The following is a 57671-nucleotide window of genomic DNA, read 5'->3' on the forward strand; positions in this document are numbered from 1 at the left end:
GGCACCAGTTCGGCGATCGCCCGGAGGTCGTCCAGCGACGACACGCCGCCGGAGGCCACCACCGGGCGGTCGGTCGCCGCGCACACGTTCCGCAGCAGTTCCAGGTTGGGGCCCTGGAGCGTGCCGTCCTTGGCGATGTCGGTGACGACGTAGCGGGCGCAGCCCTCCTTGTTGAGGCGCTCCAGCGTCTCGTAGAGGTCGCCGCCGTCGCGGGTCCAGCCGCGGCCGCGCAGGGTGGTGCCGCGCACGTCGAGGCCGACGGCGATCTTCTCGCCGTGCTCGGCGATGACCCGGGCGACCCACTCGGGGCTCTCCAGGGCGGCGGTGCCGAGGTTGACGCGGGTGCAGCCGGTGGCCAGGGCGGCGGCCAGCGTGTCGTCGTCGCGGATGCCGCCGGACAGCTCCACCTTGATGTCCATCGCCCGGGTGACCTCGGCGATCAGCTCCCGGTTGTTCCCGGTGCCGAAGGCGGCGTCCAGGTCGACCAGGTGCAGCCACTCCGCGCCCGCCCGCTGCCAGGCCAGGGCGGCCTCGAGCGGGGAGCCGTAGGAGGTCTCGGTACCGGACTCGCCGTGCACCAGGCGGACGGCCTGCCCGTCGCGGACGTCGACGGCGGGGAGGAGTTCGAGCTTGGCCATGTCTCTACAGGGTTCCGATCCAGTTGGTGAGCAGCTGCGCGCCGGCGTCGCCGGACTTCTCGGGGTGGAACTGGGTGGCCCACAGGGCGCCGTTCTCCACGGCCGCCACGAACGGCTTGCCGTGCGTGGCCCAGGTGACCTTCGGGGCGTCGATCGCCGGGTTGTGGGTCTCCAGGGTCCAGTCGTGCACGGCGTAGGAGTGCACGAAGTAGAAGCGGGTGCCGGCGTCCAGGCCGGCGAACAGTTGGGAGCCGGCCGGCGCGTCGACGGTGTTCCAGCCCATGTGGGGCACGACGTCGGCCTGCAGCGGCTCCACGGTGCCGGGCCACTCGCCGAGGCCCTCGGCCTCCACGCCGTGCTCGATGCCGCGCGCGAACAGGATCTGCATGCCGACGCAGATGCCCAGGACGGGGCGCCCGCCGGCCAGCCGCCGGCCGATGATCCAGTCGCCGCGCGCCTGCTTCAGGCCCTGCATGCACGCGGCGAAGGCGCCGACGCCGGGGACGAGGAGCCCGTCGGCGTTCATGGCCCGGTCGTAGTCGCGGGTGATCTCCACGTCGGCGCCCGCGCGGGCGAGGGCGCGCTCGGCGGAGCGGACGTTGCCGAAGCCGTAGTCGAAGACCACGACCTTCTTCGCTCCGGTGCCCATCAGTTCCACACCTCCAGCCGCAGGACGCCGGCGACGAGGCACATCGCGGCGGCCGCCGACAGCAGCACGATGAGGCTCTTCGGCATCTTCTGCTTGACGAAGGAGATGACGCCGCCGACGAAGAAGAGCCCGACCACGATCAGGACGGTCGACAGACCGTTCACAGCGCCCCCTTGGTGGACGGCAGGATGCCCGCCGCACGCGGGTCGCGTTCGGACGCGTAGCGCAGCGCCCGCGCGAGGGCCTTGAACTGGCACTCCACGATGTGGTGCGCGTTGCGCCCGTAGGGCACGTGCACGTGCAGCGCGATCTGCGCCTGGGCGACGAAGGACTCCAGGATGTGCCGGGTCATCGTGGTGTCGTACTGGCCGATCATCGGCGCCATGTTCTCCGGCTCGGTGTGCACCAGGTACGGGCGGCCGGAGAGGTCGACGGTGACCTGGGCGAGGGCCTCGTCCAGCGGGACCGCGCAGGTGCCGAAGCGGTGGATGCCCACCTTGTCGCCGAGCGCCTGCCGGAAGGCGGCACCGAGCGCGAGGGCGGTGTCCTCGATGGTGTGGTGGGAGTCGATGTGCAGGTCGCCCTCGGTCTTCACGGTCAGGTCGAACAGGCCGTGCCGGCCGAGCTGGTCGAGCATGTGGTCGTAGAAGCCGACCCCGGTCGAGATGTCGGTCCGCCCGGTGCCGTCGAGGTCGATCTCGACGACGACCGAGGTCTCCTTGGTGGTGCGTTCCACGCGTCCCACGCGGCTCATCGGCTCTGCTCCTTCTTCAACTCACGGACCGCGTCGAGGAACGCGTCGTTCTCCTCGGGCGTTCCGGCGGTGACCCGCAGCCATCCCGGTACGCCGTTGTCCCGGACCAGCACACCCCGCTCGAGGATCTTCCGCCAGGCCTCGTGGGCGTCGGGGAAGCGTCCGAACTGCACGAAGTTGGCGTCCGACTCGGTGACCTCGTAGCCGATCGCGCGCAGCTCGGCGACCAGGCGGTCCCGTTCGGCCTTCAACTGCTCGACGTAGCCCAGCAGCGTGTCGGTGTGCTCCAGCGCGGCCAGCGCGGTGGCCTGGGTGACGGCCGACAGGTGGTACGGCAGGCGGACGAGCTGCACGGCGTCCACCACCGCCGGGTGCGCGGCGAGGTAGCCCAGGCGCAGGCCGGCCGCGCCGAACGCCTTCGACATGGTGCGGGAGATCACCAGGTGCGGCCGGCCCTCGATCAGCGGCAGCAGCGAGTCGCCGTGGCTGAACTCGACGTACGCCTCGTCGACGACGACCATGGACGGCTTGGCCGCCTGCGCCGCCTCGTACAGCGCGAGGACGGTCTCGCGCGGGACGGTGTTGCCGGTGGGGTTGTTGGGGGTGGTGACGAAGACGACGTCGGGCCGGTGCTCGGCGATCGCGCGCACGGCCGCCTCGATGTCGATGCCGAAGTCGTCGCGGCGCGGGCCGGAGATCCAGCCGGTGCCCGTCCCGCGCGCGATGAGGGAGTGCATCGAGTACGACGGCTCGAAGCCGATCGCCGTGCGCCCGGGTCCGCCGAAGGTCTGCAGCAGCTGCTGGATGACCTCGTTGGAGCCGTTGGCGGCCCACACGTTCTCGACGCCGACCGGGTGGCCGCCGGTCCTGGTGAGGTACTCGGCGAGCTTGGTGCGCAGTTCGACCGCGTCCCGGTCCGGGTAGCGGTTCAGGCCGCGGGCGGCCTCGCGCACCCGCTCGGCGATCCGCTCGACCAGCGGCTCGGGCAGCGGGTAGGGGTTCTCGTTGGTGTTCAGCCGTACGGGCACGTCGAGCTGGGGCGCGCCATAGGGCGACTTGCCGCGCAGCTCCTCCCGCACGGGGAGGTCGTCGATGGCGATGCTCACTTGCTCTCAGGCACCTTCCAGCCGAACCGGGCCTTGATCGCCGCGCCGTGCGCCGGCAGGTCCTCCGCCTCCGCCAGCGTGACCACGTGGTGCGCGACCTCGGCGAGCGCGTCCCGCGTGTAGTCGACGACGTGGATGCCGCGCAGGAAGGACTGGACGGACAGGCCCGAGGAGTGGCAGGCGCAGCCGCCGGTGGGCAGGACGTGGTTGGAGCCGGCCGCGTAGTCGCCGAGCGAGACCGGCGCCCAGGGGCCGATGAAGACGGCGCCGGCGTTGCGCACGCGGTCGGCGACGGCGGCGGCGTCGGCGGTCTGGATCTCCAGGTGCTCGGCGCCGTAGGCGTTCACCACGCGCAGGCCCTCGTCGATGCCGTCGACGAGGACGATCGCGGACTGCTTGCCGGTGAGGGCCGGGCGGATCCGGTCCTCGACGTGCCGGGTGGCCGCGACCTGCGCCTCCAGCTCCTTCTCCACCGCGTCGGCGAGGGCGAGGGAGTCGGTGACCAGGACGGCGGCGGCCAGCGGGTCGTGCTCGGCCTGGCTGATCAGGTCGGCCGCGACGTGCACCGGGTCGGCGGTGTCGTCGGCGAGGACGGCGATCTCGGTCGGGCCGGCCTCGGCGTCGATGCCGATACGGCCGGTGAAGTAGCGCTTGGCGGCGGCGACCCAGATGTTGCCGGGGCCGGTGACCATGTTCGCGGGCGGGCAGGACTCGGTGCCGTAGGCGAACATCGCGACGGCCGTGGCGCCGCCGGCCGCGTAGACCTCGTCGACGCCGAGCAGGGCGCAGGCGGCGAGGATCGTCGGGTGGGGCAGGCCGCCGAACTCGGCCTGGGCCGGGGAGGCGAGCGCGATGGACTCGACGCCGGCCTCCTGCGCCGGTACCGCGTTCATGATCACGGAGGACGGGTAGACGGAGCGGCCGCCCGGCGCGTACAGGCCGACGCGGTCGACCGGGACCCACTTCTCGGTGACCGTGCCGCCGGGCACCACCTGCGTGGTGCGGGTCGAACGGCGCTGCTCGCGGTGGACCAGGCGGGCGCGGCGGATGGACTCCTCCAGGGCCGCGCGCACGGCCGGATCCAGCCCCTCCAGGGCGTCGGTGAGCGCCTGGGCCGGGACCCGGACGGACTCCAGGCGTACGCCGTCGAACTTCTCGGCGAAGTCGATCAGCGCCGCGTCGCCCCGATGATGCACGGCCTCGCAAATCGGACGCACCTTCTCCAGTGCGGCCTGAACGTCGAAGTCGGCTCGGGGCAGCAGGTCACGCAGGGCGGGGCCCTCGGGGAGGGCGTCGCCGCGCAGATCGATTCGGGAGATCACGGGGTCAATTCTCGCAGACCGGCGCGACGGCCCGTCCGTCCGTATCAATGGCTGATACGGAACGCTCGGCCACCGGTACGGAGCGCCACGCGGACCACCGGCGAAGCCACCGCGGCACGGGCCGCCCGCACGGAGGGCGACGGGGCCGCCGCACGGGCATCACACGGACGGTGACGGGACCGTCGGCACGGGCGCCGGCGGGAGTGTCGCGCGGGCGCCGGCGGGAGTGTCGCGCGGGCGCCGGTGAGGCCGCCGGCGCGGACCGTCCGGCGACCGGCACATCCCCGAAGACATCCTCACTTTCTGTGTTCATCTCGTCACTCAGCGGGCATGAACTGCTGTACGAAGGGGTGAACCGGTGAGTAACCGAGAAGGACGAGAAGGAAGGGACGTGCGGTGACGGAGGAGGCGGGCACGGGCACCCGCGGCGACGGGGAGCCGCCGGACGGACTGACCCCCGCCGAGGCGGGCATGTGGCAGGCCTTCCGCGACGGCAGCCTCTACGACCTGCGCGCCGGCGACCCGGCCGTGGACGACCCGCACGGCGGCCATCCGTGGGGACCGGAGCGGAGCGTGCGCGCGCGGATCGTGTGCTGGCTGCTGCTGGACGGGCCGCCCGCGCTCGCGGGCCGCGTGTCGTCGCTGAAGCTGGCGGGCGTGCGCGTCACCGGCACCCTGGACCTGGCGGGCGGCACGGTGCTGCCGTACGTGGAGATGACCGGCTGCCGCTTCGAGCAGGAGGTGCGGCTGCCGGAGGCCCGCTGCACGACCGTACGGCTGGTCGACTGCTCGGTGCCGCGCCTGGAGGCCGCCCGGCTGCACACCGAGGGCGACCTGCACCTGCCGCGCTCCCGCTTCCACCAGGGCATACGGCTCACCGACGCGCACATAGGCACGGACCTGCTGCTCAACCAGGCGGTCGTGCACCGCGGCCGCGGCGGCCGGTCGATCACCGCCGACGGCATGACCGTCGGGCAGGATCTGCAGGCGGAGATGCTGGAGTCGGACGGCGAGCTGAGCCTGCGCAGCGCCAAGGTGGGGGTGTCGCTGAGCCTGCGCGGCGCCCGGCTCGCCAACCCCGGCGCGCGGTTCGCGCTGAACGCGCCGCAGCTGACCGTGGAGCGCACCCTGTACCTGACCCCGGCCGGCCTGGGCAGCCCCCTGCTGAGCGGGATCACCCCGGCGCGCGGCACCCGCGTGCAGCGCTTCGAGTGCCGGGGCGGGATACGGCTGGACGACGGGCGGTTCGGCGACGCGGTCGACCTGGAGCGGGCCCGGTTCACCCTCACCGACGACCAGGAGCTGTCCCTGCGCCGGGTGCAGACGCCGGAGCTGCGCTTCCTCGGCGAGCGGCCGGTCCACGGCAGCGTGGTCCTCTCCGGCGCCCGCGTCGGCAACCTCGTCGACCGGGCGAGCAGCTGGCCCGGCCCCGGCAGCCTGCACATGGGCGGCTTCACCTACGACAGCCTCGTCCCGCGCGGGCCGTTCCCGCTCACCGAGCGCCTGCGCTGGCTGGAGGCGGCGACCGCCGAGTACAACCCGGAGCCGTACGAGCGCCTCGCGGCGGTGCTGCGCGGCGCCGGGGAGGACGAGGACGCGCGCGAGGTGCTGCTGGCCAAGCAGCGCCGCCGCCGCGAGACCCTGCCGCCCGCTCTCAAGGCGTGGGGCTTGCTGCAGGACTGGACGGTCGCCTACGGCTACCGGCCCGGCCGGGCCGCGGTATGGATGGCGGTGCTGTGGGCGGCCGGATCGCTCGCCTTCGCGCACGCCGGCCATCCCCCGGTCGACGCGGGCCGGCACCCCGCGTGGGACCCCGCGCTGTTCACCCTGGACCTGCTGCTGCCGGTCGTCGACCTCGGCCAGGCGGGCCAGTGGCAGCTGCGCGGCGGCTGGCAGTGGCTGGCGGCGGCGATGGTCCTGCTGGGCTGGACGCTGGCGACGACGGTGGCGGCGGGGGCGACGCGGATGCTGCGCCGGAGCTGAGCGGGCGGATGCGCGGACCCGTGAGCGGGCGGATGCGCAGCCCCGGAGGACGGCCGCGTGTGCGGCGGCCGGCCCGCCCGGACCGGTCGCCGCACACCCCGGACCGGCCGCCGCGCCCGGGGACGGCCGGCGCACGCCGCCGGTGTGCGCGACGACCGATGTGACGGACCTTCACCGGACCCACCGGGCGGGTTCACGATTTCTTTGGTATGCCCACAGAAGTACTACAGGGGCCGAACAGGGCGAACGGTCACCCTTTACCCTGCCTTGACCTGCTCGCATACAACTTTCCGCGGGTTGCCCGGGCCCGCTGGCGCGTGGTGGACCTGCGGCCTTTGAATGGTCGGCACCATGGCTCTGCTGCACGCGTTCACCCGTACGGCCCGTACCCCGCGTACGGCCGCGGCGCCCGATGCCGGGCGCGACCTCGCCACCGGACTCCCCGCCGACGACGAGGTGCTCCTCGACGCGCCCGACGACCGGCTCGGCCCCGCGCTGGTCGCGGCCGGGCGCGGCGAGTTCACGCCCGCGGCGGCACTGCTCGCCGCCACCCGCGAGGCCGCCGAGTGGGAGCACCGCGACCGGTACGCGCAGCGGCTCGCCGCGTTCGCGCGCTCGCGCCCGGAGTGGTTCGAGGAGTGGTGCGCCGCCGCCCCGGACGATCCGGACGCGCTGCTGCTGCGGGCACGGCTCGCGGTCGACCGCGTGTGGGAGTCGCCGGCCCGGGCGGAGCTGCTGCACCCGGTGGGCCCGCTGATCGCGGCCGCCGCCGAGGCCGGCCCGCGCGATCCGGTGCCGTGGCGGATCGCGCTCGACCACGCGCGCGGCACCCGGGCCGGGAGCGCGGCCTTCGAGGGCCTGTGGGCGGAGGCGGTCCGCCGCTGCCCGCACCACTACGGCAGCCACGTGGCCGCCCTGCACTACCTGGCCGAGGTCTACGGCGGGACGGAGGGCACTGCGGCCGCCCACCGGGCCTGCCTCGACTTCGCCGAGCCGGCCGCCGACGACGCCCCGCCCGGCTCGCTGCTGGCCGCGCTGCCGCTGCGGGCCGCGTACCTGTGCCTGAGCGAGAGCGGCGGCCGCGACGCGGTCCCGCCGCAGCGGCTGCACGCGGCGGCCGACAGGGCGATCGCCCTGTCGTCGTCCTTCCCGCCCGCCGAGGTGTGGCCAGCGCCGCTGCGCAACCTGCTGGTGTACGTCCTCATACGTCTGGAGCGCTGGACGGACGCCCTGGAGCAGCTGCGCCTGACCGGTCCGTACGCGACGTCGTTCCCCTGGGACCGGGACTGCGACGATCCGCTGGGCCGCTTCCTGCGGGTGCGGGAGGAGGTGCGGGAGCGCGCGGGCGGCGCCGGGCCCGGGGAGGGATCCGGCGGCAGGTCCGGGAAGGGGGCCGGCGGCGGGCCGCTGCCGCGGCCCCGGCGGTCCCGGGAGGCGCGCGGCGGACGGGTGGACTTCCCCGGCGGTTAGGCTGGTGCGCCGTGACCACCGTCCGGCTCCCGCTCTTCCCCCTGAACACGGTGCTGTTCCCGGGGCTCGTCCTGCCGCTGAACGTCTTCGAGGAGCGGTACCGCGCCCTGATGCGCGACCTGCTGAAGACGCCCGAGGAGGCACCCCGGCGGTTCGCCGTCGTGGCGATCCGCGACGGCCACGAAGTGGCGCCGAGCGCACCCGGCATGCCGGACCCGACGGCGCTGCCCGAACGGGGACCCGCGGCCGGCTTCGGCCCCGACCCGGCCCGGGCCTTCCACGGCGTGGGCTGCGTCGCCGACGCGGCCACCATCCGGGAACGGGCCGACGGCACCTTCGAGGTGCTGGTGACGGGCACCACCCGGGTACGGCTGCTGTCGGTCGACGCCTCCGGCGCGTACCTGACGGGCGAGTTGCAGGAGCTGCCGGAGGAACCCGGCGACGAGCCGGGGGAGCTGGCCGAGCGGGTGCTGCGGGCCTTCCGCCGGTACCAGAAGCGGCTGGCGGGCGCGCGGGAGCGGTCGCTGGCCGCCGAGGCGGAGCTGCCGGACGAGCCGTCCGTGGTGTCGTACCTGGTCGCCGCCGCGATGATGCTGGACACGCCGACGAGGCAGCGGCTGCTGCAGGCTCCCGACACCGCCTCGCGGCTGCGCGACGAGCTGAAACTCCTTCGCTCCGAGACCGCGATCATCCGTACGCTGCCGTCACTGCCGGCGTCGGACCTGACGCGCGGCCCGACGAGCCTGAACTGACGGACGAGATGGCGAAGAAGGCGAAGAAGCAGCAGTCCGGCGGGACCCCGGCGACGGTGGCGCTGACGGCCGCGGGCGTGCCGTACACCGTGCACGCCTACGAGCACGACCCCGCCCACCCCTCCTACGGCGAGGAGGCCGCGGAGGCGATGGGCGTCTCCCCGGAGCGGGTGTTCAAGACGCTCGTGGCGGAGGTCGACGGACGGCTCACCGTGGCCGTGGTGCCGGTGTCGGGCTCCCTCGACCTGAAGGCGCTGGCCTCGGCGGTGGGCGGGAAGCGCGCGGTCATGGCCGACCCGGCGCTCGCCGAGCGCACCACCGGTTACGTGCGCGGCGGCATCTCCCCGCTCGGCCAGCGCAAGAGGCTGCCCACGGTGGTCGACGCCTCCGCCGCCGCCCACGCCACGATCTGCGTCTCCGCCGGCCGCCGCGGCCTGGAGGTCGAACTCGCCCCCGCCGACCTCGTCCGGCTCACGGACGCCGTCCTCGCCCCGGTCGGGCGTGCCTGACCGCTCGGCGCCGGCCGCCTCCTGCGGTCGAGCGGCCGGGCGGCCGGGGCCTGCCGGAGGCGGTCAGCCCCGCGCCGGCGACTCCCCGTGCGGCTCCTGGCCGGGGCCCTGCGGGTAGGGGCCCTGCGGGTAGGGGTCCGGGTCGCGCGGTCCGAACAGTGCCGTGAGGCCGAGGTGCACGATCAGCGCCGCCAGCGACCACGCCAGCAGCGCGCCCTTCGCGCCGAGCTTGAGCGGTGCGGAGAACGTCACGCCCTTGCCCACCTGCTTGGCGTGGGCGATCACGTCGTGGGCGGGGCCGAGCCACACCCCGACCCGCCACGCCAGCAGGGAGCCGAGCAGCCCGCCGACGCCCAGGGCCGCCACGAGCGCCACCCCGCCGTGCCGCCGCGCCAGGAACACCGCGGCCGCGCTGACCGCGCCGAAGGCCACCGCGAGCAGCGTGAACGTTCCGTCGACACCGATCGCCTGCTCGCCCTCGGTGTCCTTGAGGTAGACCACCCAGCCGCCGCCGGAGACGTCGCCGACCAGCGGCACGCGCGGCGCCAGCCAGGACCACAGCAGCCCGAGCAGCACACCGGCGAGCGTCACGGCCGCCGTCACCACGGCGGCCTCCCGTATCTCCGTCCTCACCCCGGGTCCGTCCTGCCGGTGGGCGGCCCACCCCGGGCCGTCCCCGGCGGCCGGCACCGGCCGGCCCTGGGCCTGCGGGCCGTGCTGCTCCTGCGGCTGCTGGGCGTCGCCCGCCGGCCGGGCGGACTGCGCGTCCTGGGCGTGCGGGCGGTGCGGCGGCTGAGGGGGAGTCAGTGGTGCGGTCACCCTGCCATCGTGCCAGGCCCGCCCGTGCGGCGCGTCACCGGACGGCGGCACGGCGGTACGCCCACGTCGCGACGGCCAGCGAGACGACGCCGACGCCGGCGCACACGGCCAGGTCGCCGGCGACGAACGTCCAGTCGGGGTGCGCGCCGAAGGTGCGCGCGTAGGCCTCCACGCCGTAGGTGGAGGGCAGCAGGTCGCGGGCGAGGCGGATCACCTCGGGCATCCGGTCGGCCGGCAGCACGCCCAGCAGCAGCGCCGCCGACATGCCGAGCTGCCCGAGCAGCGTGGCGAGCTCGGGCCGCGGCGCGAGCAGCCCGCAGGCGGCGCCCAGCCCGGACAGCGCGGCGCCGGCCAGCGGGATCACCGCCACCAGCACCCACAGATTGCCCAGCGGCAGCCCGAACAGCAGGCACCCGAAGACGGCGGTCACCACGGTCCCGGGCACGGTGAAGGAGGCGTACGCGCCCGCCGCGCCCAGCACCACGGCCGCGGGCGGCACCGGCAGCGTCGCGTAGTGGTCGAGGCCGCCGCCGGCGCGCAGCTGCCCGAAGTACTGGGCGAGCAGGTTCAGGGCGACGTAGGCGACGACGACCACGGAGGAGCCGGCGACCACGGAGCGGGCGTCGCTGCCGCCGTCGTCGACCACCCCCCGCATCATGATCATGATGCCGACGGACTGGAAGACCGCCACGCACAGCAGCGGGATGCGCGCCACCCGGGCCCGGGAGAGCTGCGCCCGGTACACGGCCGCCAGCGACGGCCACAGCCGCGCGCGCGGCCCGAGCCCGGCCGCGTCCGCGGCCGCGCCGGAAGCGGCCGGCGCGCCACCGCCCGGCCTGACCTCGGCGGGTACGACACTCACGTCGAGCTGCTCCTCTTCCCCACGGCGGCGGGGCCGTCACCGGGACGGACCCGCTCGCCGTTTCCTACGGATGCGGCGGCCTGCACGCTCACGTCCTCACCAGACCCTGCCGTGCGGCCCCGCCCAGCGCCAGGTAGACGTCCTCGAGGCTGGGCGTGGCGAGGGTGAAGTCGTCCAGGGCCGCGAAGGCGGCGCCGCCGGTCACCGTGGCGACGGCCGCGCGGGCCTCCTCGGGGGCGAGCCGCAGCGTCCAGCGCCGGCCCGCCTCCACCGCCCGCGCGTGCAGCGCGGCGACCTCGGGAACCTCCAGGGGGGCCCGGTCGCGCCACACCAGCTCCACCCGCACCTCGCCGGCGACCTTCTCCTTCAGCCCGGCGGGCGTGTCGCAGGCGATCACCCGGCCGCGGTCGAGGACGGCGACCCGGTCGAGCACGGTCTCGGCCTCGATGACGTTGTGCGTGACCAGCAGGACCGTGGTGCCGCGCTCGGCGCGCCGCCGGTCCACGGCCGCCCACACCGCGCGGCGGGCCACCGGGTCCATCCCGGTGGTCGGCTCGTCCAGCACCAGCAGCGGCCGCTCCCCCACCAGCGCGGCGGCGAAGCAGGCGAGCCGCCGCTGCCCGCCGGAGAGCTTCTTCAGCGGCTTGTCGGCGATCGGCCCGAGGCCCAGCTCCTCCAGGACGGCGTCCCGCTCCGCCCGCGCCCGCCGCGCGGGGAGGCCGCGCAGCCGCCCGGTGGTCTCGGCCGCCAGCGCCACGGTGAGCTCGTCGAGGGCTGTCGACTCCTGCCCGAGGTAGGCGAGGACGCGGGAGGCCAGCTCGGGGTGGCGCACGATGTCGTGGCCGAGGATGCGGACGCTGCCGGCGTCGGGCCGCAGCAGGCCGGTGAGCTGGCGGACCAGGGTGGACTTGCCGGCGCCGTTCGGGCCGAGCAGGCCGAAGATCTCACCCCGCCGGACGTCGAGCTCCACCCCGTCGGTGGCCCGCACCTCGGGCGTGCCGGGGACGCCGCGCCGGCCGCGCACGGCCGGGTAGGTCTTGGTCAGCCCGCGCACCGCGCACACGACGTCGTCCTCGTGCCGAACTTCGGGTGCCGTGCGCGTACTCACAAAGGACGAGGGTACGGGGTCCGGCCGCCCGTTCCCTCCCCGGGGCGGTGCCGGGAGGCGGATCCTCCGGGGCGGACCAAGCGCGGGTCGGGGAAGTGTCAGCCGTATCCCAAAACTCCGTAAACAGGGTGAGGGGTGAACAAAGCGCGGGGACCGTGTCCTCAGGCGTCCGCCAGGGTGCGCTCCTGTCCCGTGCGGCCGTCGATCTCCCGCCAGAATCCCGCCCGGATGGCGTAGCGGTCGTGCTCGTCGATCTGGTCGTCCTTGTGGGCGAGCAGGCCGAAGCGGGCCGCGTAGCGCAGCAGCTCGCCGTCGATGCGGTGCGGGATGCGCGGGTACATCGCGGACAGCCGCTCCAGGTGGGTGCGGTCGCTCAGGCGCTCCACCCAGCGGCGGGCGAAGACCTGCCCGACCTCGAAGGGGTCGCCGGAGACCGCGGTGATGTCCTCCTCCCGGTCGGCCCACCGCTGCTCGGCCGTGGTGAGCTGCGCCAGCGTCGGCATGGAGGCGATCTCCGGCGGCTCGGCGGGCACGCCGGGGCGGTCCACCCAGCCCCGGTCGGAGGACCAGCGCAGGGTCGCCGTCGCCGGGTGCTGCACCTGCGGCGGCCCGGCGGCGCGCAGGGCGGCGAGGTCCTTGGGCGTGGGCACGTTCCTGACGCGTTCCGCGCCGCCGTTCTGCGGGGTGGCCGCGGCGGGCCGCGGCTCCGGCGCCGGGCGCTCGGGAGCCGCCGTGGCGGCCGGCGCCGACTCGGGCAGCGGCGCGGAGAGGATCGCGGCAATCTCCGGGCGGGGGGCGGGCGGCGGGGCGCAGGTCCCGGTCAGCTCCTTGACCCGGACGGACTTGGTGATCCACGTGCGGTCCAGCACCCGCCGCTCGTCGGCCTCGGCGACCAGGTCCTCGGACTGGTTGTAGTTGTTGTCGGCGGCCTGTACGGCCCACAGGTGGACGGCGACGCCGTGCTCCTTGGCGGCCATCATGCCGGGCAGCAGGTCGCCGTCGCCGGTGACCAGGACGATGTCGGAGCAGGCGCGGTTGCGGGCGAGCTCGGTCAGTTCGGCGTGCATGGCGGCGTCCACGCCCTTCTGCGCCCAGCGGCCGTCGCTGCGGGTGAGGGCGCCGAGCCGGACGGTGACCCGGGGCATCACGCGCAGCCGGCGGTGTTCGGGCTGCGGGACGCGGTCGGGGGCGCCGTCGAACCAGTAGATGCGCAGCAGCGGGCGCTCGGTGTCGGCCTCGGCCCGCTCCCGCAGTGCCTGGATGAGGGCGGTGTGGTCGACGGTGATGCGGGACCGCGAGGGCTCCCCGGCGAGGAGACTGGCGGCGGCCCCCAGCAGATACCCGGCGTCCACCAGGACGATGCAGCGGTCCACGCGATCCACCCTCTTTCCGGGAGGTCTGCTTCGGGTTTGCTTCGGGCTTGCTTCCGACTTGCTTCGAGTCTGCCCGACCGCGCCGGGGTTAACGGCCGGGACTCGATCTTCGGCGTGGCGTTTCGGGCGGCCGCCCGGTCAGCCGCCTTGTCACGCACGGTAATTGTCCGACATGCGTCCGTTGTCGGCTTGTGTGAACCTGGTCCCGGCCCTGGCACCGGATCCCCACAGGAGGTATCACCATGGCCAAGAACAAGAACCGTGACCGAAAGCAGCGGCCGACCGAGCGCGGGCAGCAGGCGAGCCGGCGGCCCGCGGCGGATGCCGAGCCCCGCCCCGAGGTCGAGGTGACCCCCGGCGACGTGGCGCCCCGCAAGCGGGAGCGCAGCTTCGGCCACAACTGATGGTGCGTGCCGGGCCGTTGTCGCCGCCCGGGCACAGGACGAGGGGCGCACCCCGGTACCAGGTGCGCCCCCGTTGCATGTGCGGGCCGGGCGGGAAGTCCCGCGTCGCCCGGCGCCGCCGTTCCCCGCCCGCCGTTCCCCGCCCCGCCGTTCTCCGGCCGGGCCGGGTCTCAGCCCGCCAGGCAGGACGGTCCCAGCAGCACCTTCAGGTCGCCGAAGAGGGCCGGGTCCGGCTTCACCCGGTGGCGGTCCAGGCGCAGCACCCGGGTCGTGCGGGGTCCCTGCAGCTTGATGCGGACCTCGCTGTCACCCTTGTGGGCGTCGAGGATCTCGCCGAGGCGGCTGACCATCGGCGGGGTCACCTTGACCTCCGGGATGGTGAGGACCACGGGCGCGTTGGTGCCCGCGGTGGACAGGTCGGGGACCATCAGCTCCATCGCGACGAGCCGCGGCACGTCCTCGCGCTTGTCGAGACGGCCCTTGACGAACACCACCGCGTCCTCGACGAGTTGCGTCGAGACGAGCTGGTAGGTCGCCGGGAAGAACATGCACTCGATGGAGCCGGCGAGGTCCTCGACGGTGGCGATCGCCCAGGCGTTGCCCTGCTTGGTCATCTTGCGCTGCAGGCCGGAGATGATGCCGCCGATGGTGACCACCGAGCCGTCGGCGTAGTCGCCGCCGGTGAGCTGGGAGATGCCGGCGTCGGCCTTGTCGGCGAGGATGTGCTCCAGGCCGAAGAGCGGGTGGTCGGAGACGTACAGGCCGAGCATCTCCCGCTCCTGGGCGAGCAGGTAGCTCTTGTCCCACTCCTCGGTGGAGAACTCCACGTCCAGTCCGAAGCCGGGCTCGTCGCTCTGGTCCTCGCCCATGCCGCCGAACAGGTCGAACTGGCCCTCGGCCTCCTTGCGCTTGACCGCGACCACGTTGTCGATGAGCTGCTCGTAGTGCTGCATCAGGCCCTTGCGGGTGTGGCCGAGCGAGTCGAAGGCGCCGGCCTTGATCAGCGACTCCGTGGTGCGCTTGTTGCAGACCACCGCCTCGACCTTGTCGAGGTAGTCCGGGAAGGACGTGTACTTCCCCTTGGACTTGCGGGTCCTGATGATCGAGTCGACGACGTTCTGGCCGACGTTGCGCACCGCCGAGAGGCCGAAGAGGATCACGTCGTCGCCCTGCGCGGCGAAGTTCGCCTCCGACTCGTTGACGTTGGGCGGCAGCACCCGGATGCCCATGCGGCGGCACTCGTTGAGGTAGACCGCGGACTTGTCCTTGTCGTCCTTGACGGACGTCAGCAGCGCCGCCATGTACTCGGCGGGGTGGTTGGCCTTCAGGTAGGCGGTCCAGTACGACACCAGGCCGTACGCGGCGGAGTGCGCCTTGTTGAACGCGTAGCCGGCGAAGGGGACCAGCACGTCCCACAGCGCCTGGATGGCCTCGTCGCTGTAGCCGTTCTTGCGGGCGCCGGCCTGGAAGATGACGAAGTTCTTCTCCAGTTCCTCCGGCTTCTTCTTGCCCATGACGCGGCGGAGGATGTCGGCCTCGCCGAGCGAGTAGCCGGCGATGATCTGGGCGGCCTTCTGCACCTGCTCCTGGTAGACGATCAGGCCGTAGGTGACGTCCAGGACCTCCTTGAGCGGCTCCTCCAGCTCGGGGTGGATGGGCGTGATCTCCTGCTGCCCGTTCTTGCGCAGCGCGTAGTTGATGTGGGAGTTCATGCCCATCGGGCCCGGCCGGTACAGGGCCGAGACGGCGGAGATGTCCTCGAAGTTGTCGGGCTTCATCATGCGCAGCAGGGAGCGCATGGGGCCGCCGTCGAACTGGAAGACGCCGAGGGTGTCGCCGCGCTGCAGCAGCTCGAAGGTCTTGGGGTCGTCGAGCGGGAGGCTGAGGAGATCGATGTCGATCCCCTTGTTGGCCTTCACCATCTTGACGGCGTCGTCCATGATCGTCAGGTTGCGCAGGCCCAGGAAGTCCATCTTCAGCAGGCCGAGCGACTCGCAGCTCGGGTAGTCCCACTGCGTGATGGTGACGCCGTCGGTGTGCCTGACCCAGACGGGGACGTGGTCGACGATGGGCTCGCTGGACATGATCACGCCGGCCGCGTGCACGCCCATCTGCCGCACCAGGCCCTCCACGCCGCGCGCGGTGTCGATGACCTTCTTCACGTCCGGCTCGTTCTCGTACATCTGCCGGACCTCGGCGGCCTCGGAGTAGCGCGGGTGGCTGGGGTCGGTGATGCCGGAGAGCGGGATGCCCTTGCCGAGGACGTCGGCGGGCATGGCCTTGGTGATGCGGTCGCCCATCGCGTACGGGTAGCCCAGCACGCGCGCGGCGTCCTTGATGGCGTTCTTCGCCTTGATGGTGCCGTACGTGCCGATCTGGGCGACCTTGTCCTCGCCGTACTTCTCGGTGACGTACCGGATGACCTCGGCGCGCCGGCGCTCGTCGAAGTCGATGTCGACGTCCGGCATGGAGATGCGCTCGGGGTTGAGGAAGCGCTCGAAGATCAGGCCGTGCGGGATCGGGTCGAGGTCGGTGATGCCGAGGGCGTAGGCGACGATCGAGCCCGCCGCGGAGCCCCGGCCGGGGCCGACGGCGATGCCGTTCTTCTTGGCCCACATGATGAAGTCGGCGACCACGAGGAAGTAGCCCGGGAACCCCATCTGGATGATGACGTCCATCTCGTACTCGGCCTGCTTCATGCGGTCCTCGGGGATCCCGTCGGGGTAGCGGCGCTGCATGCCGCGCCGCACCTCCTCCTGGAACCAGGTGACCTCGGTGTAGCCCTCCGGGATGTCGAACTTCGGCATCAGGTCGCGCTTCTCGAACATGCCGGTGGTGTCGATCTGCTCGGCGACGAGAAGCGTGTTGCGGCAGCCCTCCTGCCAGGCGTCCGAGGAGTCGATGGCGTACATCTCCTCGGTCGACTTCAGGTAGTAGCCGGTGCCGTCGAACTTGAAGCGGTCGGGGTCGGAGAGGTTCTTGCCGGTCTGGATGCACAGCAGCGCGTCGTGCGCGCCGGCCTCGTGGTCGTAGGTGTAGTGCGAGTCGTTGGTGACCAGCGGCGGGATGCCGAGCTTGCGGCCGATCTCCAGCAGGCCGTCGCGGACCCGGCGCTCGATCTCGATGCCGTGGTCCATCAGCTCCAGGAAGTAGCGGTCCTTGCCGAAGATGTCCTGGTAGTCGGCGGCCGCCTTGAGGGCCTCGTCGAACTGGCCGAGGCGCAGCCGGGTCTGCACCTCGCCGGAGGGGCACCCGGTGGAGGCGATCAGGCCCTCGGACCACTGGGCGATGGTCTCCTTGTCCATCCGGGGCCACTTCTGCAGCCAGCCCTCCTTGTAGGCGTCGGAGGAGAGCCGGAACAGGTTGTGCAGGCCCGTCTTGTTCGCCGCCCAGATCGTCTTGTGGGTGTAGCCGCCGGAGCCGGAGACGTCGTCCTTCCGCTGGTGCGGCTGACCCCAGGTGATCTTGCGCTTGTTCCGCCGCGACTCGGGCGCGACGTACGCCTCGATGCCGATGATCGGGGTGATGCCGGCCTTCTTCGCGGAGTGGAAGAAGTCGTACGCGCCGTGGAGGTTGCCGTGGTCGGTGATGGCGATGTGGGTCATGCCCATGTCCTGGCACGCCTGGAACATGTCCTTCAGCCGCGCGGCACCGTCCAGCAGCGAGTACTGGGTGTGGACGTGCAGGTGCGTGAACGGCGGCTTCGACACGTACGGCCTCCAACGGAAACGGCTGCGGAAACGGCTGTGGAAACGGCTGTGGAAACAACGGACAACGGTCCGCGGTCACTCCGGGGACAGCGTCGAAGTCTATGCCCCGGCACTGACACTTCAGGGCCTTCACCGCGTACCTTCGTGCGTGGGTCGCGGCACCCGCGTGGATCTTTCCGTCGATCTTCACCTGGGGGTCACGGGCACTCCCGCGGACCGCCGCACGTTGGGCAGGAGGACGGGCCAGCCGTCTCCCCGCCCGTCACCCCCATTGTCCCGCACGTCACGCACCAGGAGGCACCCAGCGATGTCGGTCCCCCCGCTCAACGACGAGCAGCGCGGCGAGGAGATCCTCGCCGTCTTCGACACCGCCTTCGGCGAGCTCCTGGCCGCCGACCCGGCCGCGTTCCGGGTGAAGTTCCGCAAGATGGCGGCCTCGGCCTTCGCGTTCTACCGGGGGACGGCGTGCCTCTTCTACCACGACATCGGCGCCGAGAAGCGGGGCGGCCCGTACCTGGACGACCGCACCTCGCGCGTGTGGATCCACGGCGACCTGCACGCGGAGAACTTCGGCACGTACATGGACTCCAACGGCCGCCTGGTCTTCAACGTCAACGACTTCGACGAGGCCTACGTCGGCCCGTTCACCTGGGACCTGAAGCGCTTCGCCGCCTCCGTGGCCCTCATCGGCTACGCCAAGGCGCTCAGCGACGAGCAGATCACCCACCTGGTCACGGTCTACGCGCAGGCCTACCGGGAGCGCATCCACGCCCTGGCCACCGGCGCCAAGAGCGACGAGGTGCCGCCCTTCACCCTGGACACCGCCCGGGGCCCGCTGCTGGACGCGCTGCGCGACGCCCGCTCCCTGACCCGCTTCGCGCTCCTGGACTCGATGACCGAGATCCGCGACTTCGAGCGCCGCTTCGCCCCCGGCCCCGGCACCCTGGAGCTGGACGCCGCCACCCGCTACAAGGTGCTGGCCGCCTTCGACGGCTACCTGGAGACGCTGCCGGAGACCTCGCTGGCCCGCCCGGACTCCTACCGCGTGAAGGACGTCGTGGGCCGCCGCGGCATCGGCATCGGCTCCGCGGGCCTGCCGTCGTACAACATCCTGCTGGAGGGCCACAGCGACGCGCTGGAGAACGACGTCGTGATCTACATCAAGCAGGCCCAGACCCCGGCGGTGTCCCGGCACGTCACCGACCCGGCGATCCGCGACTACTTCCAGCACGAGGGCCACCGCACGGTGATCTCCCAGCGCGCCCTGCAGGCGCACGCCGACCCGTGGCTGGGCTGGACCGAGCTGGACGGCGCCGGCCAGCTGGTCGCCGAGGTCTCGCCGTACGCGGTGGACCTGGACTGGGACGACATCGACGACCCGGAGGAGATCTCCCAGGTCGTCGCCGACCTCGGCCGGGCCACGGCCACCATGCACGCGGCCGCCGACGACACCTCCGGCGAGTCGCTGGTGCCGTTCTCCACCGAGCGGGCCATCGACGCGGCGATCGCGGCGGACGAGGAGGGCTTCGCGCCCCTGCTGGTCGACTTCGCCCACACCTACGGGGCACGCGCGCGGGCCGACCACCAGATCTTCGTCGACCTGTTCCGCAACGGCCGGATCCCGGGCCTGTGACGGCCCGCGCGGCCGGACCGGCCCCCGGGGATCCTGTCCTCACAGGAACCCTTTAAGAACTTCCTACGCCGACACGTGACACACTCTCCTCCGCCATGGACATATCCGGGACCCACTGCAGAGCCGTACGCGCGGCGCTGTTCACGGCACTGGTCGTGACTCTCAGCACCGCGTCCCACGTGCTGCTGTCCCGGGTCCCGCTCCCGCCGGTCACGGTGGCCGCGGTCGCGGCCGCCGTGTTCGCCGCCGCGTACGCCCTGGCCGGCCGCGAGCGCGGCTTCCGGGCGATCGCGGCCCTGCTGATCCCGCTGGAGCTGGCCGCCGACACCGTCTTCACCACCGGCCAGCACGTCTGCTACGGCCCCGCGGGCGGCCCCGTCGCCGGGCCGCTGCGCTCCGTCGGCTTCGACGTGCTGTGCGCCGGCGGCACCGGTGTCGGCACCCCGCTGACCCGGGTCCCGGGCACCGGCACCGGCACCGGCACCGGCACCGACCGCCTCGTCGCCCTCCTGGCGCACGCGAGCCCGGCGACGGCCTGGCTGCTGCTCGCCGCCCACGTCACCGTCGGCCTGATCGCCGCCGCCTGGCTGCGCCGCGGCGAGCGGGCCCTGGCCGAGCTGCTCGGCGCGGCGGCCGCCCTCACCTTCCGGCCGCTGCTGCTCGCGGTCGCCGCCGTGACCGTGCGCCGGCCCCCGGCCGTGCGCCGGCCCCCGGCGCGCCCCGCGCCCCGGCCGGCCCGCGCGCGCGACCGGCTCCTCGTGCACTCCCTGGGACGGCGTGGACCGCCGCGCCCGGCCGCCCGCGCCGTCGCCTGAACGACACGACACGGCGAACGCGGCGGCACCGCGGCATCGCGCCGCACCGCCGCGCCACTGCGGCATCGCGCCACCGCGGCGCCGCGGCACCGCCCACCGCTTCGGCGACAGCGCGCGGCAGAGGCACCCCGCCATCCAACGACCTCGCGCGCACACCCGTGCGCGTCCCACCGGGAGAGACACCACCATGAGCAAGCGCAACAGCCAGGCCGCCAAGACCGCCGCCCGCGAACGGCTGCGCCAGGAGCGCGAACGCCAGGCCAAGCGGGCCAAGGTCCGCCGCAACATCCTCGTCGCCGCCTCCGTCGTCGCGGTCATCGCGGCGGCGGGCGGCATCGGCTACGCCATCGTCCAGGCGAACAAGCCGAGCCACTGGGAGGCGGTGAAGGACGACAAGCTCGTCAAGCCGGCCCACACCTCCGGCGCCGACGGCACCACGGTCGTCATCGGCAAGAGCAGCGCCAAGAAGACCCTCGTGATGTACGAGGACCCGCGCTGCCCGATCTGCGCCCAGTTCGAGCAGGCCGTGGGCTCGACGGTCAAGAAGGACGTCGACGGCGGCAAGTTCAAGCTCCAGTACGTGGGCGCGTCGTTCATCGACGGCAACACCCAGGGCGAGGGCTCCAAGAACGCCCTGAGCGCCCTCGGCGCCGCGCTGAACGTCAGCCCGGAGGCGTTCCTCGAGTACAAGAGCGCGATGTACTCGAAGAAGTGGCACCCGGAGGAGACGGACGACAAGTTCAAGGACGACGCCTACCTCATCAAGATCGCGGACACCGTGCCCGCCCTCAAGGGCAACCAGGCCTTCCAGAAGGCGGTCAAGGACGGCACCTACGACAAGTGGGCGCTGGAGATGTCCGCGAAGTTCAACAAGAGCGGAGTACGGGGCACGCCGACGCTGAAGATGGACGGCAAGACCATCACCGGCCCCGACGGGCAGAACGCGCCGATGACGGTGGCCGATTTCAACGCGGCGATGGACAAGGCGCTCAAGGCCTGACCTCGCGCGGCCGGGGTCAGTCGGGACGCCGGTCCCGACTGACCCGGTCCGGACCGGTCGACATCCGGCCGAAGAGCGGGCGAACTTTCGGCAGTTCGCCCGCTCTCGCGCGTACCGGTCAGTAGCCTGATCGGCCGTGACCAGACCACACAGATCTTCCGAGGACACCAACTCCCTTCGCCCGCACCGCCGTACGGTCGTCAAGGCCGCGGCGGCCACCGCCGTGCTGGCCGGGCCGTTCGCCGCCACGCGGCCGGCGCGGGCCGCCGCGCAGGCGCCCGCCTTCCTGCACGGAGTGGCCTCCGGCGACCCGCTGCCGGACGGCGTGCTGCTGTGGACCCGGGTGACGCCCACGCCGGAGGCCATACCCGGCTCCGGGCTGGGCCCGGACGTCGAGGTCGACTGGGTGGTGGCCAGGGACCGGGCGTTCACCAGCGTCGTCGCCCGGGGCTCCACGGTCGCCACCGCGGCATCCGACCACACCGTCAAGGCGGACGTGCGCGGCCTGGAGCCGGCCACCGACTACTGGTTCCGCTTCTCCGCCGGCGGCACCGTCTCGCCCGCCGCCCGTACCCGCACCGCGCCCGCCGCCGAGGCCGCGGTCGCCGGCCTGAGGTTCGGCGTGGTCTCCTGCGCCAACTGGGAGGCCGGCCACTTCGCCGCCTACCGCCACCTCGCCTCCCGCGGCGACCTGGACGCCTGGCTGCACCTGGGCGACTACATCTACGAGTACGGGTCCGGCGAGTACGCGGCCCGCGGCACCGTCGTGCGGCCGCACTCCCCCGCCCACGAGATCCTCACCCTCGCCGACTACCGGATCCGGCACGCGACGTACAAGACCGACCCGGACCTGCAGGCGCTGCACGCGGCGGCACCGGTCGTGGCGATCTGGGACGACCACGAGTTCGCCGACAACGCCTGGTCCGGCGGCGCGGCCAACCACACCGAGGGCGCCGAGGGCACCTGGGCCGCCCGCAAAGCCGCCGCCAAACAGGCCTACTTCGAGTGGATGCCGGTCCGCCCGGCGCTCGAGGGCACCACCTACCGCCGGCTGCGCTTCGGCCGGCTGGCCGACCTGTCGCTGCTGGACCTGCGTTCCTTCCGCTCGCAGCAGGCCGCCACCGGCAGCGGCGCGGTCGACGACCCGGACCGCACCCTCACCGGCCGCGCCCAACTCGACTGGCTCAAGGCGGGTCTGAGCGCGTCCGACACGACCTGGCGGCTGGTCGGCAACTCGGTGATGATCGCGCCGTTTGCCGTCGGCTCCCTCTCCGCCGACCTGCTCAAGCCGCTGGCGAAGCTGCTGGGGCTGCCGCAGGAGGGGCTCGCCGTCAACACCGACCAGTGGGACGGCTACACCGACGACCGCCGCGAACTCCTCGCCCACCTGCGCGCGCACCACATCCGCAACACCGTGTTCCTCACCGGCGACATCCACATGGCGTGGGCCAACGACGTGCCGGTGGACGCCGGTACGTACCCGCTGTCGCCGTCGGCGGCCACCGAGTTCGTGGTGACCTCGGTGACCTCCGACAACCTCGACGACTTCGTCAAGGTGCCGGAAGGAACGGTCTCCGCGGTGGCCGCGCCGGTCATCCGCGCCGCCAACCGGCATGTGCACTGGGTCGACACCGACCGGCACGGCTTCGGCGTCCTCGATCTGACCGCCGAGCGCGCGCAGATGGACTACTACGTCCTGTCCGACCGCACGGCCGCCGACGCCTCGGCGTCCTGGGTGCGCTCGTACCGCACGCGCAGCGGCACGCAGACCGTCGAGCGGACGTACGACCCGGTCTGACGCCGCCCGCGAAACGGCCCGCCCGGGAACCGCTCCACCACCGCGGCGACGGGAACCGCCTCACAGACCGGGGCGGCAGGCACCGCGCCGACGGGAACCGCCGGGAATTACAGCGGGAATTACAGCGGGAGTCACAGCGAGTCGAGGAAGCCGAGCGCCACCCGCCAGGTGGCCTCGGCCGCCTCCTCGTCGTAGTCGGGCAGGTCCGGGTCGGTGTAGAGGTGGCCGGCCCCCGCGTACCGGTACACCTCCACGTCGGCGCCGATCCGGCGCATCCGCAGGTACCAGGCGCTGAGCCAGTCGTCCGTCTCGAACGGGTCGGGCTCGGCCACGTGCAGCTGCACCGGCAGCTCCTCCGCCGTCGCGTTCGGCGCGATGTCCGAGGTGCCGTGCAGGAGCAGCAGGCCGCGGGCCTTGTCGTCGCCCAGGGCGAGGTTCTGCGCGATGGAGGCGCCGAGGGAGAAGCCGGCGTAGACCAGCCCGCGCTCCGAGTAGGGCGCGGCCGCCAGGACGGCCCGCTTGAGCAGCTCCTCCTTGCCGATCTCGTCCTTGCAGGCCATGCCCTCCTCGACCGTGTCGAACGTGCGTCCCTCGAAGAGGTCCGGCGTCCACACCTCGTGCCCGGCGGCACGCAGCCGGTCCGCGGCGGCGCGCACCGCGGGTCTGAGCCCATAGGTCGAGTGGAAGAGCATGATGTTCATGAGCCCATGGTGCCAGCCGGGCGCGACCGCCCCCGATCACGCCGTGGTCTTCGCCACATCCGCGCACCCGCCGCGCCCGCCCTACCCGCGAACGCCCCGAACACACATGTTCACCGTCGCCGCGGCCTGGTTACGTTCGACGGCATGGAGAACGTACTCCGCCCGCTGATCGTCGTAGGCGGCTCGGTCGTCCTCACGCTGGTCATCGGCTGGGCCACGGACCGTCTGCTGTGCAAGGCCGACGCACGGCACCACGACACTCCGTTGTGGGGCCTGCTGCGGCGTACCCGCATCCCCTACCAACTCCTGCTGTGCGCCGCGCTGCTGAGAGGCTCCTACGACCAGGTCGAGGTGCTGGAGCGGCACCGCGTCGGCATCGGCCGCGCCCTGACGCTGGTGCTGATCGGGGCCACCGCGTGGCTGGTGATCCGCACGGCCGCCGCCGTCGTGGAGACCTCGTACACCACGTACGCCCACGCGCGCGTCCACCGGGACCCGGCGCGGGTGCGGCGGGTGCGTACGCAGGTGACGCTCATCCGGCGGGTGGTCTCGGCGATCGTCGGTGTCGTCGCCGCCGCGGCGATGCTGCTGACGTTCCCGGCGATGCGCGCGGCCGGCGCCTCGCTGCTGGCCTCGGCGGGCCTGCTCGGCATCGTCGCCGGTGTGGCGGCCCAGTCCACGCTGAGCAACATGTTCGCCGGGCTGCAGATCGCGTTCGGCGACATGGTCCGCATCGGCGACACCGTGGTGGTGGACGGCGAGTGGGGCACCGTGGAGGAGATCACCCTGACGTTCCTGACGGTGCGCACCTGGGACGAGCGCCGGATCACCATGCCGGTGTCGTACTTCACCTCCAAGCCGTTCGAGAACTGGTCGCGCGGCTCCCCCGAGATGACCGGCGTCGTCTTCTGGCACCTCGACCACACGGCGCCCGTCGAGGAGATGCGGGACCGGCTCCGCGACATCCTGCGCGAGTGCCCGGCCTGGGACGGCCGCGCCTACGGCCTGCAGGTGACCGACACCACGCCCACCACCATCCAGGTGCGCGCCCTGGTCACCGCGAAGGACCCGGACGACCTGTGGACGGTACGGGTGCTGGTGCGCGAGGAGATGGTGCGCTGGCTGTGCGAGAAGCACCCGTACGCGCTGCCCCGCGTCAACACGGCGGACGTCATGCAGCAGCCGGGCCTGCCGCACGCCCGCACGTCGCCGGACGGCGAGGCGCGCCGGCCTCGCGAGGTCGGCTGGGCGGGCCGCGGCTGAGCCCGCCGGTCCGTCAGTGTCCGCGCTCGGCGCCGCCGTTGACCTGGATGATCTGGGAGGTGATGTGGGCGGCGCCGGGCGAGGCGAGCCAGTGCAGGGTGGCGGCGACGTCGCCGGGGGTGCCGGCGCGCCCGGTCGACGTCTCGGCGACGAGCCGCTCGCGCCGCGCGTCGTCCATCGCGTCGCCGAAGAACCCGGTGTCCTCCACGTAGCCGGGCGCCACCACGTTCACGGTGATCCCGCGCGGGCCGAGCTGCCGGGCCAGGTCGTGCGCGTACGGGTGCAGCGCCGCCTTGGCGGCCCCGTACGAGCCGCTGCCCGAGCCGCGGTAGGCGGCGATGGAGCTGAGGAACAGCACCCGCCCGCCGGGCTCGGCGAGCCGTTCCTTGAGCGCCTCGGTGAGCAGCGCGGCGGTCAGCACGTTGAGCCGGAAGTTCGCCGTCCAGTCGTGCAGCACCGAGTCGAGGGGCTCGTCGCTCTCCTCGCGCGGGAGGAAGTGCCCGGCGCCCCCGGCGTTGTTGACCAGCACGTCCACGGTGCCGAACTCCGCGGCGACGAACCGCTCCACACGCCGCACCTGCTCGACCTCGGCGAGGTCGGCCGCGAACGTCAGCGCCCCCGGCACCCCGGCCTTCTCCAGCACCTCCGCACGGCGCCCGAGCAGCAGCACCCGGTCCCCGTCCGCCGCGAACGCGTGCGCCGCGGCGAGCCCGATCCCCGTTCCGCCTCCACTGATCACCACGTTCCGTGCCATGATCACAGCGTACGGCGGGCCGCCGGACGGCAGGGCGCATTCCGGCCACGGCGGCCGGGGCGCGCGGCGCGGTGCGGGGTGCGCGGCGTGCGGTGCGGGGTGCGCGGCGCGGTGCGGCACAACCGCCGGCGGCGTCCGCGCGGGCGGGCCCGGCGGCCGGCGGCGGGCCCTTGCGGGTACGTCACCGCAGGCTGCGCACGTCCAGATGGCGCAGCACCCGGTCCACGATCTCCGGGTCCGCCCCGGGCTCGCTGCGTGCCGCGAGGATCTCGTGCCGGGCCGCGCTGAGCATCTCCTGCTGGATCCGCCGCACCCGGCGCAGCCGCCGCACCCGGTGCCGGTGCGCCTCGCGCCGCTCCTCCTCCCCGATGTCGGGGCTGATCCGCAGCCCGATGTCGAAGGCCCGCCGCAGCATCTGCTCGGACAGCTCCTCCGGCAGCTCCTCGACCGCCTCGATCTCCCGCAGCCGCTTCTTCGCCGCCTTCGCGGCCCGGAGGGCGAGCCGCTTCTCGAACTCCTTCTCCGCCTCCGTGTCCGACCGCACCCCGAGCCGCCTCACCAGCCACGGCAGGCTCAGTCCCTGCACCACCAGGGTGACGATGATCACCGCGAAGGCGATGAAGACGATCTCGTTCCGGCCGGGGAACGGCGTCCCGGCGCCGGTCTTCAGCGGCACCGCCAGCGCGAGCGCCGCGGAGGCCACCCCGCGCATCCCGGACCACCACATGACGACGGTCTCGCGCCAGCCGACGGGGATCTCCTCGTCGTGGTTCCGCTGTGCGTGCAGCCGTTTGGCCAGCCAGGTCGCCGGCAGCAGCCACAGCAGCCGCACGAACACCACGACGGCGACGACCGCGGCCGACCAGCCGAGCAGCTCGCCCCACCGCCCCGACGCCGTCCGGATCGCGTTGTGCAGCTCCAGCCCGACCAGTCCGAAGGCGACGCCGGTGACGAGGGTGTCGATGATGTCCCAGAAGGTGTGCCCGGCGAGCCGGGTCAGCACGTCGTCGGGGTCGGCGGCGTACTCGGCGAGATACAGGGCGGTGGTGAGCACGGCGAGGACGCCGGAGCCGTGGAACTCCTCGGCGAGGACGTACGAGACGTACGGCACGAGGAGCGTGAGCCCGATCTGCAGGGTGGGCTCGTCGAGCAGGTCCATGAGCTTGTTGGCGCCCCACCCGAGCGCGATCCCGACGGCGAGCGCGACGGCGGCGGACAGGACCAGGTCGAGCCCGGCCCGCCAGGGCGAGAAGGCGCCGCTGACAACGGCGCTGACGGCGACGTGGTAGAGCACGATGGCCGTCACGTCGTTGAACAGGCCCTCGCCCTCCAGGATCGACACCAGGCGGCGCGGCAGCCCGAGCTGCCCGGCGACGGCGGTCGCCGCGACCGGGTCCGGCGGGGCGACCAGCGCGCCGAGCGCGACGGCGGCGGCGACCGGCAGGCCCGGCAGCACGGTGTGCGCGACGGCGGCCACGCACACCGTGGTGACGAACACCAGCGCGACCGCGAGCAGGAAGATGGGCCGTTTGTTGGCGGCGAACTGCCGCCAGGAGGTGCGGCGTACGGCCGCGTAGAGCAGCGGCGGCAGCAGGGCGGGCAGGATCAGGTCGGGCGGGATGTTCACGTTCGGCACGAAGTCCAGCACCGCGAGAACGATCCCGAGCAGCGTCATCAGCACCGGGGCGGGCAGCCCGAACCGGTCCCCGACCGGCACGCTCACCACGGCCCCGAGCAGCAGCACGAACAGCAGGGCCAGTTGGTCCACGGTCAGGCTCCGGTGCGGTCTCGACAGTCACACGGCCGTTGTCCAGCCTGCCATGTACCCCGCTTTGTCAGCCTTTTCCCCCCTCCCGGCCGTCCGCCCGGACGCCCGCTCGGCCACCTGTCCGGCTACAGGGCGCGGCGCATCGCCCGGTGCGGTATCCCGGCCTCGGCGAACTCCGGCCCGTACGCCGCGTAGCCGAGCCGCTCGTAGAACGCCAGGGCGTGGGTCTGGGCGTGCAGGTCCACGGCGCTCAGGCCCCGCGCGCGGGCCGCGCCCTCCACGGCCCGCACCAGCGCGGCGCCGATGCCGAGGCCGCGGGCCTCCTTGCGGACGGCGAGCCGCCCCAGACAGCCCACGGAGGCGTCGGCGCCGGTCTTCGCCACGGCCGCGGGTCCGTGCAGCAGCCGCCCGGCGCCCAGCGGCTCGCCGTCGTCCGCGCGCACCGCCAGGACGTGCACCGTGTCGGCGTCGTGGGCGTCGTACTCGTCGTACTCCAGGTCCTCCGGGACGCCCTGCTCGACGACGAAGACCTGCCGGCGCACCGCGAAGCACGCCTGCCGGTCGGCCGGGTCCTCGGCGACGCGTACCGTGTAGCGCGCGATCGGCGGGGTCGGCGGGGTCATCCGTAGGTCTCCTCGCGCACCTGGTCCAGGGCCCGCTGGAGGTCCTCGGGGTAGTCGCTGGCGAACTCCACCCACTCGCCGGTGCCGGGGTGCTCGAAGCCGAGGCGCACCGCGTGCAGCCACTGGCGGGTCAGGCCCAGCCGCCTGGCCAGCGTGGGGTCGGCGCCGTAGGTCAGGTCGCCGACGCACGGGTGCCGGTGGGCGGCCATGTGGACGCGGATCTGGTGGGTGCGGCCGGTCTCCAGCTTGACGTCGAGCAGGGAGGCGGAGCGGAAGGCCTCGATGAGGTCGTAGTGGGTCACCGAGGGCTTGCCGTCGGCGGTGACCGCCCACTTGTAGTCGTGGGTGGGGTGGCGGCCGATGGGGGCGTCGATCGTGCCGCTGGTCGGATCGGGGTGGCCCTGGACGAGGGTGTGGTAGCGCTTGTCGACCGTGCGCTCCTTGAACTGGCGCTTGAGCGACGTGTACGCGTACTCCGACTTGGCCACCACCATCAGGCCGGAGGTGCCGACGTCCAGGCGGTGCACGATGCCCTGCCGCTCGGCGGCGCCGGAGGTGGAGATACGGAAGCCCGCGGCGGCCAGACCGCCGATCACGGTCGGGCCGGTCCACCCGGGGCTGGGGTGGGCGGCGACGCCGACCGGCTTGACGATCACGACGACGTCCTCGTCGTCGTGGACGATCTCCATGCCCTCGACCGGTTCGGCCACCACCTGCACCGGCGCGGGCGCCTGCGGCATCTCGACCTCGAGCCAGGCGCCGCCGCGCACCCGCTCCGACTTGCCGACCACCGCGCCGTCGACCAGCACCTTGCCCGCCGCGGCGAGTTCCGCGGCCTTCGTGCGGGAGAAGCCGAACATGCGGGAGATGGCGGCGTCGACGCGCTCGCCCTCCAGTCCGTCGGGCACGGGCAGGGTACGGATCTCGGGAATCGTGCTCACCCGTCGAGTATGCCGGACGGCGCCGGCCGCCCCGCACGGACGCCCACCGGACCGGGTCCGCCGGGCCGCCCCGGCCGGTCCCGCGGCCCTCCGGTCGCTCTCGCGGCCTTCCCGGCCGGCCCCGCGGCCGCCCCGGCCGGTCCCGCGCGGCCCTGTCGGCCGGTCCTCGCGGGCCGTGCCGGTCCTCGCGGGGCCCAGGCAGTCCTTGTGCCGGTTCCAGTCCTTATGGGCCGGGCCAGTCCTTGTGGGCCGGGCCAGTCCTTGTGGGCCGGGTCAGTCCTTGTGGACCGTGCCGTCCGGGTCCAGGCCGCGGAAGGACAGCAGCACGATCAGAATGCCGCCGCACACGATCGCCGAGTCGGCGAGGTTGAAGACGGCGAAGTGCCGGGGCGCGATGAAGTCGACCACGGCGCCCTCGAAGACGCCCGGCGAGCGGAAGATCCGGTCGGTGAGGTTGCCCAGCGCGCCGCCGAGCAGCAGGCCGAGCGCGATGGCCCAGGGCAGGCTGTACAGCTTGCGCGCGAGGCGGGCGATGACGACGATCACCGCGGCCGCGATCACCGTGAAGATCACCGTGTAGGCCTGCCCGAAGCTGAAGGCCGCGCCCGGGTTGCGGATCGCGTTGAACTCCAGCCAGTCGCCGAGGACCTTCACCGGCGCGCGGTGCTCCAGCTTCTCCACCACGATGATCTTGCTGACCAGGTCGAGGACGTACGCGAAGGCGGCCACGCCGAACAGCACCGCGATCCGGCGCCTGCCCCGCGGCCGCGGGGCCTGCCGGGCGTCCGTGCCGGACGCCGCCGGCGCCGTCTGCCCGCCGGGCCCGGACCCGTCGGCCCGGGCCTGGTCCGCGCCGCTCCCGGACCGCTCGCCGGGCACCGCGGACTCACCGGACCGCTGCTGCCCGTCGCGTGCCGCGTCCGGGGTGTCCGGCGTACCGATGATGCGCTCCGCCTCTGCCACGTGAGTCCCTCAACCTAGGTGACCGACTGACCACGAGACTACGGCACGGCCCGCGGCACCCACGTGCCCAGGAGGCGTCCGGCCGGCGGCCGCCTAACGTCGTTCCTGCTTCTGCTTGCACTCCACGCACAGCGTGGCGCGCGGGAAGGCCTGCATCCGGGCCTTGCCGATCGGCTTGCCGCAGTTCTCGCACAGGCCGTACGTGCCGGCGTCCAGCCGCTGCAGGGCGTGCTCCACCTGGGTGAGCATCTCGCGCGCGTTGGCGGTGAGCGCCATCTCGTGCTCGCGCGTGATGTTCTTGGTGCCGGTGTCGGCCTGGTCGTCCCCGGCGCCGTCCCCGGATTCCCGCATCAGCCCCGCGAGCGACGCCTCCGACGAGGCGATCTCGGTCCGCAGCCGCTCCAGCTCGGTCTCCAGCTCCGCGCGGGCCTGAGCGACCTCTTCCACAGTCCAGGGTTCCTCCCCCGGACGCACCGGGAGGTCGCCGGGCTCCACCGCGGTGCCCCGCGCCTTGGGGACGGCGCTCTCCGCCGCCGTGACCGTGCCAGGAGTCTTCTTCGCAACCACCGTCGTGGCTCCCGTCTGCTTCGCGGCCTGCGCCGCGCCCACCTTCTCGGCCGTGGCCTTCCCGGCCGTCGTCTTCCTCGCGGCCGCCTCCGTCGCCGCGGTCCGTCTCTCCTCTCCCCCCTCCGCCGGGGCCGCCGCACCGGCCCCGCCCGCGGCGGCCGCCTTCCCCGCCGCCGGCCTGCCGGTGGCGGTCTTCCCGGCGGCCGTCCTCGCCGCGGCCGTCTTCCTGGCGGCCGCCTTCTTCTCGACCGTCTTCTTCCCCGCCGCCTTCTCGTCGACCTTCTTCTCGTCGGCCTTCTCGGCCGCTTTCTTCCCAGCCGCCGGCTTCCGCGCGGCGGCGGTCCTCCCGACGGCGGTCCTCCCGGCCGCCGCCTTCCCGGCCACGGCCTTCTTCACGGCCTTTCCCCCGGCCGCCCTTCGGCCGACGGCCCTTCCGTCCACCGCCCCGGTGGTCTCCGCCGCCCCCGCCGCTCCCCGCGCGGCCCGCACCGGCCTCGCCGGGTCCGCCGGCTGCGCCGCCTTCGCGGAGCGTGCCGTCGTCGTACCTCCCTGCGTGTTCCGCTTCCCTCTCCCGTCCCTGGCCGCACCGCCGGAGGCGCTTTCGGACCTGCCGGACGCCGACTGCTGGACGGCGGTCTTCTTCGCCACCATGGCCGCGGCCCCTTCACCTGTTGTGATCATGCTCGCAAATCGTGCTGGGACGATAAATCGACTCCAGTCCGGCGGCAACGGGGCACACCGCCCGGAACGCCCCACCCGCGCGTGCCGTGCGGCAAGCCTGCATGCGTTGTGCCCAGCTCCCCGCCGGGTATGCCGCCGAGCCGCACGTCCTCGGATCCGGACCGGCGCACCACACCATTCGGGTCACCCCGCGCCCGCCCGCCGCACGTCCCGGACGCCCCCGCGCCCGCGGCGAACGCGGGACGCCGCGGAAGGAAAAGCGAAGGGAAAAGCGGGGGGAAATCCGATCGGCCGCCGTGCGCGCGGCGCCGTACACTGGGCGGAGCGAAAAAGCGTTGATGGGGACGAGTAGCGGCGTACGCAGCCCAGAGCGACCCGGGGACGGTGGGAGCCCGGGGGCGAGCGCGACGTGAAGATCACCCCGGAGCCGCCGGAAGAAAGCCCCGCCGGGGTGAGTAGAACCGGCTTCGCGACTCGAATGAGCGGGCCCACCGGTACGCACCCGGCGCCGGAGGGCCAAGGAGGGTGGTACCGCGGGAGCGCGCCGCACACGGCGTACGGGGCATCCACGGCACGTCCGTGGAGCGCACGGCTCTCGTCCCTCCGACGGAAGGCAGCAAGTCCGCCGGAGGACATTCGATGACGACGTACCGCCAGGTGCCCGCCCAGGTCGACCTGCCCGCGCTCGAGCACGCGGTGCTCGACTTCTGGCGCGAGCAGAAGATCTTCGCCAAGAGTCTGGAGCAGTCCGCGGGCCGCCCCGAGTGGGTGTTCTACGAGGGCCCGCCCACCGCCAACGGCATGCCCGGCGCGCACCACATCGAGGCCCGCGTCTTCAAGGACGTCTTCCCCCGCTTCCGGACCATGCGCGGCTACCACGTGACCCGCAAGGCCGGCTGGGACTGCCACGGCCTGCCGGTGGAGCTGGCGGTGGAGAAGGAGCTGGGCTTCAGCGGCAAGCAGGACATCGAGGCGTACGGCATCGCCGAGTTCAACGCCAAGTGCCGCGAGTCGGTGACCCGGCACACCGACGCGTTCGCCGAGCTGACGACCCGCATGGGCTACTGGGTCGACCTCGACGACGCCTACCGGACCATGGACCCGGAGTACGTGGAGTCGGTCTGGTGGTCGCTGAAGGAGATCTTCCACAAGGGCCTGCTGGTCCAGGACCACCGCGTCGCCCCCTGGTGCCCGCGCTGCGGCACCGGCCTGTCCGACCACGAGCTGGCGCAGGGCTACGAGACGGTCGTCGACCCGTCCGTCTACGTCCGCTTCCCGCTCACCTCCGGTCCGCTCGCCGGCCGGGCCGCGCTCCTGGTGTGGACGACGACCCCCTGGACCCTGGTGTCCAACACGGCCGTCGCCGCGCACCCCGAGGTCACCTACGTCGTCGCCACCGACGGCGAGGAGCAGCTCGTCGTCGCCGAGCCGCTGCTCGCCAAGGCGCTCGGCGAGGGCTGGGAGCCCACCGGGCAGACCTTCACCGGCGCCGAGATGGAGCGCTGGACCTACCGGCGCCCGTTCGAGCTGGTGGAGTTCTCCGAGCCCGCCCACTTCGTGGTGAACGCCGCGTACGTCACCACCGAGGACGGCACGGGTCTGGTCCACCAGTCCCCCGCCTTCGGTGAGGACGACCTCAGAGTCTGCCGCGCCTACGGCCTGCCGGTGGTCAACCCGGTCCGCCCGGACGGCACCTTCGAGGAGTCCGTCCCGCTGGTCGGCGGCGTCTTCTTCAAGAAGGCCGACGAGAAGCTCACCGAGGACCTGAAGAACCGGGGCCTGCTCTTCAAGCACCTCCCCTACGAGCACAGCTACCCGCACTGCTGGCGCTGCCACACCGCCCTGCTGTACTACGCGCAGCCGTCCTGGTACATCCGCACCACGGCGATCAAGGACCGGCTGCTTCAGGAGAACGAGAAGACCAACTGGTTCCCGGAGACGGTCAAGCACGGCCGCTACGGCGACTGGCTGAACAACAACATCGACTGGGCGCTCTCCCGCAACCGCTACTGGGGCACCCCGCTGCCGATCTGGCGCTGCGCGGAGGGACACCTCACCTGCGTCGGCTCCCGCGCGGAACTGACCGAGCTGACCGGCACCGACCAGTCCGGCCTCGACCCGCACCGCCCGTACATCGACGAGGTCACCTTCCCCTGCACCCACGAGGGCTGCGAGCTGACCGCGACCCGGGTGCCGGAGGTGATCGACGCCTGGTACGACTCCGGGTCGATGCCGTTCGCGCAGTGGGGCTACCCGTACAAGAACAAGGAGCTGTTCGAGTCCCGCTACCCGGCGCAGTTCATCTGCGAGGCCATCGACCAGACCCGCGGCTGGTTCTACACGCTGATGGCGGTCGGCACGCTGGTCTTCGACAAGTCCTCGTACGAGAACGTCGTGTGCCTGGGCCACATCCTGGCCGAGGACGGCCGCAAGATGTCCAAGCACCTGGGCAACATCCTGCAGCCGATCCCGCTGATGGACACCCACGGCGCGGACGCGGTGCGCTGGTTCATGGCGGCCGGCGGCTCCCCGTGGGCGGCCCGGCGGGTGGGCCACACCACCATCCAGGAGGTCGTCCGCAAGACGCTGCTGACCTACTGGAACACGGTCGCCTTCCAGGCCCTGTACGCCCGCACCGCCGGCTGGGCCCCCGGCGAGGCCGACCCGGCCCCGGCCGACCGGCCGCTGCTGGACCGCTGGCTGCTGAGCGAGCTGCACGCGCTGACCGACCAGGTCACCCAGGCGCTGGAGGGCTACGACACCCAGCGCGCCGGCAAGCTGCTGTCGGCCTTCGTCGACGACCTGTCCAACTGGTACGTGCGCCGCTCCCGGCGCCGTTTCTGGCAGGGCGACCGGGCCGCGCTGCGCACACTGCACGAGGTGCTGGAGACGGTCACCAAGCTGATGGCGCCGATCACCCCGTTCATCACCGAGCGGGTGTGGCAGGACCTGATCGTGCCGGTCACCCCCGGCGCGCCGGAGTCCGTGCACCTCTCCTCGTGGCCGGAGGCGGACCTCACCGCCATCGACCCGGAGCTGTCGCGGCAGATGGCCCTGGTGCGCCGGCTGGTGGAGCTGGGCCGGGCCACCCGCGCGGAGTCGGGCGTCAAGACGCGCCAGCCGCTGAAGCGCGCGCTGATCGCGGCGAGCGGCTTCGACTCCCTCGCCCCCGAACTGCGCACGCAGATCACCGAGGAGCTCAACGTGGAGTCCCTCGCCTCGCTGAGCGAGGTGGGCGGCTCCCTGGTCGACACCACGGCGAAGGCCAACTTCCGTGCGCTGGGCAAGCGGTTCGGCAAGCGGGTCCAGGACGTGGCGAAGGCCATCGCCGCCGCGGACGCGGCCGCCCTGTCGCTGGCGCTGCGCGAGGGCACGGCGTCGGTCGAGGTCGACGGTGAGACGATCACGCTCTCCCCGGACGAGGTGATCATCACCGAGACTCCGCGCGAGGGCTGGTCGGTGGCCTCCGACGCGGGCGCCACGGTCGCCCTCGACCTGGAGATCACCGAGGAGCTGCGCCGCGCCGGTCTCGCCCGGGACGCGATCCGCCTGATCCAGGAGGCCCGCAAGAACAGCGGCCTCGACGTGGCCGACCGCATCGCGCTGCGCTGGACGGCCACCGACCCGGCGACCGTCGCCGCGCTCACCGAGCACGCCGCGCTGATCGCCGACGAGGTCCTCGCGACCGACTTCGCCCAGGGCGAGGCGGACGGCACCTACGGCGAGCCGTTCACCGACGAGGCGCTGACGCTGACCTTCCGCCTGCGCAAGGCGTAATCGGCCCGGACGGAAGGCCGGGGGCACCGGGAGTCTCTCCTGGTGCCCCCGGCCTTTCCGTTGCCGGGACACGGCCGACCCGCGGCCGGGGCGCGGCCCCAACGCCCCCACCCGCGGCAGCCGATGGCCGGCATCCCGCACACCAGGGCACACCGGGGCGCAACAGGACACAACAGGGCGCGGCCCCGGATCGGAACCCGGGGCCGCGCCCTGAACGCTGCCGACGCCTACGGCGTAGTCGTACTCAAGAACCTTCTGCTGCTGTCGGTCGACTCAGTTGTCGTCCTCGTCGATGAGGAAGCCACGCATCGGCGAGGGCGCCTGACCCATCGGGGAGGGACCCTGCGGACGAACCGGCGCCATGGGCTGGGTCATGGCGGGGGACATCTGCTGCTGGCCGCCGTAGGACGGGCCGGACTGGCCGGGGTTGCCGCCCATGGTCTGGTTGCCGCCGTAGGAGGGGGCACCCGCGCCGGCCGGGGCCATGGAGGGCGCCGGGGACGGCGGGAGGGAGGGGGCGGCCGGGGTGCGCGGCGGGGCCAGCGAGTCGTCGGCCTGGGTCTCCAGCTGGCGCAGCTGGGACTCCAGGTAGGACTTCAGCCGCGTGCGGTACTCGCGCTCGAAGCCGCGCAGGTCCTCGACCTTGCGCTCCAGCGTGGCGCGGGCGGACTCCAGGGAGCCCATCGCGACGCGGTGCTTCTCCTGCGCGTCCCGCTCCAGTGCGTCGGCCTTGGCGCGGGCGTCCCGCTCCAAGCCCTCGGCACGCGAACGGGCCTCGCTCACGATCTTGTTGGCCTCGGCGCGGGCCTCGGCGATCGCCTGGTCGGCGGTCTGCTGGGCCAGCGACAGGACACGGGCGGCGCTGTCGCCGCCGGGGCCCTGACCGGGCAGGCCGGGGCCGCCCATGGGGCCGCCCATCGGCCCCGGACCCATCTGACCCTGCATCGGGCCCGGGCCCTGGCCCATCGGACCCGGACCCATCTGGCCGGGGCCCTGCGGACCCTGGCCACCGGGACCGGCGGGCAGCTGCGGGGCACCGCTCGGCAGCTGGGGCGGACCACCCATGGGGCCGCCCATCTGCTGCTGCGGCGGGCCCGATATCCCGGCGGGGACCGGAGCACCGGGACCGCGCATGCCCTGCTGCTGGTCCTGGCCCTCCGGGGGTTTGCGCATGTTCTGCTGGTTCTGCGCGGCGGCACGCGTGGCGGCGGCCAGCTTGGCGCGCAGATCCTCGTTCTCCCGGAGCAGGCGGGTCAGCTCGGCCTCGACCTCGTCGAGGAAGGCATCGACCTCGTCCTCGTCATAGCCCTCTCGGAGGCGGACGGTCGTGAACTGCTTGTTCCGCACGTCCTCGGGGGTCAATGGCATCTCTTCACCTCAACGTAGTCGTCGGCAGTCGGCAAGACCGTATCGTCCACTGTCACCTCGCGAGGTTGCCCACGATGGAGAGGAGGACATAGACGATGATCATCAGTACGAAGAAGGACAGGTCGAGCGCCACGCCCCCGAGACGCAGCGGCGGGATGAACCGCCGCAGAAGCTTCAGCGGTGGATCGGTGACAGTGTAGGTGGCCTCCAGCACGACCACCATCGCCTTGCCGGGTTGCCACGAGCGGGCGAACTGGAACACATAGTCCATGACCAACCGGAAGATGAGCACGATGAGGAACACCGTCAGGGCGATCCAGATCACCTGTGCGAACACGCCCATGGCTCGTGCTTCCCTCTCCCCTGTTCCGTACTGTGTTCCAGTCGTGCGTCTCAGTCTCAGCTCTGGTTGAAGAACCCGCCCTCTGCGATGCGGGCCTTGTCCTCCGCCGTGACATCGACGTTAGCAGGCGACAACAGGAACACCTTCTGCGTCACCCGCTCGATGCTGCCGTGGAGGCCGAACACCAAACCGGCCGCGAAGTCGACGAGTCGCTTCGCGTCGGTGTCGTCCATCTCGGTCAGATTCATGATCACCGGGGTGCCCTCACGGAAGTGTTCCCCGATGGTACGGGCTTCGTTGTAGGTCCGCGGATGCAGCGTCGTGATCCGGTAGGGCTCTCGTTCGGACACGACCTTGGGCATGATCACCGGCGCGTTCTTCTCCAGGCTCTGGCGTTCTTGTGTGATGGATGCCACGGGCGCGATGCGCGCCGGACGGCCCGATTCCGCCGGCAGCGAAGCGGCCGGGGAGACCGGCTCGCGGGGCGCCGGCGGCTGCACGACTCGCACCGGTTCGTCCCTTTGGGGCTGGTGCGAACCGTGCGACTGGTGCGACGACTCGGGCCGGCGGCGGTCCCGCTCGGGCTCCGGGTCGAGTTCGGGTTCGAAGTCGTCGTCGGAATCGAATCCCCGGCCGTCGTACCCATCGTCCTCCACGAGGCCGAGGTAGACCGCCATCTTGCGCATCGCGCCGGCCATGCTCTGAGTCCTCCGCTCTGTGGTGGATCGGCTGACGACTGCCAAGTGCCCGCGATCCACGAGGTCGTTGTGCCGCCTTGCGGGGCATTGACCATATTTTCTGCTGTGGTCCGACTTCTTGGCGACGTTACCCGAGCCTGGGGCGGACTCCGAGTACCGCGGTGCCGACGCGTACATGTGTCGCCCCGGCCGCCACGGCCTGTTCGAGGTCCGCACTCATTCCTGCCGAGACCATGGTGGCAGCCGGATGAGCCCTGCGCAGGTCGGTCGACAAATCCATCAGCCGATCGAATGCCGCCCGGGGCCGCCCCGCGTACGCTCCGGTGAGCGGGGCGACCGTCATCAGCCCGTCCAGCCGCAGCCCCGGAGCCTCGGCGACCTGCGCGGCCAACTCCTCGATCCCCTCGGGCGATACGCCGCCGCGCTCCCCGCGCCCGCTCTCGCCGGCGTCGAACGCGACCTGGATCAGGCAGCCCACCTCGCGCCCGGCCCGCACGGCCTCCTTGGACAGGGCGGCGACCAGCCGGGAGCGGTCGACGGAGTGCACGTGATCCGCGTAACCGATCACGGAACGGACCTTGTTGGTCTGCAACTGCCCCACGAAGTGCCATGTCAGGGGCAGATCCGAACAGGCCGCGGCCTTGGGCGCCGCCTCCTGGTCGCGGTTCTCGGCCACGTGCCGCACCCCCAGTTCGGCGAGCACCCGCACGTCCTCGGCCGGGTAGGTCTTGGTGACCACGATCAGGGTCACCTCCTCCCGGCGCCGTCCGGCGGCCGCGCACGCGGCGGCGATGCGCCGCTCCACCTTCGCCAGGTTCGCGGCGAGTTCGTCCTTGCGGTCCGTCATGCCCATCAGTCCAGCCAGACATAGCCCGCGAGCCGCCCGGTGGTGCGGTCGCGGCGGTACGAGAAGTGGTCCTCCGACTCCAGGGTGCACACCGGTGACCGCGCCCGGTCGCGCACCCCGAGCCGGTCGAGCTGCGCGTGCACGCCGGCGCTCACGTCGACCGCGGGGGTGCCCCGGCGCGTCTCGGCGTACGCCGCCGGTTCGACGGCCGCCACCTCGGCGCGCATCGTCTCCGGCACCTCGTAGCACCATCCGCACACGGCGGGTCCGGTGCGGGCGACGATCCGGCCGGGCTCGGCGCCGAGTGCGACCATGGCCCGCACGGCGGCGGGGACCACCCCGGCGACCAGGCCGGGCCGCCCGGCGTGCGCGGCGGCCGCCACCCCGGCGACCGGGTCGGCGAGCAGCACGGGCACGCAGTCGGCGGTGAGCACCGCCAGGGCCAGGCCGCGGCGGGCGGTGACGACCGCGTCGACCTCGGGGACCGGGCGGTCCCCCCAGGGTTCGTCGACGACGGCGACGTCCGCGCCGTGCACCTGGTTCATCCACACCACGCGGGCGGGGTCCAGGCCCAGGGCCTTGGCGGCCAGTTCCCGGTTGGTCCGTACGGCGCCGGGGTCGTCGCCGACCGCGCCGCCGAGATTGAGCTCCTCGTACGGAGCGGCGCTCACCCCGCCCCACCGGTCGGTGAAGGCGAAGTGGGCGCCGCTCACGCTGTCACGCTGTCCTGTCACGTCAGGAGCATCACTTGAGGAAGTCCGGTACGTCCAGCTCCTCGGCCGCGCTGTCGGTGTAGGCCCGGGAGGGCGGCGGGACCGGCGGGGCGGAGGGGAGTTCGGTCACCGGTTCCGGGGCCGGGGGCTCGGGCTCCTCCTTCGGCGTGACGCTGCCCAGCGAGCCGAAGGACGGGCGCTCCGGCGGCCGCACCGGCGCCGGGGGCTCCTCGCGCTTGACCGAGGTGGAGCCGAGGATGTTCTCCCGCTTGGCGGGCGGCTGGCCGCCGTCGAAGCCGGCCGCGATCACGGTGACGCGGACCTCGTCGCCGAGGGCGTCGTCGATCACCGCACCGAAGATGATGTTGGCCTCGGGGTGGGCGGCCTCGCTGACCAGTTGCGCGGCCTCGTTGATCTCGAACAGGCCGAGGTCGGAGCCGCCGGAGATGGACAGCAGCACACCGCGAGCGCCGTCGATGGACGCCTCCAGCAGCGGCGAGGAGATCGCCATCTCGGCCGCGGCCACCGCGCGGTCGTCGCCGCGGGCGGAGCCGATGCCCATCAGGGCCGAACCGGCCTCCGACATGACCGACTTGACGTCGGCGAAGTCGAGGTTGATCAGGCCCGGGGTGGTGATGAGGTCGGTGATGCCCTGGACACCGGAGAGCAGGACCTGGTCGGCCGACTTGAAGGCGTCCAGGACCGAGACCTGGCGGTCGGAGATGGACAGCAGCCGGTCGTTGGGGATGACGATGAGGGTGTCGACCTCTTCGCGGAGGGCCGCGATGCCGTCCTCCGCCTGGTTCGCGCGCCGCCGCCCCTCGAAGGTGAACGGGCGCGTGACGACGCCGATGGTGAGCGCGCCGAGCGAGCGCGCGATGTTGGCCACGACGGGCGCCCCGCCGGTGCCGGTGCCGCCGCCTTCACCGGCCGTGACGAAGACCATGTCGGCCCCCTTGAGGACCTCCTCGATCTCCTCGCGGTGGTCCTCCGCGGCCTTGCGGCCGACCTCCGGGTTGGCCCCGGCGCCGAGTCCGCGGGTGAGCTCGCGGCCGACGTCGAGCTTGACGTCGGCGTCGCTCATCAACAGCGCCTGCGCGTCGGTGTTGATGGCGATGAACTCGACGCCCTTGAGACCGACCTCGATCATCCGGTTGATGGCATTGACACCACCGCCGCCGACACCGATGACTTTGATGACTGCGAGGTAGTTCTGCGGTGCTGCCACGTCGAAGGCCTCTCGCCTCGAGGTACGTGTCGCCGTCTCACGGTGCTCCGCGCTCCGACGACTGATGCCGAATGGGACGGTCCGTATCGCCGACCCGAACCCTAACGCTGAAGTTTAGGGTTACCAGTGTGCCTGTTCCCTGGAGTCTTCCGAACAGGACACTAAGTCGACATGTGGCGCCCGTTCAACGAACACGCCGAACCTCCCGTTTTTCTTTTCACCCTATGTGATCAGCTATAGCGATGCCCAACCAGGGTGCTGGCCTGCGCGGATGTGCGTCAACTCCCCGACGACGCGGGAGCGGTCGGAACACTCACATCGAAGTGCCGGGCGTTCGGGGCGGCTTTCATCAGGGCGGTGAGCGTACGGGCCTTGGCGCGGCTCTGTTCGGCGCTGCCCCACGCGACGGTGCGTCCGCCGCCCAGTTCCAGCTCGATGTCGTCGTAGGAGCGCACCCTGACCCGCCGGGTGTCGCGGGCGACGGCGTCCGGGAGTCGGGCGGCGACCGCCACCGCCTCGCGCACCAGCGCGTCGCGGCCGAAGCGGCGCAGGCTGGCGGCGGCCGAACCGGGCCGGGAGGTGTCGAGGGCGAGCAGGGGGACGCCCTGCGGCGCCCGTGCGACGGTGGCGAACCGCACGCCCTCGTCGTCCACTTCGACGTATCCGCCACTCCCGCCCTGCCGGGTCACCAGCACCGGGGTGCGCTCGGTCACCTTCAGGCCGATGCCGTGCGGCCAGGCGCGGACCACGTCGACGGAGTCGATGCGGCGCAGGGCGCGGCGCAGACGTGTCTCGATCGCGCCGGTGTCGACCGAGGCGAGCGGGGCGCCGACGGGCACCCGGGCGGCCTCCCGGACCTGTCCGGGCGTCAGGACCCGCGTGCCGGAGACGGACACGTGGCGCACGCGCAGCCACGGAGAGCCGTAGAGCAGCCAGGCGGTGGCGCCGGCCAGCAGCACGGCTGCGGCGGCGAGCAGGACGAGCGTGCGCCGCCGCGGCAGCCCCGGGCGCCGCCGCGGGGGCGGGCCGGAGGAGTCCTGCTGGCGTTCGCCCCGCTCGGCGGTCGTCGGTCCGGCCACGCGCGCTCCTTTCCTGGGCTCGGCCCGCCTCCGGGGCGCCCCCGCCGGAGCCGGGAGGCCGGCCGTGCTCGCCCTCCCGGCTCCGGCGCGCCCCTTCGGCTCACTCGCCGATGCGATGGCCAGCCGATGCGATGACTAGCCGATGCGATGGCCAGCCGATGCGATGACTAGTGGTGTGCACGGTGGGCGGCGATCGCCTCGTACACCATGCCGACGAGCAGTTCGTCGGCGTCCCGGCGGCCGAACTCTCCGGCGGCGCGGGACATCTGGTACAGCCGGTGCGGGTCGGCGAGCACGGGCAGGACGTTCTGCTGCACCCACTCGGGCGTGAGGTCCGCGTCGTCGACGAGGAGTCCGCCGCCGGCCTTCACCACCGGCTGGGCGTTCAGCCGCTGTTCGCCGTTGCCGATGGGCAGCGGGACGTAGGCGGCCGGCAGGCCGACGGCGGAGAGTTCGGCGACGGTCATCGCGCCGGCGCGGCAGAGCATCATGTCGGCCGCGGCGTACGCGAGGTCCATCCGGTCCAGGTAACTTACCGGAATGTAGGGGGGCATGCCGGGCATCTGGTGCACCTGCGGCAGTTCGTTCTTCGGGCCGACCGCGTGCAGGATCTGGATGCCGGCCTGCTGCAGGTACGGCGCGACGGCCTGGGTCACCTCGTTCAGGCGGCGGGCACCCTGCGAGCCGCCGGAGACCAGCAGCGTGGGCAGGTTGGGGTCGAGGCCGAAGGCCGCGCGGGCCTCGGGGCGCACGGCTGCCCGGTCCAGGGTGGCGATGGAGCGGCGCAGCGGGATGCCGATGTAGCGCGCGTTGCGCAGCTTGCTGTCGGGGGTGGCGACGGCGACCTGGCTGGCGTACCGGGAGCCGATCTTGTTGGCCAGGCCGGGACGGGCGTTGGCCTCGTGGACGACGATCGGCACGCCCAGGCGCTTGGCGGCCAGGTAGCCGGGCAGGGCGACGTAGCCGCCGAAGCCGACCACGACGTCCGCCTTGGTGCGCTCCAGGACCTGCTCGGCCGCCTTGATCGTGCCGCGCAGCCGGCCCGGGACGGTGATCAGTTCAGGGGTGGGCTTGCGGGGCAGCGGCACCGCCGGGATCAGCGCCAGCTCGTAGCCCCGCTGCGGCACGAGCTTGGTCTCCAGGCCGCGCTCCGTGCCCAGGGCCGTGATCCCCACGGTCGGGTCCTGCCTGCGCAGGGCGTCCGCGAGGGCGAGCGCGGGCTCGATGTGGCCCGCGGTGCCCCCGCCGGCGAGTACGACATGCACCGAAATTCACCGCTCTCCGGACGTGCGCGCCGCCGTGGCGCGCCGTCGCATCGTGTTCCATCTCCGGGACCCCTCACGGCCCCCGGTCCGCTTTCTACCAAAGCGGGGTTGCCGCATCGCAAGCGCGGCCCGCGCAGCGGGCTCGTCGCGCGCGAAGGCGATCAGCAGCCCGATGGCGAACATGGTCGGCAGCAGGGCGGATCCCCCGTAGGAGAACAGCGGGAGCGGGACGCCGGCGATCGGCAGCAGGCCGAGCACCGCACCGATGTTGATCACGGCCTGGACCGTGATCCAGGTGGTCACGCCTCCCGCGGCATACCGAACGAAGGGGTCCTCCGTGCGTCCGGCCACGCGGATGCCCGCATAGCCTAGAGCCGCGAACAGCGCCAGCACCGACAGCGTTCCCGCCAGGCCCAGTTCCTCACCGGTGACGGCGAAGATGAAGTCGGTGTGGGCTTCGGGGAGTTGGCCCCATTTTTCCACACTGGCGCCGAGGCCGGAGCCGAAGAGCCCGCCGGAGGCCAGGGCGTAGATGCCGTGCACCGCCTGCCAGCACCTGGTGACGTCGGTGGAGCCCACGCAGGCGAAGCGGTCCAGGCGGTTGGGGCTGGTCTGGATGAGGACGACGCCGATCACGGCGGCCAGCGACAGCACGCCCACGAAGAGCCGCGTGGGCGCGCCGGCCAGCCACAGCAGGCCGAACAGGATCGCGGTGAGGATGATCGCGGTGCCCATGTCGCCGCCGAGCATGATCAGTCCCAGCAGCAGGAAGGCGACCGGGACCAGCGGCACCAGCATGTGCTTCCACTGGGTGAGCAGCTTCTTGTCCTGCTTGCGCGCCATGAGGTCGGCGCCCCACAGCACCAGGGCGAGCTTGCCGAACTCGCTGGGCTGGATCTGGAAGGAGCCGCCCAGCGAGATCCAGTTCTGGTTGCCGTTGACCGCCATCCCTATCCCCGGCACCTGCACCAGCGCCATGAGGAAGACGGCGCCCGCCAGGATCGGGTAGGCCAGCGCCCGGTGCAGCTTGACCGGCATCCGCGAGGCGGCGTACAGCAGGCCGCCGCCGATGACCGCGGCCAGCAGCTGCTTGCGGAAGAAGTACGACCCGGGCAGCGACATCTGCAGCGCGGTGATCTGGGAGGCCGAGTAGACCATCACCAGGCCCAGCACGGTGATCAGCAGGCTGCCGCCGAAGATCAGGTAGTAGGCGGTCAGCGGCCGGTCCCAGGCGCGGCGCAGCCGCATGTGCAGCCGGCGGACCGGGTTCTCCCGCGGGGCGCGGGAGACGGCGGGCCGCCGCACGGTGCGCTGCACGGGCGGGCGGCCGGTACGGCTACCGGGCATCGGCGCCCCCGCCGTACGTCGGCCCCACCGGGTACGTCCGGCTCACCGGTCCCACGCGTCCCTCCCAAGGTCGCCCGGCAGGCGGCCGGGTCAGGCGCCGAGTTCGCGAACCGCCTCCGCGAACGCGTCACCGCGCTGGTTGTAGTTGGCGAACATGTCCATGGAGGCGCAGGCCGGGGCCAGCAGGACGGTGTCGCCCGGCCGCGCGAGCCGCTGGGCCTCCCGGACAGCCTCGCGCATCGCCCCAGTGTCGGTCCGGTCGAGGTCGACGACGGGGACCTCGGGGGCGTGTCGCGCCAGGGCGTCGCGGATCAGCGCGCGATCGGCGCCGATCAGGACCACGCCGCGCAGCCGTTTGGCCGAGGTCGCGACCAGTTCGTCGAAGGTCGCGCCCTTGGCCAGGCCGCCGGCGATCCACACGACCGACTCGTAGGCCGCCAACGACGCCTGCGCGGCGTGGGTGTTGGTGGCCTTGGAGTCGTCGACCCAGGCGACGCCGCCGACGTCGGCGACGTGCGCGATGCGGTGGGCGTCGGGCCGGAAGGCGCGCAGACCGTCGCGCACGGCCTGCGCGGGCACGCCGAAGGCGCGGGCGAGGGCCGCGGCGGCGAGGGCGTTGGCGATGTTGTGCGGGGCCGGCGGGTGGACGTCGGAGACCTCGGCGAGCTCCTGGGCGTTGCGCCGGCGGTCCTCGACGAAGGCGCGGTCGACCAGGAGGCCGTCGACGACGCCGAGTTGGGAGGGGGCCGGGGTGCCCAGGGTGAAGCCGATCGCGCGGCAGCCCTCCTCGACGTCCGCCTGCCGGACCAGGTCCTCGGTGGCCTTGTCGGCGGCGTTGTAGACGCAGGCGACCTTGTTGCCCTCGTAGATGCGGCCCTTGTCGGCGGCGTAGGCCTCCATGGAGCCGTGCCAGTCGAGGTGGTCGGGGGCCAGGTTGAGCACCGCGGCGGAGTGGGCGCGCAGGGAGGGCGCCCAGTGCAGCTGGTAGCTGGACAGCTCCACCGCCAGGACGTCGTACGGCTCCTCGCCGAGGACGGCGTCGAGGAGGGAGACGCCGATGTTGCCGACGGCGGCCGTGCGCAGGCCCGCCGCCTGGAGGATGGCGGCGAGCATCCGGACGGTGGTGGTCTTGCCGTTGGTGCCGGTGACCGCGAGCCAGGGCGCCGCGCCGGGCCGGCGCAGCCGCCAGGCCAGCTCCACGTCGCCCCAGACGGGCACGCCCGCCCGCGCGGCCGCCGTGAACAGCGGCTTGTCCGGCCGCCAGCCGGGGGCGGTGACGACGAGCTCGGTGCCCTCGGGCAGGGTGTCGCCGTCGCCGAGGCGGACGGTGACGCCGAGCGCCTCGAGCTCGGCGGCCTGGGCGCGGGCGCGCTCGTCGGCGCCGTCGTTGACGACCGTCACGCGCGCGCCCAGGCCGTGCAGGACCCTGGCCGCCGGGACGCCGGAGACGCCGAGTCCGGCGACGGTGACGTGCTTGCCGTCCCAGTGGATGTCCTGCTCGTCGGTCACTTGTCCGCCGCCCATCCCGCGTAGAAGAGGCCCAGTCCGACAATCACACAGATGCCCTGAATGATCCAGAAGCGGACCACGACCAGGACCTCGGACCAGCCCTTGAGTTCGAAGTGGTGCTGCAGCGGCGCCATCCGGAAGACGCGCTTGCCGGTCAGGCGGAAGGAGCCGACCTGGATCACCACGGACATGGTGATCAGCACGAACAGGCCGCCCAGCAGCGCCAGCAGCAGCTCGGTGCGCGAGCAGATCGCCAGGCCCGCGAGCACGCCGCCGAGGGCGAGCGAGCCGGTGTCGCCCATGAAGATCTTCGCCGGGGAGGTGTTCCACCACAGGAAGCCCAGGCAGGCGCCCATCAGCGCGGAGGCGACGACCGCGAGGTCGAGCGGGTCGCGCACCTCGTAGCAGGCGTTGGGGTTGGTCAGGGTGAGCGCGTTGGCGCAGGACTCCTGGAACTGCCAGACGCCGATGAAGGTGTAGGCGCCGAAGACGAGGACGGAGGCGCCGGTGGCCAGGCCGTCCAGACCGTCCGTCAGGTTCACGCCGTTGGACATCGCCAGGATCATGAACAGCGCCCAGACCACGAACAGCACCGGGCCGATCGACCAGCCGAAGTCGGTGATGAACGACAGCTTCGTGGAGGCGGGCGTGTTGCCGCGGTTGTCCGCGAACTGCAGCGACAGCACCGCGAAGGCGATGCCGACGATGAGCTGGCCGGCCATCTTCGCCTTGGCGCGCAGACCGAGCGAACGACGCTTGACGATCTTGATGTAGTCGTCGAGGAAGCCGACCAGGCCCATGCCCACCATCAGGCCGAGCACCAGCAGGCCCGAGAAGGTCGGCGCCGCGTCCGCCTCCTCGTCCAGGTAGCCCGTGATCACCTTGGCCAGGAAGTACGCGGCGACCGTCGCCAGGATGAAGGCGATGCCGCCCATGGTCGGCGTACCGCGCTTGCTGTGGTGCTCGCGCGGACCGTCGTCGCGGATGTACTGCCCGTAGCCCTTGCGGGCCAGCAGCTTGATCAGCAGCGGGGTGCCGACGAGGCTGAGGAACAGACCAATGACTCCTGCGAACAGGATCTGCTTCATCATCGGGCGGCAACCTCACCCTCGGCACCGGTCTCGAGCAGCGCCTGCGCCACCCGCTCGAGTCCGACCGACCGCGACGCCTTCACGAGGACGACGTCTCCCGGGCGCAACTCGCTGCGCAGCAGGTCGATCGCCGCCTGTGCGTCGGACACGTGCACCGACTCCTCACCCCACGAACCCTCGTTATATGCGCCCAGTTGCAGCCAGGACGCTTCCCTGCCCCCGACCGCGACGAGCTTGCTGACGTTGAGCCGGACGGCGAGCCGTCCGACCGCGTCGTGCTCGGCGAGCGCCTCGTCCCCGAGCTCGGCCATCTTGCCGAGCACCGCCCACGTACGACGCCCCTTGCCCATGGCCACCAGGGCCCGCAGGGCGGCCCGCATGGACTCGGGGTTCGCGTTGTAGGCGTCGTTGACGACCGTCACGCCGTCCGGGCGCTCGGTGACCTCCATCCGCCAGCGGGAGAGGGAGCCCGCCTCCGAGAGCGCGGTGGCGATCTCTTCCGCGGACATGCCCAGCTCGTGGGCGACGGCGGCCGCGGCGAGCGCGTTCGACACGTGGTGCTCACCGTACAGGCGCAGGGTCACGGTGCTTGCACCGGAGGGTGTGTGAAGGGTGAAGGAGGGCTGTCCGCTGTCCGTGAGTCGCACGTTCTCGGCGCGAACGTCCGCTTCGTCGGACTCCCCGAAAAAGACCACCTTCGCCTTCGTACGGGAGGCCATGGCGCGGACGTAGGGATCGTCGAGGTTGAGGACGGCGGTGCCGTCCTCCGGCAGCGCCTCGACCAACTCGCCCTTGGCCTGGGCGATCTGCTCGCGGCCGCCGAACTCGCCGATGTGCGCGGAGCCGACGTTGAGCACCACGCCGATCCGCGGCGGGGTCAGGCCGGTGAGGTAGCGGATGTGGCCGATGCCGCGGGCGCCCATCTCCAGCACCAGGAACCGGGTTTCCTCGGTGGCGCTGAGCGCGGTGAGCGGCAGCCCGATCTCGTTGTTGAGCGAGCCCGGCGTGAACACGGTCGGCGCCTTGCGCTGCAGCACCTGGGCGATGAGGTCCTTGGTGCTGGTCTTGCCGGCCGAGCCGGTCAGGCCGATGAGGGTGGCGCCGAGGCGGCGTACGACATGGCGGGCGAGGGCGCCGAGGGCGCGCTGGACGTCGTCGACGACGACGGCGGGCACACCGACCGGGCGGGTGCCCAGCACGGCGACGGCGCCCGCCTCGACCGCGGCGCGGGCGAAGTCGTGGCCGTCGACGCGCTCGCCGGCGAAGGCGACGAACAGGCTGCCGGGTCCCACCTCCCGGGAGTCCCGGACCACCGGCCCGGTGACGTGTACGGAGGGATCCGGTATGTCGTGCGTCTGCCCGCCGACGACGTCTGCGATCTCGGCGAGGGAGAGGGCGATCACAAGTTCATCCCCTGGGTCTTCCGGGTTTTCATCCCTGGGTCTTCTGGATTGCTTCGCGAAGCACCTGGCGGTCGTCGAAGGGACGGACCACACCGGCGATGTCCTGGCCCTGCTCGTGGCCCTTGCCGGCGACCAGCACGGTGTCGCCGGGCTGCGCGCGGGCGACGGCCGCGGCGATCGCGGCGGCCCGGTCCTCGAAGAGGAGCACCTCGCCGCGCTCGTGCGCGGGCACCGAGGCCGCGCCCTGCAGCATGGTGGCGAGGATCGCCAGCGGGTCCTCCGAGCGGGGGTTGTCGGAGGTCAGTACGGCCGTGTCGGCCAGCCGCGCCGCGGCGGCGCCCATCGGCGCCCGCTTGCTGCGGTCGCGGTCGCCGCCGCAGCCGATGACGACGTGCAGCCGGCCCTCGGTGACCTTGCGCAGCGCCTTCAGGACCGACTCGACGGCGTCGGTCTTGTGGGCGTAGTCGACGACCGCGAGGTAGGGCTGCCCGGCGTCCACGCGCTCCAGGCGGCCCGGCACGCCGGGGACGGCGGCGACGCCGTCGGCGGCGGCCTGCGGATCGAGCCCGGCGGTGGCCAGGGCGGCGATCGCGGCGAGGGTGTTGGCCACGTTGAACGGGCCCGGCAGCGGCGACCGGGCGGCGATGCGCTCGCCGTGCGGGCCGAGCACGGTGAACGTCGAGTCGATGGGGCCGATCCGGACGTCCTCGGCGCGCCAGTCGGCGTCGGGGCGGCCCTCGGCGGAGTAGGTGACGACCGGGACGGTGGCCTCCCGGGCGAGGCGGCGGCCGTACTCGTCGTCGACGTTGACCACGCCGCGCCTGCTGCGTTCCGGTGTGAACAGCCGCGCCTTGGCCCGGAAGTAGTCCTCCATGTCGGAGTGGAACTCCATGTGCTCCGGGCTGAGGTTGGTGAAGACGCCGACGTCGAAGACACAGCCGTCGACGCGGCCGAGCACGAGGGCGTGGCTGGAGACCTCCATGGCGACCGCCTCGACGCCGCGTTCGCGCATGACGGCGAACAGCGCCTGCAGGTCGGTGGCTTCGGGGGTGGTGCGCTCGGACTTGATGCGCTCGTCCCCGACGCGCATCTCGACCGTGCCGATCAGGCCGGTCTTCTTCGCCGTCCGCAGGCCACCCTCGACGAGGTAGGCGGTGGTGGTCTTGCCGGAGGTGCCGGTGATGCCGATCTGCAGCAGGTCGCGTCCGGGGTGGCCGTAGATGGCGGCCGCCAGCTCGCCCATCCGTCCGCGCGGGTCGTCGACGACCAGCACCGGCAGGCCCGTGGCGGCGGCGCGCTCGGCGCCGGCCGGGTCGGTCAGCACCGCGACGGCGCCCAGGCCGGCCGCCTGCGCGACGAAGTCGGCGCCGTGCGCGCGGGCGCCGGGCAGGGCGGCGTACAGGTCGCCGGGGCGCACCGCGCGCGAGTCGTGGGTGATGCCCGTGACCCCGGTCGCACCACCTCCCGCGCCGTCCTGCGTGCTGCCTTCCGGTGCGGTGACACCCAGCTGATCGGCGAGCTCCGCGAGGGGTGTGGCGGAGACCTGTACCGGTCGCGGCGGTCCCGGATATGTCACGGAAGCGCCTTTCTGGGTGGTGTGGGACTGATCAGCGTGTGGCACGGCGGTGAGCGTACCGGGCGCACCGGCCCCGGAGCGAAGCGAGGGGCTGGAGGTGCCGTGGTTCCCAAGATCGGGGGTGATGGTCGTCACGGGCTGTTCCTGGGTCGTCGGTGCGGTGCGGGCCGGTCGGCGGTGCCCGTCGGGGCGCGCGGGTGCCCGTCGGGGCCGGTGGGCGCCCAGTCAGGGCGAGTAGCTGACGGGCAGTTTCGCGGGTTTCGTCCCGGTCGGCGGGATCTGCAGGGTCTTGAGCGCGAACTCCATCACCTGCTTGTAGACGGGGCCGCAGATCTGGCCGCCGAAGTAGCTGCCCCGGGTGGCGTTCTGGATGGCGCAGTAGACCGTGACGCGGGGCTTGTCGGCGGGGGCGAAACCGGCGAAGGACGACGTGTACCCGTGGTAGCGGCCGGTGGCCGGATCCACTCGGTTGGCGGTACCGGTTTTTCCCGCGACCCGGTAGCCGGGGATGCGGGCCTTGGTGCCGGTGCCCTCCTCGTCGTCGACGACGGACTCCAGCATCTCGGCGAGCTGCCGGGCCGTCCTGGCGCCGACGACCCTGGTCTTCTCGGGTTCCGGCGCCGGGGTGAAGTGTCCGTCGGCCCCTCTGGTGCCGCGCACCAGAGTCGGCTCGACACGGACGCCGCCGTTGGCGATGGTCGAGTAGACGGACGCGGCCTGCAGGGCGTTGATCGACATGCCTTGGCCGAAAGGAATCGTGTACTGCTGCGAGGTGGACCACCGTTCCGGCGGCGCCAGGATGCCCTTGGTCTCGCCGGGGAAGCCGAGCCCGGTGTAGCTGCCGATGCCGAACTTGCGCAGGTAGGAGTAGAGGACCCGGTTGGCCTGCGCCTGGGTCCTGCCGAGCTGGCCGGTGGCGAGGATGGTGCCGATGTTGCTGGACTTGGCGAGCACGCCGTTGAGCGTCAGGTACCAGGTGGCGTGGTCGACGTCGTCCTGGAAGAGCCGGTCGCCGCGGTGCAGCCGGTTGGGCACGACGACGTGGGTGAGGGGCGTGGCCACGCCCCGTTCCAGGACGGCGGCCATCGACATGACCTTGGCGGTGGAGCCGGGCTCGTAGGCGTCCTGCACGGCCGCGTTGCCGAGGGCGGCCGGGTCCGCCTTGGACAGGTCGTTGGGGTCGAAGCCGGGCGCGTTGGCCATGGCGAGGATCTGACCGGTGCGGGTGTCCTGCACGATGACGTAGCCGCGGTCGGCCTTGGACTTCTCCACCTGCTCGGTGAGGGCGTTCTGCGCGGCCCACTGGATGTCGCGGTCGATGGTGAGCTCGACGTCGCTGCCGGGCACGGCGGGCGTCTCGGTGGAGCCGGCGGTGGGCACCTCGCGGCCGCCGGACTGGACATAGCGGACCTTGCCGTCCTTGCCGGCCAGCTGCTTGTCCCACTGCCGCTCGATGCCGCCGCCGCCCCTGCCCTCGGCATTGACCCAGCCCAGCAGCGCGGCGGCGAGGTCGCCGTTGGGGTAGACCCGCTTGCTGCTGGGGGCGGAGAAGACGCCGGCGAGGACGTTGGGGGTGGACTTGTCCGTCTCGGCCTTCTTCGCCAGCGCCGTCTTCAGGTCCTGGATCTGCTTCCACACCTGCGGGGTCCGGCGGCGCGCGAGCAGCACGTACCGGGTGTGGGGCGTCTGCAGCTTCCGGGTCAGCTCCGCCTGGTCCTGGCCGAGGATCGGCGCGAGGAGCGCGGCCGCCTGCTGCGGGCCGTCGCCGGTCTTCAGCTGCTTGCGCGTGAACATCGTCGGGTCGGCCGTGATGTCGTACGCGTCCACGCTGGTCGCCAGGGCCACGCCGTTGCGGTCGGTGATCTCGCCGCGCTCGGCGGGGAGGGTGTGCACGACGTAGCGGTTCCGCTCGGCCCGGGCGGCGTACGCGCCGGCGTCGACGGCCTGCACCTGCAGCAGCCGGACGACGAAGACCAGCAGGACGAGGGTCAGCGCGAGACCGACCAGGCGCAGCCGGGGGCGGGGGCTGCCCAGCTTGAGGGGGCGCGGGGCCGCGGGGCGGGCCGGGGCGGGGCGGCGGGCCGGGCGTGCGCCGGCGCCGGGGCGGCGCTGCTGCCCGCCGGGGCGGACGGGCCGGGCGGGTCCGGGCACGCGGCGGCGCGGCGGTTGCCTGTCGGACACTTCCGTCACCTGCCGGGGGTCGGGGTCGTGGCGGGCTGCGACACGGTGGGGGCGGGGGTGGACACCGGGGCCGGTGCCGGGGTGGAGCCGGGGCTCGCGCCGGACGGGGGCGGCGCCGTGGTGGGCGCCGGGGTGGCCGCCGTGGTGGGCGCCGTGGTGGGCAGGGCCTCGGGCGGCGCGACGGCCGCGGGGGCGTCCAGCACGGCGCTTCCGGGCGCGGCGTCCCCGGGTGCGGCGGAGGGGACGCCCTTGACGCTGCCGTCGGGGCCGAGGAAGGCCGGGTCGCCGCCGGGCACCATGCCGAGCTCCTGGGCGCGCCGCTGGAGGGCGTCGGGCGCGGAGTAGGCGTCGATGTCCCGCTGCAGGGCCTGCTGCTCGTCGGTGAGGTTCTTGACGTCGTGCTGCAGGTCGTCCCTCTGGAACGACCCCTCGCTCAGCGCGGAGTTCAGCAGCAGCAGCGCGATGAGGCCGCCGCCGAGGAGCAGCACGACGAGCAGCACGAACGGGGTGCGGGCCGCCTGCCCCGGCTCCGCCGGGAACAGCCGCGCCAGCCGCGCGGCACGCCCCCGCAGCTCGGGTTTCCTAGCCACCCGTCCTCCCCTCGGCCCGCGCACCGGCCGCCTCCCCCGCGCTCCCGGCCCCGCGGACGGCCGACGCGCCGGCGGGCACGCGCGGGCACGGCACGGGGACGGGCGGTTGCGCGGGGGTACGGGGCCCGGGGGCGCCGACGGGCACGCGCGGGTGGAGGGCGTTCCCGGCCGCGCGCGCACGGGCGTCGCCTCCCGGCGGCCGCACGTGCGCTCGGCGCGCCGACGGCCACACGCGGGCCGGGTGCACCGGCGGCCGCACGCGGGCCCGGTGCGCCGGCGGGCGCACGCGGGCCCGGTGCGCCGGCGGGCGCGCGGGTGCCCGGCCCGCAGGCAACGGCACGTGCGCCCCGTCTGCCGTTCCCCGTCGCGTCACTCGACGTCCTCCCTGATGCGCTGGGCCGCACGCAGCCGCGCGGGCGCCGCCCGGCGGTTGGCCGCGATCTCCTCCTCGGTGGGAAGTTCGGCACCGCGCGTCAGCAGCTTGAGCCGCGGCTGGTAGCGCTCGGGGACGACGGGGAGCCCGGGGGGCGCGGTGGAGGCGGCGCCGGCCGCGAACACCTGCTTGACGAGGCGGTCCTCGAGCGAGTGGTACGACAGCACGGCCATCCGCCCGCCGACGTCCAGCGCCTTCACGGCGGCGGGGATCGCCCGTTCCAGCACGGCGAGTTCGCCGTTGACCTCGATGCGCAGCGCCTGGAAGGTGCGCTTGGCCGGGTTGCCGCCGGTGCGTTTGGCGGCCTGCGGCAGCGCGTCGCGGATCAGCTGCACCAGGCGGGCGCTGGTGGTGAACGGCTCCTTCTCGCGCTCGCGCACGATCGCGGCGACGATCCGCTTGGCCTGCTTCTCCTCGCCGTAGGTGCGCAGGATGCGGACGAGTTCGCCGGCCGGGTAGGTGTTGAGGACCTCGGCCGCGCTGATGCCGGTCGTCTGGTCCATGCGCATGTCCAGCGGGGCGTCCTGGGCGTAGGCGAAGCCGCGGCCGGCCTCGTCGAGTTGCAGGGAGGACACCCCGAGGTCGAACAGGACGCCCTGGACGCGCGCGATGCCCAGCCGGCCGAGGACGTCGGGGAGTTCGTCGTAGACGGCGTGCACCAGGGTGGCCCGTTCGCCGAACGGGGCCAGGCGCTCGCCGGACAGCCGCAGCGCCTCCTTGTCGCGGTCCAGGCCGACCAGCCGCAGCCCGGGGAACCGGCTCAGCAGCGCCTCGCTGTGGCCGCCGAGGCCGAGCGTGCAGTCGACGGCCACCGCTCCCGGCTCCTGCAGTGCGGGCGCCAGCAGGTCCAGGCACCGCTGGAGCATCACCGGGACGTGTCGACTCTGGCTCAAGGGGGCCTCTCCTGTTCGTCCGGCGCGCTCCGGGGCGTCGGCCGGGGCGGGAGGAGGCCGGGCCGTACGTACGCGCCGCGCACGTGGGGAGACCGCCGGAGGTCGCCGGCGCCTTCGGGGATGTCGGTGCAGCGGGGAGGCCGCGCCTCCCGCTTCGCGTCACTTTAGTCCACCCTGTCTCCCGGTCAATCAACCGGCCTGCGCGTCGCCCGGCACGGCCGGTGCGGGGACGCCTTCGGACGCCATTCACCCGTACGGCGTAATCCGGGGCCGGTTGTGCAGTGACTCACAACAAGCCGCGATGGCGCTCTTTGTCCTTCTTCACCGCAGGACTGAACGGCGTGCGGCCAGTAATGTCGTCACCATGACGACTTCTGCAGCAGCTCACCCCGGCGCCGAGGGCGCCACAGCAGGCGGCGGCTCCGTCATCGACCGCCTCGTCGAGGCCAACCAGCGCTACGCCGCCGAGTTCACCGACCCGGGCATGGACGCCCGCCCGGTCCTCAAGGTCGCCGTCGTGGCCTGCATGGACGCGCGTCTGGACCTGCACGCGGCGCTCGGCCTGAAGCTCGGCGACTGCCACACCATCCGCAACGCGGGCGGCGTCGTCACCGACGACGTGATCCGCTCGCTCACGATCAGCCAGCGCAAGCTGGGCACGCGCAGCATCGTCCTGATCCACCACACCGGCTGCGGCCTGGAGGCGATCACCGAGGACTTCCGCACCGAGCTGGAGATGGAGGTCGGCCAGCGGCCGTCCTGGGCGGTGGAGGCGTTCAAGGACGTCGACCAGGACGTGCGCCAGTCGATGCAGCGGGTGCGCACCTCGCCGTTCCTGCTGCACACCGACGACGTGCGCGGCTTCGTCTTCGACGTCAAGACGGGCCTGCTGCGCGAGGTCGACCCGGCCTGACCGGCGCGTCCGGCCGGCCCACCCGTCTGGAACACCTGCTGAACACCCGCTGAACACCCGCGGCGGCCGCACCGTAAAGGTCATAAGACCCGACATATCGCGGCCGGTTGTCCACAGGCGAGTGACACGAATCGGTAACGGCGGCAAGAATGCGGGTGTGGCGTCACGCGGAACTTTTCGCGCGTGGTGTCCGTGTTTCGGGGTGGGCCGGTCGCACTTGGCGGTACTCGGCCCGGAGAAAGAACGGGCCGAGGAGGGCCGGGTGACGACCTATGACGATCGAGCGAGCCTTACAGATCTGACCGCCACCGCGGAGCGGATCCGCAGTTCGGTGGAAGGAGTGATCGAGGGCAAGCCCGAGGTCGTACGGCTTTCGCTGACCGTGCTGCTCGCCGAGGGGCATCTTCTGATCGAGGACGTCCCCGGGGTGGGCAAGACAATGCTCGCCAAGGCGCTGGCACGGTCCATCGACTGCTCGGTGCGGCGCATCCAGTTCACCCCCGACCTGCTGCCGTCGGACATCACCGGCGTGTCCATCTGGGACCAGCAGCGCCGGGACTTCGAGTTCAAGCCGGGCGCCGTCTTCGCGCAGATCGTGATCGGCGACGAGATCAACCGCGCCTCCCCCAAGACCCAGTCGGCGCTGCTGGAGTCCATGGAGGAGCGGCAGGTCACCATCGACGGGCAGACCTACGAACTGCCCAGCCCCTTCATGGTGGTGGCCACGCAGAACCCGGTGGAGATGGAGGGCACCTACCCGCTGCCGGAGGCCCAGCGCGACCGTTTCATGGCCCGCGTCTCGGTCGGCTACCCCAGCGTCGAGGCCGAGGTGCAGATGCTCGACGTGCACGGCGGCGTCTCCCCGCTGGAGGACCTGCAGCCGGTGGCGCACGCGCACGAGATCGTGAAGCTGATCGAGGCGGTACGCGGCGTGCACGTCGCCGAGCCGGTGCGGCGGTACGCGGTGGAGCTGGTCGCCGCCACGCGCACCCATCCCGAGCTCAGACTCGGCGCGTCGCCGCGCGCGACGCTGCACCTGCTGCGCGCCGCCAAGGCGGCCGCGGCCCTCGGCGGCCGGGAGTACGCGCTGCCGGACGACGTGCAGGCCCTCGCCGTGGCGGTGCTGGCGCACCGGCTGCTGCCCACGGCGCAGGCCCAGCTCAACCGCCGTACGGCGGAGCAGGTGGTCCAGGAGATCGTGCAGCACACGCCGGTACCGGCGGCGCCCCGGCAAAGCGGCCTCGGGCTGGGCCGCGGGGCGCCGGTGTTCGGCCAGCAGCCGCCGCGGAGGCTGTGATGGCCACCGGCGCGGCGGGGCCCGCGGAGGGCGACCGGCACGAGGGCGGGCTGCGCACACTGCTGGCCGGCCTGACCACCCGCGGCCGCTCCTTCCTCGCCGCCGGGATCGCGGCCGCCGTCTGCGCCTACGTCCTCGGGCAGAGCGACCTGCTGCGCGTCGGGCTGCTGCTGGCGACGCTGCCGCTGGTGTGCGCGGCCGTGCTGTACCGCACCCGCTACCGGGTCGCGGGCAGCCGGCGCCTGTCCCCCGCGCGGGTGCCGGCCGGCGCCGAGGCCCGCGTCCACCTGCGGCTGGAGAACGTCTCGCGGCTGCCCACCGGCCTGCTGATGCTGCAGGACCGGGTGCCCTACGTGCTCGGGCCGCGCCCCCGGTTCGTCCTGGACCGGGTGGAGCCGGGCGGCCGCCGCGAGGTGTCCTACCGGGTCCGCTCCGACCTGCGCGGCCGCTACCCGCTGGGCCCGCTGCAGCTGCGGCTGTCCGATCCGTTCGGGATGTGCGAACTGACCCGGTCCTTCTCCGCGTACGACACGCTGACCGTCATCCCGCGCGTGGAGCCGCTGCCGCCGGTGCGGCTGGGCGGCGAGGCACAGGGCCACGGCGACGGGCGGCAGCGCTCGCTGGCGCTGGCGGGCGAGGACGACGTGATCCCGCGCGAGTACCGGTACGGCGACGACCTGCGCCGCGTGCACTGGCGCTCCACCGCGCGCTACGGCGAGCTGATGGTGCGCCGCGAGGAGCAGCCGCAGCGGGCCCGCTGCACGGTGCTGCTCGACACCCGGGGCATCGCCTACGCGGGCGCGGGCCCGGAGTCGGCCTTCGAGTGGGCGGTGTCCGGCACGGCCTCCGTGCTCGTCCACATGCTGGAGCGCGGCTTCTCGGTACGGCTGCTGACCGACACCGGCGACTTGGTGCCGGGCGAGGGCGCCGACGGGTTCTCGGGGCCGGCGCAGGAGTCGGCGGAGGCGGCCGGGCTGATGATGGACACCCTGGCGGTGATCGACCACTCGGACGGCGCGGGCCTGTCCCGGGCGTACGACGTGCTGCGCGGCGCCCACGAGGGGCTGCTGGTGGCGTTCTTCGGCGACCTGGACGAGGAACAGGCGGCGATCGCGGCGAGGATACGGCAGCGCAGCGCGGCCGCGGTGGCGTTCGTACTGGACAGCGACGCGTGGGAACGGGAGCCGACCGACGTGCCCGGCCCGCCGCGCGGGACGGACGGAGCACAGGATCCGCTGCGGGTGCTGCGCGAGGCCGGCTGGACCGTGCTGAGCGTGCCGCGGGGCGCCTCACTGGGCGAGCTGTGGCGGCAGGCGGACCGGGAGCGCGCGGGCATCGGCGGCGTGGGCGTGGCCGGCGTGGGCGCCGGGGAGGTGCGGTGATGAGCGGGCGGGCACGACTGACGCTGTGCGCCTGGGCGGCCACGCTGCTGGCGGCGTGCGCCCTGCTGCCCCTGGTCAGCCCGGCGACCTGGCTGCCGCAGGCGGCCTTCCTGCTGGCGGTGCAGACCGGCGTGGGCGCGGCGGCCCGGCGGGTGCCGCTGGCCCGGCCGCTGACCGTGGCGGCGCAGGCCCTGGTGACGCTGATACTGCTGACGTTGGTGTTCGCGCACCGGCAGGCCCTGGCCGGGCTGGTGCCGACCGCGGGTTCCTTCCGGCACTTCGCGCAGCTGCTGCAGCAGGGCGGGGACGACGTCAGCCGGTACGCGATCCCGGCCCCGCTGTCGGACGGCATACGGCTCATGCTCGTCGGCGGCGTGCTGCTGGTGGGGCTGCTGGTGGACGCCCTCGCGGTGACGTTCCGCAGCGCCGCCCCGGCCGGCCTGCCGCTGCTCGCGCTGTACTCGGTGGCCGCGGGCCTGTCCGACGGCGGCACCGACTGGCTGTGGTTCCTGCTGGCGGCCGCCGGCTACCTGATGCTGCTGCTCGCGGAGGGCCGGGAACGGCTCGCCCAGTGGGGCCGGATCTTCGGCGGGGCGCCGCGCACCGCGTCCGGCGAGCCCGCCGGTGCCGTGGCCCCGGTGCGCACCGGCCGGCGCATCGGCGCGGTCACACTGGGCCTCGCCCTGGTGGTGCCGGCGGCGCTGCCCGCGATGGACGGCGGCCTGTTCGACGGCGCCGGAGCGGGGGTCGGCACGGGACCCGGGGGCATCGG

Annotated in this window: 49 protein-coding genes (2 of these 49 only partly in view); 15 read left to right on the top strand and 34 right to left on the bottom strand. The window is 73.1% G+C overall.

Features of this window, described 5'->3' with window-relative positions; translation table 11 throughout:
- The 6 genes in view from priA to hisD are tightly spaced (at most 4 nt apart) and all read right to left on the bottom strand, a layout consistent with a single transcriptional unit that may run on beyond the window.
- Positions 1-638, bottom strand: the 5' portion of a protein-coding gene (gene priA / locus IE225_RS01475) for a bifunctional 1-(5-phosphoribosyl)-5-((5-phosphoribosylamino)methylideneamino)imidazole-4-carboxamide isomerase/phosphoribosylanthranilate isomerase PriA (RefSeq protein WP_190055406.1). The gene continues 88 nt to the left of window position 1, outside the view; the window shows 638 of its 726 coding nt (coding positions 1-638); its start codon is at positions 636-638; its stop codon lies off the left edge, out of view.
- A gap of 4 nt (positions 639-642) precedes the next feature.
- Positions 643-1287, bottom strand: a complete 645-nt coding sequence (gene hisH / locus IE225_RS01480; RefSeq protein WP_190055407.1) for an imidazole glycerol phosphate synthase subunit HisH — start codon at positions 1285-1287, stop codon at positions 643-645.
- Positions 1287-1451, bottom strand: coding sequence for a CG2302 family histidine operon protein (locus tag IE225_RS01485; RefSeq protein ID WP_190055408.1), 165 nt, complete (start codon positions 1449-1451; stop codon positions 1287-1289). Before IE225_RS01485 ends, hisH begins: the two co-directional genes overlap by 1 nt.
- The gene (hisB, locus tag IE225_RS01490) at positions 1448-2041 is read right to left on the bottom strand and encodes an imidazoleglycerol-phosphate dehydratase HisB (protein ID WP_190055409.1); all 594 of its coding nucleotides are present in this window, start codon (positions 2039-2041) and stop codon (positions 1448-1450) included. Before hisB ends, IE225_RS01485 begins: the two co-directional genes overlap by 4 nt.
- Positions 2038-3147, bottom strand: a complete 1110-nt coding sequence (locus tag IE225_RS01495) for a histidinol-phosphate transaminase (protein WP_190055410.1) — start codon at positions 3145-3147, stop codon at positions 2038-2040. Before IE225_RS01495 ends, hisB begins: the two co-directional genes overlap by 4 nt.
- Entirely contained in the window at positions 3144-4469 is a 1326-nt protein-coding gene (hisD, locus tag IE225_RS01500) for a histidinol dehydrogenase (RefSeq protein ID WP_190055411.1), read from the bottom strand. The genes IE225_RS01495 and hisD overlap by 4 nt, the downstream gene beginning before the upstream one ends.
- Positions 4470-4865: 396 nt before the next feature.
- On the opposite strand from hisD, the gene IE225_RS01505 reads away from it, so the two are divergent.
- The 4 genes from IE225_RS01505 (at position 4866) to ybaK (ending at position 9183) form a co-directional block, all read left to right on the top strand.
- Complete coding sequence (locus tag IE225_RS01505) at positions 4866-6452, top strand: oxidoreductase (protein ID WP_190055412.1); 1587 nt, start codon at positions 4866-4868, stop codon at positions 6450-6452.
- Positions 6453-6791: 339 nt separating this feature from the next.
- Positions 6792-7922, top strand: a complete 1131-nt coding sequence (locus IE225_RS01510) for a hypothetical protein (protein ID WP_229879124.1) — start codon at positions 6792-6794, stop codon at positions 7920-7922.
- An 11-nt stretch (positions 7923-7933) separates the two neighbouring features.
- On the top strand, positions 7934-8674 hold the full coding sequence (locus tag IE225_RS01515; protein WP_190055413.1) for an LON peptidase substrate-binding domain-containing protein: 741 nt from the start codon (positions 7934-7936) through the stop codon (positions 8672-8674).
- An 8-nt stretch (positions 8675-8682) separates the two neighbouring features.
- Positions 8683-9183 (top strand): Cys-tRNA(Pro) deacylase, encoded by a 501-nt coding sequence (gene ybaK, locus IE225_RS01520; RefSeq protein ID WP_190055414.1) that lies wholly within the window; start codon positions 8683-8685, stop codon positions 9181-9183.
- Between the two features lie 63 nt (positions 9184-9246).
- Here ybaK and IE225_RS01525 read toward each other — a convergent pair whose 3' ends face one another.
- The 4 genes from IE225_RS01525 to IE225_RS01540 all read right to left on the bottom strand — a co-directional run bounded on the left by IE225_RS01525 (position 9247) and on the right by IE225_RS01540 (position 13345).
- Positions 9247-10002 carry an AAA family ATPase gene (locus IE225_RS01525; protein ID WP_190055415.1) on the bottom strand — a complete coding sequence of 252 codons (756 nt, stop codon included), beginning with the start codon at positions 10000-10002 and terminating at the stop codon, positions 9247-9249.
- A 34-nt stretch (positions 10003-10036) separates the two neighbouring features.
- Positions 10037-10864, bottom strand: a complete 828-nt coding sequence (locus tag IE225_RS01530; protein ID WP_190055416.1) for an ABC transporter permease — start codon at positions 10862-10864, stop codon at positions 10037-10039.
- Between the two features lie 88 nt (positions 10865-10952).
- A complete protein-coding gene (locus IE225_RS01535) occupies positions 10953-11927 on the bottom strand; it encodes an ABC transporter ATP-binding protein (protein ID WP_190055681.1) in 975 nt (324 codons plus the stop codon).
- A 206-nt stretch (positions 11928-12133) separates the two neighbouring features.
- Entirely contained in the window at positions 12134-13345 is a 1212-nt protein-coding gene (locus IE225_RS01540; protein WP_190055417.1) for an NYN domain-containing protein, read from the bottom strand.
- Between the two features lie 242 nt (positions 13346-13587).
- On the opposite strand from IE225_RS01540, the gene IE225_RS01545 reads away from it, so the two are divergent.
- A complete protein-coding gene (locus tag IE225_RS01545; RefSeq protein ID WP_229879126.1) occupies positions 13588-13749 on the top strand; it encodes a hypothetical protein in 162 nt (53 codons plus the stop codon).
- Positions 13750-13919: 170 nt separating this feature from the next.
- Here the strand turns inward: IE225_RS01545 and dnaE are convergent, their stop codons facing one another.
- Positions 13920-17459, bottom strand: a complete 3540-nt coding sequence (gene dnaE, locus IE225_RS01550; protein ID WP_190055418.1) for a DNA polymerase III subunit alpha — start codon at positions 17457-17459, stop codon at positions 13920-13922.
- A 307-nt stretch (positions 17460-17766) separates the two neighbouring features.
- On the opposite strand from dnaE, the gene IE225_RS01555 reads away from it, so the two are divergent.
- From IE225_RS01555 to IE225_RS01570, 4 genes are all read left to right on the top strand, one after another.
- Entirely contained in the window at positions 17767-19092 is a 1326-nt protein-coding gene (locus IE225_RS01555; RefSeq protein WP_190055419.1) for a DUF2252 domain-containing protein, read from the top strand.
- Between the two features lie 95 nt (positions 19093-19187).
- Positions 19188-19907 carry a hypothetical protein gene (locus IE225_RS01560; RefSeq protein ID WP_190055420.1) on the top strand — a complete coding sequence of 240 codons (720 nt, stop codon included), beginning with the start codon at positions 19188-19190 and terminating at the stop codon, positions 19905-19907.
- 187 nt (positions 19908-20094) lie between these two features.
- Positions 20095-20907, top strand: coding sequence for a thioredoxin domain-containing protein (locus IE225_RS01565; RefSeq protein WP_190055421.1), 813 nt, complete (start codon positions 20095-20097; stop codon positions 20905-20907).
- Positions 20908-21043: 136 nt separating this feature from the next.
- Positions 21044-22705 carry an alkaline phosphatase D family protein gene (locus IE225_RS01570; protein ID WP_190055422.1) on the top strand — a complete coding sequence of 554 codons (1662 nt, stop codon included), beginning with the start codon at positions 21044-21046 and terminating at the stop codon, positions 22703-22705.
- 131 nt (positions 22706-22836) lie between these two features.
- Here IE225_RS01570 and IE225_RS01575 read toward each other — a convergent pair whose 3' ends face one another.
- Positions 22837-23406: a dienelactone hydrolase family protein gene (locus IE225_RS01575; protein ID WP_190055423.1), complete on the bottom strand. Its 570-nt coding sequence runs from the start codon at positions 23404-23406 to the stop codon at positions 22837-22839.
- A 144-nt stretch (positions 23407-23550) separates the two neighbouring features.
- Between IE225_RS01575 and IE225_RS01580 the strand changes: the two genes are divergently transcribed.
- Positions 23551-24669, top strand: coding sequence for a mechanosensitive ion channel family protein (locus IE225_RS01580; RefSeq protein WP_190055424.1), 1119 nt, complete (start codon positions 23551-23553; stop codon positions 24667-24669).
- Between the two features lie 13 nt (positions 24670-24682).
- On the opposite strand, the gene IE225_RS01585 is transcribed toward IE225_RS01580, so the two are convergent.
- The 6 genes from IE225_RS01585 to IE225_RS01610 all read right to left on the bottom strand — a co-directional run bounded on the left by IE225_RS01585 (position 24683) and on the right by IE225_RS01610 (position 30681).
- Complete coding sequence (locus IE225_RS01585; RefSeq protein WP_190055425.1) at positions 24683-25423, bottom strand: SDR family NAD(P)-dependent oxidoreductase; 741 nt, start codon at positions 25421-25423, stop codon at positions 24683-24685.
- A 181-nt stretch (positions 25424-25604) separates the two neighbouring features.
- Positions 25605-27191, bottom strand: coding sequence for a Na+/H+ antiporter (locus tag IE225_RS01590; protein WP_190055426.1), 1587 nt, complete (start codon positions 27189-27191; stop codon positions 25605-25607).
- Positions 27192-27316: 125 nt separating this feature from the next.
- The gene (locus IE225_RS01595; RefSeq protein ID WP_190055427.1) at positions 27317-27814 is read right to left on the bottom strand and encodes a GNAT family N-acetyltransferase; all 498 of its coding nucleotides are present in this window, start codon (positions 27812-27814) and stop codon (positions 27317-27319) included.
- A complete protein-coding gene (locus IE225_RS01600) occupies positions 27811-28755 on the bottom strand; it encodes an RluA family pseudouridine synthase (RefSeq protein WP_190055428.1) in 945 nt (314 codons plus the stop codon). Before IE225_RS01600 ends, IE225_RS01595 begins: the two co-directional genes overlap by 4 nt.
- A 273-nt stretch (positions 28756-29028) precedes the next feature.
- The gene (gene lspA / locus IE225_RS01605) at positions 29029-29718 is read right to left on the bottom strand and encodes a signal peptidase II (RefSeq protein WP_190055429.1); all 690 of its coding nucleotides are present in this window, start codon (positions 29716-29718) and stop codon (positions 29029-29031) included.
- A gap of 93 nt (positions 29719-29811) precedes the next feature.
- Positions 29812-30681, bottom strand: coding sequence for a TraR/DksA family transcriptional regulator (locus IE225_RS01610; protein ID WP_373303122.1), 870 nt, complete (start codon positions 30679-30681; stop codon positions 29812-29814).
- Positions 30682-31605: 924 nt separating this feature from the next.
- Here IE225_RS01610 and ileS point away from each other — a divergent pair.
- Positions 31606-34743 (top strand): isoleucine--tRNA ligase, encoded by a 3138-nt coding sequence (gene ileS / locus IE225_RS01615; RefSeq protein WP_190055430.1) that lies wholly within the window; start codon positions 31606-31608, stop codon positions 34741-34743.
- A gap of 273 nt (positions 34744-35016) precedes the next feature.
- On the opposite strand, the gene IE225_RS01620 is transcribed toward ileS, so the two are convergent.
- The 16 genes from IE225_RS01620 to rsmH all read right to left on the bottom strand — a co-directional run bounded on the left by IE225_RS01620 (position 35017) and on the right by rsmH (position 53307).
- A complete protein-coding gene (locus IE225_RS01620) occupies positions 35017-36111 on the bottom strand; it encodes a DivIVA domain-containing protein (RefSeq protein ID WP_190055431.1) in 1095 nt (364 codons plus the stop codon).
- A 52-nt stretch (positions 36112-36163) separates the two neighbouring features.
- Positions 36164-36454, bottom strand: coding sequence for a YggT family protein (locus IE225_RS01625; protein ID WP_190055432.1), 291 nt, complete (start codon positions 36452-36454; stop codon positions 36164-36166).
- Positions 36455-36510: 56 nt separating this feature from the next.
- Positions 36511-37152: a cell division protein SepF gene (locus tag IE225_RS01630; RefSeq protein WP_190055433.1), complete on the bottom strand. Its 642-nt coding sequence runs from the start codon at positions 37150-37152 to the stop codon at positions 36511-36513.
- A 127-nt stretch (positions 37153-37279) separates the two neighbouring features.
- The gene (locus tag IE225_RS01635; RefSeq protein WP_190055434.1) at positions 37280-37999 is read right to left on the bottom strand and encodes a YggS family pyridoxal phosphate-dependent enzyme; all 720 of its coding nucleotides are present in this window, start codon (positions 37997-37999) and stop codon (positions 37280-37282) included.
- Between the two features lie 5 nt (positions 38000-38004).
- Positions 38005-38733 carry a peptidoglycan editing factor PgeF gene (gene pgeF / locus IE225_RS01640; RefSeq protein WP_190055435.1) on the bottom strand — a complete coding sequence of 243 codons (729 nt, stop codon included), beginning with the start codon at positions 38731-38733 and terminating at the stop codon, positions 38005-38007.
- A 10-nt stretch (positions 38734-38743) separates the two neighbouring features.
- Positions 38744-39940: a cell division protein FtsZ gene (gene ftsZ / locus IE225_RS01645; protein WP_190055436.1), complete on the bottom strand. Its 1197-nt coding sequence runs from the start codon at positions 39938-39940 to the stop codon at positions 38744-38746.
- A gap of 278 nt (positions 39941-40218) precedes the next feature.
- A complete protein-coding gene (locus IE225_RS01650) occupies positions 40219-41019 on the bottom strand; it encodes a cell division protein FtsQ/DivIB (RefSeq protein ID WP_190055437.1) in 801 nt (266 codons plus the stop codon).
- 167 nt (positions 41020-41186) lie between these two features.
- Positions 41187-42284 (bottom strand): undecaprenyldiphospho-muramoylpentapeptide beta-N-acetylglucosaminyltransferase, encoded by a 1098-nt coding sequence (murG, locus tag IE225_RS01655; protein WP_190055438.1) that lies wholly within the window; start codon positions 42282-42284, stop codon positions 41187-41189.
- Positions 42285-42290: 6 nt separating this feature from the next.
- The gene (ftsW, locus tag IE225_RS01660; RefSeq protein ID WP_190055439.1) at positions 42291-43631 is read right to left on the bottom strand and encodes a putative lipid II flippase FtsW; all 1341 of its coding nucleotides are present in this window, start codon (positions 43629-43631) and stop codon (positions 42291-42293) included.
- Between the two features lie 90 nt (positions 43632-43721).
- Positions 43722-45155 carry a UDP-N-acetylmuramoyl-L-alanine--D-glutamate ligase gene (gene murD, locus IE225_RS01665; RefSeq protein ID WP_190055440.1) on the bottom strand — a complete coding sequence of 478 codons (1434 nt, stop codon included), beginning with the start codon at positions 45153-45155 and terminating at the stop codon, positions 43722-43724.
- Complete coding sequence (gene mraY, locus IE225_RS01670; RefSeq protein WP_190055683.1) at positions 45137-46228, bottom strand: phospho-N-acetylmuramoyl-pentapeptide-transferase; 1092 nt, start codon at positions 46226-46228, stop codon at positions 45137-45139. Before mraY ends, murD begins: the two co-directional genes overlap by 19 nt.
- Positions 46228-47634 (bottom strand): UDP-N-acetylmuramoyl-tripeptide--D-alanyl-D-alanine ligase, encoded by a 1407-nt coding sequence (locus IE225_RS01675; protein WP_190055441.1) that lies wholly within the window; start codon positions 47632-47634, stop codon positions 46228-46230. Before IE225_RS01675 ends, mraY begins: the two co-directional genes overlap by 1 nt.
- A gap of 28 nt (positions 47635-47662) precedes the next feature.
- Positions 47663-49210 carry a UDP-N-acetylmuramoyl-L-alanyl-D-glutamate--2,6-diaminopimelate ligase gene (locus IE225_RS01680; RefSeq protein ID WP_190055442.1) on the bottom strand — a complete coding sequence of 516 codons (1548 nt, stop codon included), beginning with the start codon at positions 49208-49210 and terminating at the stop codon, positions 47663-47665.
- Positions 49211-49435: 225 nt separating this feature from the next.
- On the bottom strand, positions 49436-51391 hold the full coding sequence (locus IE225_RS01685; protein WP_308432429.1) for a peptidoglycan D,D-transpeptidase FtsI family protein: 1956 nt from the start codon (positions 51389-51391) through the stop codon (positions 49436-49438).
- Positions 51392-51396: 5 nt separating this feature from the next.
- Positions 51397-51981 (bottom strand): cell division protein FtsL, encoded by a 585-nt coding sequence (gene ftsL, locus IE225_RS01690; RefSeq protein WP_190055444.1) that lies wholly within the window; start codon positions 51979-51981, stop codon positions 51397-51399.
- Positions 51982-52350: 369 nt separating this feature from the next.
- Positions 52351-53307 carry a 16S rRNA (cytosine(1402)-N(4))-methyltransferase RsmH gene (gene rsmH, locus IE225_RS01695; RefSeq protein ID WP_190055445.1) on the bottom strand — a complete coding sequence of 319 codons (957 nt, stop codon included), beginning with the start codon at positions 53305-53307 and terminating at the stop codon, positions 52351-52353.
- Between the two features lie 301 nt (positions 53308-53608).
- Between rsmH and IE225_RS01700 the strand changes: the two genes are divergently transcribed.
- From IE225_RS01700 to IE225_RS01715, 4 genes are all read left to right on the top strand, one after another.
- On the top strand, positions 53609-54220 hold the full coding sequence (locus tag IE225_RS01700; protein ID WP_190055446.1) for a beta-class carbonic anhydrase: 612 nt from the start codon (positions 53609-53611) through the stop codon (positions 54218-54220).
- Between the two features lie 262 nt (positions 54221-54482).
- Positions 54483-55517 carry an AAA family ATPase gene (locus tag IE225_RS01705; protein WP_190055447.1) on the top strand — a complete coding sequence of 345 codons (1035 nt, stop codon included), beginning with the start codon at positions 54483-54485 and terminating at the stop codon, positions 55515-55517.
- Positions 55517-56899 (top strand): DUF58 domain-containing protein, encoded by a 1383-nt coding sequence (locus IE225_RS01710; protein ID WP_190055448.1) that lies wholly within the window; start codon positions 55517-55519, stop codon positions 56897-56899. The genes IE225_RS01705 and IE225_RS01710 overlap by 1 nt, the downstream gene beginning before the upstream one ends.
- Positions 56899-57671, top strand: partial view of a transglutaminase TgpA family protein gene (locus tag IE225_RS01715; RefSeq protein ID WP_190055449.1) — the start only. 1612 nt of this gene lie beyond the right edge of the window; 773 of the gene's 2385 nt are visible here — the first part of the coding sequence; it begins with the start codon at positions 56899-56901; its stop codon lies beyond the right edge, outside the window. The genes IE225_RS01710 and IE225_RS01715 overlap by 1 nt, the downstream gene beginning before the upstream one ends.

Source organism: Streptomyces echinoruber (assembly GCF_014651135.1).
Classification (GTDB): Bacteria; Actinomycetota; Actinomycetes; order Streptomycetales; family Streptomycetaceae; genus Streptomyces; species Streptomyces echinoruber.

What these genes read in the sequence shown, in the direction of transcription:
- hisH (WP_190055407.1), bottom strand. Translation starts at nt 1,287, where the DNA reads ATGGGCACCGGAGCGAAGAAGGTCGTGGTCTTCGACTACGGCTTCGGC.
- hisB (WP_190055409.1), bottom strand. Translation starts at nt 2,041, where the DNA reads ATGAGCCGCGTGGGACGCGTGGAACGCACCACCAAGGAGACCTCGGTC.
- IE225_RS01510 (WP_229879124.1), top strand. Translation starts at nt 6,792, where the DNA reads ATGGTCGGCACCATGGCTCTGCTGCACGCGTTCACCCGTACGGCCCGT.
- ybaK (WP_190055414.1), top strand. Translation starts at nt 8,683, where the DNA reads ATGGCGAAGAAGGCGAAGAAGCAGCAGTCCGGCGGGACCCCGGCGACG.
- IE225_RS01545 (WP_229879126.1), top strand. Translation starts at nt 13,588, where the DNA reads ATGGCCAAGAACAAGAACCGTGACCGAAAGCAGCGGCCGACCGAGCGC.
- IE225_RS01555 (WP_190055419.1), top strand. Translation starts at nt 17,767, where the DNA reads ATGTCGGTCCCCCCGCTCAACGACGAGCAGCGCGGCGAGGAGATCCTC.
- IE225_RS01560 (WP_190055420.1), top strand. Translation starts at nt 19,188, where the DNA reads ATGGACATATCCGGGACCCACTGCAGAGCCGTACGCGCGGCGCTGTTC.
- IE225_RS01565 (WP_190055421.1), top strand. Translation starts at nt 20,095, where the DNA reads ATGAGCAAGCGCAACAGCCAGGCCGCCAAGACCGCCGCCCGCGAACGG.
- IE225_RS01575 (WP_190055423.1), bottom strand. Translation starts at nt 23,406, where the DNA reads ATGAACATCATGCTCTTCCACTCGACCTATGGGCTCAGACCCGCGGTG.
- IE225_RS01580 (WP_190055424.1), top strand. Translation starts at nt 23,551, where the DNA reads ATGGAGAACGTACTCCGCCCGCTGATCGTCGTAGGCGGCTCGGTCGTC.
- IE225_RS01585 (WP_190055425.1), bottom strand. Translation starts at nt 25,423, where the DNA reads ATGGCACGGAACGTGGTGATCAGTGGAGGCGGAACGGGGATCGGGCTC.
- IE225_RS01595 (WP_190055427.1), bottom strand. Translation starts at nt 27,814, where the DNA reads ATGACCCCGCCGACCCCGCCGATCGCGCGCTACACGGTACGCGTCGCC.
- ileS (WP_190055430.1), top strand. Translation starts at nt 31,606, where the DNA reads ATGACGACGTACCGCCAGGTGCCCGCCCAGGTCGACCTGCCCGCGCTC.
- IE225_RS01620 (WP_190055431.1), bottom strand. Translation starts at nt 36,111, where the DNA reads ATGCCATTGACCCCCGAGGACGTGCGGAACAAGCAGTTCACGACCGTC.
- IE225_RS01625 (WP_190055432.1), bottom strand. Translation starts at nt 36,454, where the DNA reads ATGGGCGTGTTCGCACAGGTGATCTGGATCGCCCTGACGGTGTTCCTC.
- IE225_RS01630 (WP_190055433.1), bottom strand. Translation starts at nt 37,152, where the DNA reads ATGGCCGGCGCGATGCGCAAGATGGCGGTCTACCTCGGCCTCGTGGAG.
- IE225_RS01635 (WP_190055434.1), bottom strand. Translation starts at nt 37,999, where the DNA reads ATGACGGACCGCAAGGACGAACTCGCCGCGAACCTGGCGAAGGTGGAG.
- ftsW (WP_190055439.1), bottom strand. Translation starts at nt 43,631, where the DNA reads ATGCCCGGTAGCCGTACCGGCCGCCCGCCCGTGCAGCGCACCGTGCGG.
- murD (WP_190055440.1), bottom strand. Translation starts at nt 45,155, where the DNA reads ATGGGCGGCGGACAAGTGACCGACGAGCAGGACATCCACTGGGACGGC.
- mraY (WP_190055683.1), bottom strand. Translation starts at nt 46,228, where the DNA reads ATGAAGCAGATCCTGTTCGCAGGAGTCATTGGTCTGTTCCTCAGCCTC.
- IE225_RS01700 (WP_190055446.1), top strand. Translation starts at nt 53,609, where the DNA reads ATGGCGCTCTTTGTCCTTCTTCACCGCAGGACTGAACGGCGTGCGGCC.
- IE225_RS01710 (WP_190055448.1), top strand. Translation starts at nt 55,517, where the DNA reads ATGGCCACCGGCGCGGCGGGGCCCGCGGAGGGCGACCGGCACGAGGGC.